Origin of the sequence: Flavobacterium aquidurense, assembly GCF_001404985.1 — a bacterium.
GTDB classification, from domain to species: Bacteria; Bacteroidota; Bacteroidia; order Flavobacteriales; family Flavobacteriaceae; genus Flavobacterium; species Flavobacterium aquidurense_B.
In genome coordinates, this window is record NZ_JRLF01000007.1 from 230686 (window position 1) to 276343 (window position 45658).

A 45658-nucleotide genomic window follows, 5' to 3' on the forward strand; every position below is an offset into this window, starting at 1 on the left:
TTACTTGTACGGCTAAGAAAAATACGAACCAAAGATATAGTGTCATAATGTTTTGTTTAAAGTTTCAAGTTTCAGGGTTTTTGATTGTACCTTGAAAATTTCAATCTGTTATTTTAAATTTAATACATCTTTCATGCTGTAAATTCCTGTTTTACCAGCAAGCCATTCAGCAGCAATTACAGCTCCAAGAGCAAAACCTTCGCGATTGTGAGCAGTATGTTTTAATTCGATGCTGTCTACAATTGAATCATAAGTTACGGTATGGGTTCCCGGAACATCGCCAATTCTTTTTGCTTCGATATGAATTTCAGTATTATTTTTTGCTTCTTCTAATGTCCAATTTGCATAGTTGCTATTTTCGATAACGCCTTTGGCCAAAGAAATAGCTGTTCCGCTTGGAGCATCTAATTTTTGAGTATGATGAATTTCTTCCATCGTCACTTTGTAAGAGTCAAATTGTGACATAATTTTTGCCAGGTATTTGTTTAGTTCGAAGAAGATATTAACTCCCAGACTAAAGTTTGAACTGGATATAAAACCACCTTGTTTTTCATTGCAAAGCGCAACCATTTCATCAAAATGCTCTAACCAGCCAGTTGTTCCTGAAACTACGGGTACATTATTGTTAAAACAAGTCGAAATGTTGCTTACTGCTGCAGTTGGAACGCTAAAATCAATTGCGACATCTGCAGTCGAAAGTCCGTCGTATGTATTAGATTCGTCTTTCTTTAAAACAATTTCATGACCTCTTTCTAAAGCAATTCGTTCAATTACTTTACCCATTTTTCCGTATCCTAAAAGCGCAATTTTCATTTTGTATTTATTTTTTGTATTTAAATAACAGGAGCTATTTAAAATTGGTAATTAAAAGTTAGTCCAACATTTGGTCTAAAAGTTACATCGTTAGGATAAATTTCCGGACGCATTGATAATCTTTCGTTTACGTTAAACTGAATTAAAGCGGCATCAACATTGGCATCGATAATATTTAAAACATAAAATCCTACTACAAACAATGCAGATAAATCCCTATTTCGCTGATAGAATTTCTGTCCGGCCACAAGTCTGCTTTCGTCAAGAAATTGATAATCATCATCATTATAACCTTCGAGTCTTCGTTTGTAGGCCCTGCGATAATCGCGGTATTTATTATTATTGTCAATATAGAAATATAAACTTGTACCAATTGCTCCGTAAACTAGTGGTATTTTCCAGTATTTTTTATTGTATGCCTGACCTAAACCCGGTAAAATTGCCGAGTAAAAAGCTGCTTTTGCCGGAGTAAGCGGGTCAATTTCTTGTAACTTGCTAGTGTCTTTAACAACCAAAACCGTGTCTTTTTTTGCCTGGGCAAAAATAGAAACGGTTCCTGTAAGAAAGAACAATAGACTTATGGGGACAATCTTATTCACTATCGTTTATTAATTTTATAATTCGATTAAAGTCAGCTTCAGAATTAAAAGGAATTGTAATTTTTCCTTTTCCGTTACCAGCGACTTTTACATCAACTTTTGCACCAAAGTAATCATTGAAAGTATTTTTTTGTGTTTCTCTAATTACAAATGCAGAATCGGTTTTTGGTTTTCCCTCTGCTTTTGGTTTTAAACTTTCGTGATAATTTTTAACCAAAGTTTCTGTTTCACGAACAGATAAATTCTGGCTCACTATTTTTTGATAAATATCAGTCTGAATATCCAGGTCTTCAATATTAATGATCGCTCTACCATGTCCCATGCTGATAAAACCATCACGAATACCGGTTTGAATAATTGGGTCCAGTTTTAAAAGACGTAAATAATTGGCAATTGTAGAACGTTTTTTACCAACGCGTTCACTCATTTGTTCCTGAGTCAATTGAATTTCATCAATTAAACGCTGGTACGAAAGCGCGATCTCAATTGGGTCTAAGTCATGACGCTGAATGTTCTCTACCAAAGCCATAACCAATGATTCGTTGTCATTGGCAATACGAATGTATGCAGGAACATGTGTTAAGCCAACCAGAGTAGAAGCTCGCAAACGACGCTCTCCTGAAATTAGCTGGTATTTATTGAAGTCTAATTTTCGAACAGTAATAGGTTGAATCACACCAAGTTCTTTAATAGAAGTGGCTAATTCGCGTAACGATTCTTCATTAAAATTACTTCTGGGCTGAAAAGGATTTATTTCGATAGCACTTATTTCAAGCTCTATGATGTTTCCAACAACTTTGTCAGCATTTTTGTCTTCTACTGATACAATGTCGTTTTCCGGATCTTTTAATAATGCTGATAATCCTCTTCCTAAGGCTTGTTTTTTAATTGCTTTTGTCATAAAAACTATTTGCTGTTTTTCTTTATAATTTCTTGAGCTAAATGAATATAATTAACTGCTCCTTTGCTTGTTGCGTCATAATTAATGATGCTTTCACCAAAACTTGGGGCTTCGCTTAATTTTACATTTCGCTGAATAACGGTATCAAAAACCATATCGTTAAAGTGTTTTTGAACCTCTTCGACAACCTGATTTGATAAACGTAATCTCGAATCGTACATCGTTAGTAACAATCCTTCGATATCAAGATCCGGGTTGTGTATTTTTTGAATACTTTTTATGGTATTCAATAATTTTCCTAATCCTTCAAGTGCAAAATATTCACATTGAATAGGGATAACTACTGAATCAGCTGCTGTTAAAGCATTCAAAGTTAGTAAACCTAATGAAGGAGCACAGTCGATAATGATATAATCATATTCGTCTTTTACACTTTCTAATGCTTTTTTAAGCATGTATTCTCTGTTTTCTTTATCAACCAATTCGATTTCGATGGCAACAAGATCAATGTGTGCAGGAATTACATCAACATTTACAGCTGAACATTTAATAATGGTTTCTTTAGGGGTGTGGCTGTGTTCAAGTATTTGGTAGGTACCAATCTCAACAGATTCTACATCAATCCCAAGGCCAGATGTGGCATTTGCTTGAGGATCAGCATCAATCAATAATACTTTTTTTTCTAAAACACCCAATGAGGCCGCAAGATTTACAGATGTAGTAGTCTTTCCAACGCCTCCTTTTTGATTAGCAATCGCAATGATTTTGCCCATTTATTTTCTGAATTTTGAACCGTAAAAATACAATTATTTATGGTTTCTGAAAATCTATTTTGTTAACATTTGATAAACATCGGTTAATCGTTGTATAGTGCGTGTTTTGCCGAATTTAATATCTCCGGGAAAGAAAAATAATAGAGAAATTTCGCTCTATTTTTTCTTAATTTTCAGACTAAAAAGTGCAATTTTGACTGTTTAAACTACGAAAATGGAAATATAGTTAAAATAGATTTTTAATTTTTAATTCTTTCTTTTTAAATCTTTTACTAAACTGGCTGTAAAGAATAAAATCGTGATTCCGCCTAACACAATACAAATCCACATAAACCAGGATTGCTGCCAGAAAGATTGTTTTGCTCTTTGGCTTTTTACTGTAGTTTTTTGCTCAATATCGTATACAGATGTTTGAGGCAAATTAGCAGCAATGTTATTTTTAAAATTTGAAAGATCATATTCCGGCTCCGTCAAATTCTTATTTCCTGTTTTTAAAATATAATTTTCACCGGTATTTAAATCGGCTACAATAGAAATTGGTTTTTGGGCATACTTTATTTTCGAAATTTGTAAGGGCTGATTGTCGTGGTTTTCAATTTTTATAAAGAACTCCTTTTCGAATATTTCAGGAAAAGTAAAAGTGTTTTTTGTGCCGGAATTTAATTCAAAAGAAATAATTTCTTCATCGAAGACTTGAGATTTTTTTCTTGTTTCGCGCTTTGTTTTCTTGTAAAGAATTGCTGTACGCTTGTAATAAGTAGGTTTTGATATTTCGAATGAAATCTCATTAATAACTTGCGGCGTATTAAAAAGAATATGAATCTGAGTTTCTTTTTTTGAAGGAGTTTCTGTTTTTACAGATTTTTGAGGAGTAATTTCCTGTAATGTGTTTTTTTGTAATTGAGTACTAAAATTACCAACTTTCAAAATATTAACAGGAAGTGTTTTTCGATCGTCAAAATCTATTTTTAGATAATGATACGTACTCAAAGGATATGAAATGGTTTTGACAACGCTTGTTTCCGATGTACTGTTTAAATCATAAAGTGTTTGTGCGTCAGATATTCCAAACCACTCTTTTTGGTCATCACTTCCTGAAACAGAATACCTTTTTTCTACATCGGCATTGGCTATAAAAAGCGAAAGCTGATTGTTGTGTTTATTAGCCGGAACTGCAACAATTATTGAAGTGCTTTTTTTAGGATAAACCGTTTTTGAAACAATTGTATATTCCTCAAAAGCATTTGTAGCGACAGCATTGTTACTTTGAATAAAATACGGAATCTCATTTCCTTTAGAATCAAATATTCTGATATCGCTTAAATCCTGATTTGAATACGACCTGATTTCAGATGATAAAACAATCTCATGCAGGCCATTCTCAGAAACCGGTTTTATTTTTCCTGTGGTTTGATATTGCCCAAACGACAGGTTTGTAATAAAAAGTAATGCTATAAATTTATTTAGTTTCATTTGTTTCTTCAGGCTTGTTTTCGTCAATAACTAATACTTTGATTTTTTGATATACAAAAGAGATAATCAAAATTAAAATTCCTAAAAGGATAAAGGATATGATTTTTCCGGTTTCAGAAATGTTGCTGATGTCATATAAAAACAATTTCAAAATCGTCAAGCCAAGTAAGGATAAAGCGATTATTCGTAAAGATTTGAGTTGTTTTTTTATTCCGATTATCAAAAATACAAACGCTAAAATTCCCCAAAGAATCGGAAATCCTGTTTTAATAATTTTAGTTCTTGCCAGACTAATATAATCATTTGCAATAAAATCACGCAAATAAGGTAAGTCAGATTTATAGCTGGCATACATAGAACTCGTTTGCATATCCTGACTTGTAACTGGCGAATTCATAAACACAAGACCATGAAGCATAACTTCTGAGCTGGCAATGTAGATCACGAAAAATGCCGCGACCCACATAAAATAGCGGCTTTTGAAAAATGAGAAATCAACTTTTTTATAGATCTGAAACAATTGACAGCCAAAATAAATCGTAATAATCAGCGAGATATAATGAAGATAAAACGCGATCGATTTGCCGGTTCCTGAATTTATGATGTCTTTATGTTCCAGAAACGGATAATTGGAAAACCAGAATGTAAACAACACAATATTAGCAATTGCCAGTAATAAAGCGCCCTGATATCCGGTTTCTGTTTTTCTTTTTATCAAATAAGAAGAAAAAAAAGCCGAGAATAATAAATGATACAAAATAGGTAAAGCTATAGAACTGTATAAATTTTCGATGTAATGATTCGACTGATAAATAACTTCGAACAGGCCAGTGAAGTACAATAGTACAACTCCTGTTTCTAAAACAATTCGTTTGTGTTTTTCAGGATTAAAAATAATATCGAAAGTGGTAGAATTTCCGGTTTCGTCTTTTAATAAATACCAAATCGCAAGCAAAGAACTTACGGCAAAAATTCCTGTTATAAAGATAGGATTAATGATAATACTCAAAGGTTCATTGCCATTATAGTATTTATTCCAGTCCATGATCAGGCTAAAGAGCATTAAGATATGAACGATTACAGAACCAAATTTATAACTGGGAATCTTAGATTTTTGAGAAAGCCATAATAATAAAACGGCTTCGGCTGCCCAAAACAAGGTAATATAATTGCCTTGGAACTGAATAGGAATTGCTAATGTTATAAAAGTCAGCGTTAACCCAATAAGTAAATAAGCGGCTTTCTGGTCGAGGTCGAATTTTTTGTATAGAAACCAAGCGTAAATTAAATTTAGAAAAGCAAGAATTGTGGTAAACAAACCTTTTAGTTCCGGATGATAATTCGCCAAGATTGCCATTCCGGCGCCGTAAAACAAAAAGGTGTTGCTGGCCAAAATAGTAAGCTGGGTTTTAGAAAATTCTCCTTTTGATCTGATGTTATTTACAATATTCATTAATATAAAAATGAAATAGAAAATAAAGCCAAATATCAACGCTCCCAAATAATGAGGTTTTTCTGAGTTTAAGTCTCGGGATAACCATGCACCATATAATAATATGGTAAATAAGTAAGCCAGAATATTAACCAGATTCCATTTTTTGTAATAAGCGATTGCTAGAATCCCAATGTTTAAAATAATGATATAAGTAAAAAGAACCACATAATTTCCTTCGCCGGTACTGACCATAAACGGTACTGCAAATCCGCCAATTAATGACAGAACAGCTAACTCGACGCGATCGTAGGATAAAGATATTAAAGCACTAAATGCTGTAATAATAACCATTATACTAAAAGCGACAGTTTGATTGAATAAGTGATAATCATGAAAAGCAATCCCGATTGTAAAATAGAAAATGGCGATTGCCCCGGCTACAATTACAGAACTGAAAGCGGCATACTTTTTACGTAATTTATGCGCAATTCCCATAACCAGAACGCCACATAAAACACCAATACCAACACGTGCAGGTTCGTTGATCCAGTCTTTGTCGATGGCATATTTTACAAAATAGCTAATTCCTAAAACCAGAATTAAAACACCAATTTTATTGATCAGGTTTTCGCCAATGAATTTTTCCAGATCCGGGTTTTTCTCTTTAAAATTTTCCCAGAATGATTTTTCAGGTTCAGCAGGAATAATTGGTTTAGGGATTGGTTTTGGTTCAAGGGGTTTAGATTCGACTGGTTTAGGCAAATTATCGGTGCTGGATGATAATGCAATTTTTTCTAATTGGGCATCATCAATTTTTTGTTCTATAACTTCTACAACTTCAAACGTATTTTGTTTTGCTTGTTCAGGATCGATACTAAATTCTTCTTTTTTAACAACAGGAATTGGGGAAACCGAAGTGGTTTCCGGAGCTTTTTCTGTTGCTTTCAGGAGATCTATTTTTTTACTAAGTTTCTGAATGTCGTTTTCAAGATGATCAAAACGCCCCTTGATAGTATTAAGGATATAGATCAGAAAACAAAATAAGGCAACAATAAGAAAACTTTCCATAAAGAGATAAGTGTAATATTATGATTTGTAAATATAACAACATTTTAACGCGGTGAGTTTTTTTACCTAAAAAGAATTAACAGTATTGATGATTCATTAATTAGAAAGTTTTTATTTCTCTATAATCTCAATTTTTACAATAATCCCTCCGCTTTTTTTATTTGAAGTAATGTCCATAAAAGCTTTTTTAGACAAATCAATTTCTCGTCCGTTTATAAAAGGACCTCTGTCGGTAACTTTTACAATAACAGATTTCTTGTTTATTTCGTTTGTGATTTTTAGCATTGTTCCAAAAGGAAGTTTTTTATGGGCAGCAGTCAGTTTTGTGTTGTCGAATCTTGTACCGCTTGCTGTTTTTCTTCCGTTAAATTTATTGTGATAATAAGATGCGTGAGCTTTTTCTTTGTACAATTTTAGTTTCTCAATTTTGATGTCCTGATTTTGTAGTGGTAAATTTTCTTGTGCAATGGTTGTCAGTGAGATAGTAAAAAATAGGTGCAATAGTAAGATTTTCATTTTTATGATTTTCTGAATTTTGCACAAAGAGAGCTATTCAAAATAAAATTGGCAGCTCACAGAAAGGTATATTTATTGTATAAAAAGACATTTTTTGTTTTATTTGATTTTAAAATGGTTGAATGATTTTAAATAAAAAAAGAGACTCTTTCGAACCTTTGGTCTTCCCGATTTTCAATCGGGACGTGATAACTCCTTATTTTTTAATATTTAAAAATCATATGAATGATTAATTACAAAGCAAAAAAAAAGTCTTTTCAAGAAGATGAAAAGACTTTTTTGTCGGGGTGGCAGGATTCGAACCTTTGGTCTTCCCGATTTTCAATCGGGACGTGATAACTCCTTAATTTTTTTATATTTAAAAATCATATGAATGATTAATTACAAAGCAAAAAAAAAAGTCTTTTCAAGAAGATGAAAAGACTTTTTTGTCGGGGTGGCAGGATTCGAACCTGCGGCCTCCTGCTCCCAAAGCAGGCGCGATAACCGGGCTACGCTACACCCCGAAGATGTATTTGTTGTACTGCCCGTAAGCGGATGCAAATATAGTAATAAATTTGTTTTAGAAAAGAAAAATATGAAAATAAATAAAACTTATTTTAAGATAGTTATTTAGGATTTGATTTGGTGGTAATTTTTTATAATAAAGTTTACATTTGCATCACTTAAAACTATACATACTATGTCAGATACAATCGAAAAAATTAAATGCCTAATTATAGGTTCTGGTCCGGCAGGTTATACTGCGGCTATTTATGCAGCCAGAGCTAATATGAATCCAGTTTTATATCAGGGAATGCAGCCAGGCGGACAGTTGACTACGACAAACGAAGTAGAAAATTTTCCGGGTTATGTTGATGGAGTTACAGGACCGGAAATGATGGTTCAGTTACAGGATCAAGCAAAACGTTTTGGAGCTGATATTCGTGATGGATGGGCTACAAAAGTTGATTTTTCAGGAGATATTCATAAAGTTTGGATCAATGATGCTATTGAGCTGCACTGCGAAACTGTTATTATTTCTACAGGAGCATCTGCTAAATATTTAGGATTACCATCAGAACAGCATTATTTGCAAATGGGCGGTGGAGTTTCGGCTTGTGCCGTTTGCGACGGATTTTTCTACCGCAATCAAGAGGTAGTAATCGTAGGAGCAGGAGATTCTGCTTGCGAAGAAGCACATTACTTGTCTAAACTTTGTAAAAAAGTAACGATGTTGGTAAGAAGCGAAAAATTCAGAGCTTCTAAAATTATGGAAGAACGCGTTCGCAAAACAGAGAATATCGAGATTTTAATGAACCACGATACTGTTGAAGTTTTGGGTGATAACCAAGTAGTACATGCTATTAAAGCATTAAACAAAACTACTGGTGAAGTTATTGAAATTCCTGCAACAGGATTTTTCGTAGCAATTGGTCACAAACCAAATACAGATATTTTTGCAAATTACATTACTCTTGATGAAACTGGTTATATTGTAAATACTCCGGGAACATCTAATACAAATGTACCAGGTGTTTTTGTTGCCGGAGATGCTGCAGATCATGTATACCGTCAGGCAATTACTGCTGCAGGAACTGGATGTATGGCCGCATTAGATGCTGAAAGATATTTAGCTGCTCAGGAGTAAGTATTCAAAGTTTCAGTCTCGGTTTTGAGTCTCAGTTGAGGATTATTGAAATTGAAATAGATATTAATAAAAAAAGTCCCATTCTAATCGAATGGGACTTTTTTTATGCAAAGTTTTGTGCTTTGATATAACTTATTCTAATAACGGTGCTTTTTCTTTTAGTTTTATTGCGCCTGGTTTTTTGATAAGTTTTGCTTCTTCTGTAAAACGTGTAAGTTCAATTTTTGGGTTTCCAAATAATGAAATTTCAGATTTGTCTCCGGCTGCGATTGAGATTGAAGTTTCGGACAAAACAGTTGCCACAGCAGAACCTTCAGTAGTAAGATTGGCCTCTTTTAGCGTAAATTTTGTTCCGGTAAAGACTGAATTGTTATCTAACCTTATAGTTGCTTTTTCTGCAATACCTTCAATAGCAGCAGCAGCTTTTTGGTACAAATCACATCTGAATTTTATGGCAGATACTAATGTTTTAATAGCTGAGTTTTTACTCAATTGAAGATTAGCGTCTTCAGATTTTAAATTTAATTCAATTCTTGATTTATCATCTGCAAACAAGCTAAATTTCTTTGAGTTTACATTTAGGAATAGTTTAGCATAATCAAAAGTATTAAAAGTAATATCATCTAGCTGAACTTCCTGAATGGCATATACCACAGCTTCATTTTTTGCAATTACACTTTTTAATGATTTTGTATAGGTAACGCGAACGATTAGTTTTTTGAAAATAGTACTTTCTTTTGATGTATATAAACGAAGCACTTTTTCTCTCAAATCCATCCCAATGATTTCATGTAAATTATCATCGGCTTCGATTTTTATTTCATTTTTTTCTCCTCTTTCAAGGTAAACTTCTAAATTATCATCGGCTTCAATACCATCAAATTCTCCTACTTCTTTTATTGAAGTAGTTACGATTTTAGATCCTTTTATTTTTTCTCTTCTTTGACCAAAACTTAACGTCGTAACCAATAATAATAGGAGTAAGGCTGTATTTTTTTTCATTAATTCTAGATTTGATTTTCACAAATATAAAAAAATCATCCACTTTCGATGAATGATTTTTTTATATTTAACAGATAAATATCGTTTACCCCTGGCTGATACTTCCTCCTGAACTTGCAGTTTTCTCGATAGTTTTTGGTGCAACATCATAATTGATACTTGCTCCACTGCTGGCTTTTGCTTTTAAGCTTACTATTGGGTGAACATTTGTACTTGCTCCGCTTGATGCTTCTGCATCAACTTCATTCGCCAGTAATTTGTTTGCATTTATACTTGATCCGCTTGATGCTGAAGTTTTGATTCTCAACGCTTTTCCTTTTAAGCTAAGGGTACTTCCGCTGCCGGAATCAACTGTAATGTTATCGTATTCTACATTGACATCCATTGTTGCAGCACTTGAAGTTTCCAGATCAATATGTTCTCCCTGCAAAAGACCCTGACTCATTACAGTAGAAGCACTTGAAGCATCCAGTTTGTCAATTTTAGGCATTTTTACAGTTACTTTTTTCTTGGTTACATCGTGAAAAGAACCGTATTTACATTTAATGAGTAAAGTTCCGTTTTCAACTTTTGTAGTAATTTCCTTTTGTAAATTATCATCAGCTTCAACAACAATTTCATTTGAGTCTGATTGTATAATTACTAAGTCGATCGCATTGCTTACGGATACTTTTGTAAAATCTCCCTCTACGATTCTTTTTTCGGTCGTAACATGTCCGCTTCCTTCAATCGAGTTCACGTTAAAGTTGCATGAGGCAAACAATAATGCTGTAACAGTCGCAATAATGAATTTCGTAATATGAATGATTATTTTTATCATGGCTTAGTTAATTTTGATTATAACTCCGTTTTTATCAGTGGTTAGTCTTCCGTTAGTTTTTTTTCCGTTCAAAACTTCTTTTCCGTTTATTTTAATCGAAACTTCGTTTACGGTATCATTTTCAATATTGGTTTCTTCGGTTGTATCTTCATAATCATTTTCTTCAGATGGACAATTCAGACATTTAATTTTTGAACCTTCAACTTTGTAGTTGTAATTACCACTAAAGTGTAAGTTGAAGAAATCATTTTCTGAGTCATCATAATCCTGTACAGATGCATCTGGTTTGAATAATTGTCCTTCAGGAAGGTATAAATACACATCTACTTCCTGACCTCTAAATTTGTTTTTTACATCTGTAAGAAAATAATTATCCAAAATTAAGTGATTTCCGTTAATTTGAAACTTATAATTAATTTTTTCTGCTCTTTGTTTTGCAGATATAAACGAATTTCCTCTTGCGCTTTTTTCTATCTGTATATAAGGAGCAGCTTCATCAGTGTGTAAAACATGCAAACGAACATCGTTTGAGTATAATAATTGATGGTTTGCTGAATCTTGTACAAATTCAAATTCTCTATAGTGATTCAAATCTTTAGCATAATAATCGTTGTATCTAAATTTTACAAACAATGTATCTTTTGTGCTAATAGTAATCGCTTTTTTCTCTACTGTTTTGTTGTCGTATGATATCTCAGTAGCTTGCTTGATCCCAATACTAATTGCAATGGCAACAGCAATAATCCAGATGGCCAATAATGTATATTTTACAATGTTCCCGATAGATTTTAAGTTTGGAGATAACAATTTGAAACCTAAAAGTGTCAAAAAGAAAAACGGAATCCCTACGGCAAAGAACATTAATAAACCAAATGACCATATAGGATAATCAGTAAAGTTTCCGGCTTCTACGAAGTTTTGCCAAGGAAAATCAACAAATACATTTGTTCCTAAAGTAAATACCCCAATCAATAACATGATCAAAACACTAATTCCTGACATGATTAAGATTACGCCTAAAAATTTAGCAAAGATTTTAAAAACCGTCATTACAAAGTCTCCAAATGAACTACTTATTCTCTCAGCTCCTGACTTTACCTGGTTTCCCATTGCATCATAATCTGCATTTTTGAATTTACTAGATAATGATTCAATTTCTTCACGAACTTTTTTCTCAATGTTCGAAATCGTCACCGGTTCACCTGTCATTTCAAGTTTTTCTGATGTTGTTATCGCTTCCGGTGTTACGATCCAAAGAACGAAATAAGCTAAAATACCAGTTCCAAAACCTGCAAAAACAAATACTAAGAACAGAATTTTTATCCATACAGCGTCGATTCCAAAATAATGACCTAAACCGGTTGCAACACCGCCAATCATACCTTTTTCTTTATCACGGTATAATTTTTTATGTTTTCTTGATCCGTATTCGTTAAAAGACTGATTAGATCTTTCTTCGTCCTCCAGAATGTAGTCTTCCGGTTGTCCCATTACTACAATCACTTCATCAACATCTTTTAGTCCTACAACATGTTTGTCGCTTTTTTGTTTCTCTATTAATAATTCAGAAACACGCATTTCGATATCCTTAATGATTTCGTCCTGACCGGATGAGTTGTTTAGTGATCGTTTTATTGCGTCAAAATAGCGTGTCAATTTTAAATATGCATCTTCATCTATATGAAAAACCATACCGCCTAAGTTAATATTTACTGTTTTGTTCATGACTTATTGATTTTGATTGGTGATTAGATTTACGGCGTCAGACAATTCTGTCCAGGTTCCGCTAAGTTCGTTTAAAAATGTTTGTCCTATTTCGGTTAATCCATAATATTTTCGTGGTGGTCCTGAAGTCGATTCTTCCCAACGATAATTAAGCAAGCCGTCGTTTTTCAGCCTAGTCAAAAGTGGATAAACTGTTCCCTCAACAACTAGTAATTTTGCGTTTTTTAAAGTGTCTAATATTTCTGATGTGTATGCGTCTTTTTCTTTTAATACAGATAAGATGCAAAACTCAAGAACACCTTTGCGCATCTGTGCTTTTGTGTTTTCAATGTTCATAATTTCATTTTGTTTTTTTTTGATTGAACAATTCGTTTTTTGATTGATGATGATTGATTGATGATTGATTCCGAAACGATCCTTGTTGATTGCTTGTAAAGTTTCGGGTATACTTTTAATTTTTAATGATTACTTTATAAAAGGAATCGTTAGCGGATATTTATAAAATTCTCCGTTTGAAGTTTTTATTGAAGCATAAATCACTAAAAAGAATTCTACAAATTTTAATAATCCAAAAAGTAAAACCGCTGTTGCTCCAATACTTAAAATTCCAATATTTCCGTCGATGTTTAGATTTCTGATGATTAAATCTTCATCGTTAAAAACCGTGTTGATTGGCAGGTTTTTTAAAAGTACAAAGGCAAAAATTGGAATTGCAATTAAGGCCAGAATTAAAGTGTAAAGCAAAAGACTTAATTGAAAATTTAACGTTTGTTTTCCGCTATAATTTACAAATTCTGATTTGTCTTTGTAACTCGTCCAGATTAATATTGGGAAAATATAATTCCCAAACGGAATGATGTACTGACTTAAAGTGCTTAAGTGTGTGAACGTTGCGATGTTCTTTTCTGATGTTGTTTCCATGATGAGTGGTGTTGTTATTTGCATGATTAAAAGTATATAGTATTTTCTTATGCAAATATATGTCTAAAAGACAGTATCTTGTTTTGCATAGTACCAAATATTAACATAATTTTAACAAAGTTAAAATTTTAAATTGATCTTTAACGCATTGAAAATCATCGTTAAGTATTGATTTTGTTGACTATTTATGAAAGTAAAAGCAATTTATTGTGCGTGCATAGTTTTTTTGTATTTTTACATAAAAAATAAATCACATGGCAATATCAGTTTCTAAACTCAACAAATTTGTGTTATTCAAATTACCATCAGCTTACTTTTGTGGTGTGCGTGTAAAAGCAATCGATGAAGATAGATGTGTGGTAAGTGTAAAACACAGATGGATTAATCAAAATCCTTTTAACTCTATGTATTTTGCGGTTCAGGCAATGGCAGCAGAATTAACAACAGGAGCATTGGTGATCTCGCAAATTAAACAAAGCGGAAAAAAAATCTCAATGCTGGTAGCCAATAATAAAGGAAACTTCACCAAAAAAGCCACCGGAAGAATCACATTCGTTTGCAACGACGGACATTTAATTGCAGAAGCGATTCAAAGAACAATTGCAACAGGTGAAGGGCAAACTTTCTGGATGAAATCTATTGGAACAAATGAAGAAGGAATTCAGGTTTCTGAAATGGATTTTGAATGGAGCGTAAGATTGAAATAGTTTTTTTGCCACGAATTTCACAAATTTTCACTAATTCATAATGCTTAATGCATTTTAGAAAAGAAATAATTTGTGCTAATTAGTGGAATTCGTGGCAAAGAAAAACATAAAAAAATGCCTCAAATATTTGAGGCATTTTACTTTTAAACGTGTTCTGCTTATTTTTTAGCGCAACATTTTTTGTCTTTTTTGTCATCTGTCTTTTTACAGCAAGATTCTTTTTTAGTTTCTTTTTTGGGTGCAGGTTTTGTGTCTTGTGCTTGTAATCCAATTGTGAATAAAGCAATGGCTAAAACGGTAAATAATTTTTTCATTTTTAGTATAATTTAATTGTTAGGTATTTTCTTTTAGATTTAATCTTCAGCATAAAATTTAGAAACCCATTTGTCAAAATCAGCCTTATAGGTTTCCTGCGCATTTTCTAAAATAGATTCGGTATCGTCTACAGGCTCCAGATTAAAATTTTCTTTAAGCCATACTTTATATTCCGGCAAACCTTCACTTTCTTCATAATCATCTTCATCTTTATAAAAATAAACTTGTTCATGATCGACATATATTTCAGTGTCAAAAGTCAGTAATTGCATGAATTCGAAGATATTTTTTGCTACAATGTGATAACCGCCTTCATCACCAAAAATTACCACAGGCAATTCGTTTAAGGATTTACTTTGGTCATTATTCCATAATACATACATAGAACCGGAACCATTTGCTTGCGCAAAAGGCATTAATTTGTCTAAAAAATCAGGATCTTCAGACCAGGTTGCAATTCCGGATTTATCATCTCTGTATAATCCAAAACCCTGAGAATAATTTTCGAATCCCAGCTCTTCATTTATGTCATAAAATAAAGCCAGTTCGTTTGTAATCGAGTCATTAAAATTCTGTTTAAAATCTTCTAAAGTCATAATTTGATGGTTTACTTGATATCATTTTTAAATCTTAATATGAATATCAAATATAATAAAAGTCACTTTTAACTTAGATGAGAATATGATAATTAATAATTTAAATTCAATCCAAAGCCAACTCCCATATCACTATCATAATGAGTTGTGATCCCAAAGTTTCTGCGTACGATATATTTTAAACCCGCCATATATTCTTTATCCGTATTCCACATTAAGTTCATTCGCAAACGACTTGAAAGCGGAATGTCTTTTCGCTCAAATTGAACCCTTACATTTCCATCAGTGTAAACCTCAACCTGAGCTTTTACAAGCATTGGCAAAGTATATTCCATACCGGCACTAAAAACTGAACGATTGTCTTTGGTATTCTTTTGTCCGAACATATTTTGTTCCTGTTCGTCCATTCCCATTCTTCTATAACGCCAGTCGAAACCTATAAAAGGCATAAACCATTGCATTTTGCCAATATATCGACCAATATGCGTTTCGGTTTCATAACCATGTTCATTGTTATAACCCAATCTCCATTCGGTTCCAATGCTCCAACGCGTGTTACTGAACATGGCTTCACCGTCATTTCCGTTTGACGCAAAATCATTTTCAGCCATAAAATGAAACATTCGATCGTCCATTTTTAGCATTTTGTATGCCATTTCAGGATGATGAATCAACGGATTTGGAGCTGAATTTTCATAAGTAAAAATACGTCCCATTCCTGCCATCATATGGTATAATATATGACAATGAAAAAACCAATTGCCATCGGCATTAGCCTGAAACTCGATTGTATCAGTTTCCATTGGCATAATATCGATCACATTTTTAAGCGGAGAATATTCGCCATGTTCGTTAATAATTCTAAAATCGTGTCCGTGCAAATGCATTGGATGGCGCATCATCGAACCATTATATAATGTAATACGAACGTTTTCGCCTTTTTTGATTAAGATTTTATCCGTTTCAGAAACTACTTTGTTGTCTAAACTCCAAACATAACGGTTCATATTTCCGGATAATTCGAAGCGCAATTCTTTTACCGGAGCATTTTTTGGCAAAGTTGTCACGGTGGGAGATTTCAGCATTCCGTAATTCAAAGTCGTAATTTCGGCAGTTTCAGTAGAATCACTTGACATTTTCATATCATCCATTTTCATGCCTTCCATATTATGCATCGAATGATCCTCAGTTTTTGCAGATTCGTCTTCGCCCGAAATTTCAGGGTACATTACAGCATTCATGTCCATTTTGTTCAGAGACATTTTCATCCCCATATCGTTCATCTCGCCGTTCATCTTCATCATATCATTCATCATTTTCATTCCTTCAAAATACTTCAATTTCGGAAGATGTTTGACAGGCTGTTTCGTTCCTTCGCCTAAAAACAAAGAAGCAGATCCGGTTCTGTCTTCGGCTGTAGCCAAAAAAGCAAAGGATTTATGATCTTCAGGAATCGTCACGACAATATCGTAAGTTTCAGAAACTGCAATAATCAAACGATCCACTTCTACAGGTTCAACATCGTTTCCGTCGCTGGCAACAACCGTTATTTTTCCGCCGCCATAAGTCAGCCAGAAATAACTGGATGCTCCGCCGTTTGCAATTCGCAATCTGACTTTATCGCCCGCTTTAAATTGTGAAAGCTGATCTTCATTTTTTCCGTTAATTAAAAACTTCTCATAATATACGTCACTCACATCCATGGCATTCATGCGTTTCCATTCGTTGGTGACTTTTGTCGAGAATTGTCCTTTCCTGATCGCTTCGGCATAACTTTGAGTCGTTCCTTTTTTTATAGCAAACCAATCGTTGGCATTATGCAGCATTCGTTGAACATTCTCGGGTTTTAGATCCGTCCATTCGCTTAGAATAACCGGAATTGTTGGTAAATCGTCAATTCGTTTTCGAAAAGTAGCATCGTCTTTCTTCTTATTAATAATAAAAAGTCCGTACAAACCTATTTGTTCCTGCAATCCGGAATGGCTGTGATACCAATAAGTTCCGTTTTGAATAATCGGGAAACTATATTTGTGTGTTGTTCCGGGTTTTATCGGCATTTGGGTTAAATACGGAACTCCATCTTCTTTATTAGGCAGAAATAATCCGTGCCAATGCAACGCCGTATCTTCGTTTTTTAATTCGTTATGAACATAAATTTCCGCAATATCACCTTCAGTAAAAGTCAAAGTTGGCATCGGAATTTGTCCATTCACGGTAAGTGCACGTTTTTCTTTTCCCGAAAAATTGACAATAGTATCGCGAACGTATAAATCGTAACGAACTACTTTTTGAGCATTTGCACTAACGGCAATCAAAAAGACAATTAGAATAGTATGTAGTTTCATATTGATTTAACCCATTGGGCGTTATTATTTTTAACACATAGAAACATAGAATTATTAAACTCAAGAAAGGCGTTTCACTAGCATTAACAAACATAGCTATGTTTGAGAAACAAGTTTCTTTTTGATTTACTTTTTCATAAACATAAAATCTATGTTTCTATGTGTTTAATTATTTTTTTTATGTATTACACCCAAATGGATATATTGATTTATTAAAGTTTTAGATTTCGCAATCTTAATGCGTTTACAATTACCGAAACGGAGCTCAAACTCATTGCCAGTGCAGCCAACATCGGCGAAAGCAAAATCCCAAATACAGGATATAAAATTCCTGCAGCAATAGGAACGCCCAAAACATTATAAATAAAGGCAAAGAATAAATTTTGTTTGATGTTTTTCATCACCGAATAACTTAGTTTTTTAGCTTTTACAATTCCGTTTAAGTCGCCTTTTACCAGCGTAATTTTAGCACTTTCTATCGCAACATCAGTTCCCGTTCCCATTGCAATTCCAATATTGGCTCGAGCCAAAGCCGGAGCATCATTGATTCCATCACCCGCCATGGCAACAATTTTACCTTCGGCTTGCAAACGCTGAATTTCTTTGAGTTTATCTTCAGGAAGGCAATCGGCTTTAAACGAACTTAAGTGCAATTGATTTGCAACCGCTTTGGCAGTATTGCCATTATCGCCCGTCATCATAATCACTTCAACACCTTGATCGATTAAATCTTTGATCGCTTTTACACTATTTTCTTTGATCGCATCTGTAATCGTTACATAACCCAAAACAACTTTATCAACGGCGATATAAGAAACCGTTTTACCCAGATTTTGTTCGGCAACAATTCTGTTTTCAATGTCTTCAGAAATCGAAGCGCCAACCTGAAGCATTAGCTTTTTATTTCCTAAAGCAACTTTCGAGTTATTCACAGTTCCTATAACTCCTTTTCCGGCAACAGCTTCAAAATCCGGAACATCAAGAATTGTCTGGTTTTTAGCTTTAGCAAAATTGACTACGGCTTGCGCCAAAGGATGCTCGCTATGTTGATTTAATGAAGCAATATTTTGAAGTAAAATATCTTCGTTATTATTAATTGCGTAGATTTTTTCTACAGAAGGTTTTCCTTCCGTAATAGTTCCGGTTTTATCCGTGATCAAAACATCAATTTTGCTCATGTTTTCTATGGCTTCGGCGTTTTTTATCAGAATCCCGAATTGCGCTCCTTTACCAACTCCAACCATTACAGACATTGGAGTTGCTAATCCTAAAGCACAAGGACAAGCAATAATTAAAACGGCAATCGCATTTATTAATCCGTAGATATAAGCTGGTTCAGGACCAAATTTTGCCCAAACAAAAAAGGTTATAATAGAAATAATGACAACCGTTGGAACAAAATATTTGGCCACACGATCTGCCAGTTTCTGAATTGGTGCTCTCGAACGACTTGCATCATTTACCATTTGTATAATTTGAGAAAGTAAAGTTTCTGAACCTACTTTTTCGGCAATCATAACAAACGATCTAGTTCCGTTTATCGTTCCTGCAATTACAGCATCGCCTACTTTTTTATCTACCGGAATTGGTTCTCCGGTAATCATAGCTTCATCAATATTGCTTTCGCCGATGGTAATTTTTCCGTCAACCGGAATTTTCTCTCCTGGTTTTACACGAAGTAAATCTCCTTTTTTAATATTATGAATCGATATTACTTTGTCAGTTCCTTTTTCTACCAAAGTAGCTTCGGTTGGCGCTAATTTCAATAAAGCTTTTATGGCTCCGTTTGTTTGTCCGTGCGCTTTTGCTTCTAACAATTGTCCTAATAAAACCAAAGTTATAATAACGGTTGCAGCTTCAAAATAAAGATGAATCGTTCCGTGATGTGATTTAAATTCAGATGGGAAAATATCTGGGAAGAACATTCCGGCAATACTAAACAAGAAAGCAACGCCAGTTCCAATCCCAATAAGCGTAAACATATTTAGATTCCAGGTAATAATCGATTTATAAGCACGAACAAAAAACATCCAGCCCGCATAAAAAAGCACGGGAATGGAAAATAAGAATTGAACCCAATTCCAGTTTTCTATAGACATTATTTTATAAAGAGGATTATCAGGAATCATTTCTGACATTGAGATAATAAAGATCGGAAGCGTGAAGAAAATCGCAATCTTCATTTTCTTTAATAAGTCAGTGTAAGTTTTGTTTTCCTCAGATTCAGAAGCTTGCATTGGTACCAAATCCATTCCGCAAATTGGACAATCGCCAGCTTCGTTCGAAACAACTTCCGCATGCATCGGACAAGTAAATTGAGTTGCGTTTATAGCAACTTCCGGAACTAAATCCATTCCGCAAACGGGACAATCTCCGGGTTTGTTATAGGTTTTATCACCTTCACAATGCATCGGGCAATAAAAAACTCCTGTTGTATTATGATTGTGAGTTACGGCTGTTTCTTTTTTGTGATGATGTCCTCCGTGATTTTCTTTTTTGCTACTGGAACAACATGATTTAACGGGAGCTTCTGTGGTATTTTTAGACAAAGTCATCTCAATAGTATACTTTCCGGCTTCGGTTAAAGCTTCTTGAAATTTTTCAGTTGCAACATGTTTTTCCATTGTTATAGTTGCCAATGGAGGATTTAAAGTTACTTCGGCCTGAATTCCTTCAATCGTATTCAAAGTTTTCTCGACTTTTTTACGACATCCATCGCACGACATTCCTGAAATTATATATTGATGCGTCATTGTTTTATCTATTTAAGTATTACAATGCAAATTTCCGAAGTAACATTTACTTCAGTTTGTATAATTTTGAGAATGATTTGTAATATTATTTAACCGCAACGGCTTTTACAAAGCAATAATCTCGCAAAGGCGCTGAGTCGCAAATTTTTATGTTTGTTAAAATAATAAAAAAATAATCTCTCGCAGATTCTGCAGATCAGGCAGATAAATTTAATTGTAAATTATTAAAATTAAATCTGCTAAATCTGCAGAATCTGCGAGAGACTAAAAACTTTGCGCTTTTGCGACTTTATGAGAAATTAATTTTTACAAATTCTCAATCTGAATCCTTTTTTTATCCTTCAATTGCTTGAAATAAGTAGGAGTGAAGCCCGTAATTTTCTTGAACTGATTGCTCAAATGCGCGACATTACTATAATTTAGCATATCGGCAATTTCGCTTAACGAATGTTCATTATATATAAGAAGTTCTTTTACTTTCTCGATTTTCTGACTGATAAAATATTTTTCGATAGTAGTATTTTCAATTTCTGAGAAAAGATTACTCAAAGTGCTGTAATCCTGATTTAGGTTTTCGACTAAATAATCAGATAAATTGATTTTGAGATCATTGTTTTTATGATGAACTAAATCAACGATGAGGTTTTTTATTTTCTCGATCGTTTTGCTTTTTTTGTCATCAATAAAATCAAATCCTAAAGCCTGAAGATTTTTCAGCAAAATTTCTTTCTGAGAATCGGTGATGTCATCTTGAAGTTCGACTTCCCCTAATTCAACGGAAATAGTATGAAGTCCAAGTTTTTCAAACTCAGACTTCACAACCATTTTACAGCGACCACACACCATGTTTTTGATGTAGAGCGTCATATTTATTTGATGGTTTCTACCACGTTTCCGCAAGTCAGCATCGAAGAACCGTAATACGGATTCTTAACTGCTTTTTCTTTGCTTAACCAATCTGCGTCTACCATTGGGCAATATTGTTTGTAGACAACTTCAGTAGATTTTGAAACTTTAACTAAGTCATAAGTGCTTTTAGTTAAGGATTTAAAAGTCTCACGTTGTTTTTTAATATCTGAGCTTGTAGAAATACTTTTAGCATCAGCAGTTAATTTTTTAACGACTTTCATCCAAGCGGTATGTTCGTTGCTTTTTAGTTTATCCATTTTTACTGCGGTAATTGCCGTCAATAAATCTGTGGCTTTCGCTGAAGTTAATTTAGCATCACTTTTAATCAAAGCATCTTTTACAGTAAAATAAGCATCATAAACTGCTTGTAACTGACTTGAATCTACATCTTCAATTGTGGTTGTTTCTGCTTTGATTGTAGTTGCCTGAATTGTATTTGCAGAAAATAAAACGATTATTACTGCTGCTATAGTTGATATTGTATTTTTCATTTTTATAAGATTTTAATAGAGAATGTGAATTTATCCTCTAAGTTAAATAATTTTAATTTTTCTTTTGCGGGCTTAGCGTAAATCTTTGCGAACTTCGCGGTTAAACTAAACCCAATTATGGCTGTCAGAAATACAATTGTTATATTTTTGGCGGAAGCCAAATAGAAGTAAAACCATCAGAAATACTGGCGGTTTTGTGATGTAAAGTTGTTTTTTCAGTAGAGAAATTGAAAAGATTATTGTCAAATTCAAATTCATTTGTTGCTATCAAACTAAACGCTAATCCAGAAGTTGTACAACCGGAATGATCGCATTTTCCGTTGCAGCCATGTTGGTCTTTTTTAGAACTATGATTGTCTTTGCAACAATCTTTTTCGCAAGAATCAGAAGTTTCTTTTTTAGAAATTGTTTTTTTCTCGCAAGAAGTTTTTTCAGAAGCTTTTCCACAAGCATAACCAGAATTGGACATCAAAAGGAAGCCAAGAGTTATGAAAAGAAATAATATGTGGAGCTTTTTTGCCAATGAGATTATTTTAGAACTACAAATTTAGATATTTTTTTTAAGCGTTGCTATTTATTTAAGATTTCGAATAAAACATTGGGTACGATTTTATTCAAACACATAGAAACATAGGTTTTGTGTCTGGAAAAGAATATTAAAGAGAAATATATTTCTTTCTCATAGCTTAACTCTGTGTATTCCTAATAAGTGAAACGCCTTTTTTTGAGCATATAATGCTATGTTTCTATGTGTTAAAATAATTACGCACAACGAATTTCCAATTTTAAGTTTTCTTAAAATCTGTTGGTTTCATATTTTTTCGCTTTTTAAAATAGTTTGATAAGTGACTTTCATCGGTAAAACCAAATTCATAAGCAATTTGTTTAATTGGTAATTGATTATTATGAATTCGCTTTTCAATTAAAGTTGTTCTTAAATTATGAATATAATCGCGATAACTAATAGAGAATGTTCTCTTGAAATAAGCACTAAAATAAGTTTCGGCAATATTAAAATGGTTTGCAATTACTTTAATCTGAACTAATTTAGGATTGTAAATGTTCTGATGAATATAAGAAGTGATTTGTTCGTTGTCAATAGAATTTCCTTTAACAACAAGATTTTGACCACGCATTGTTTCTTTGATTAATCCAAAAATCGAAAGAATCTGATAAAATACAATTGGCGAGGTCGAAACATCGGTTTTGCAATTATAGGCAGCAATATTTTCGATTGTATTCTTTAATATTGTTTTGCAAGGATCGTCTAATTTAAGAACCGTTTCTTTTAGTGTTTTATCACGCATGAAACTTTCTGGAGTATGAATTAAGAATTCGTCGCAAGTAAGATTCTGTTTCGAATTAAAATAATTGTCCGTAAACTTAATATAAAAGAAGCGAGTACTTTTTTTAATGTCAAAATAATGCTCGTCTTCCGGAGAAATCACGAAGAGATCTCCAGCTTTATATGGTAATAAGTTGTTATTTAGATGATGAACTCCGCTTCCTTTTTTGATATAAATAATTTCATAATAAGTATGCGTGTGCGGCGGAAGATGAAATTTCTCATCTTCGAACTCATCAATAACAAGAGTTTTGAATTGATTTAAAATAGGCATAACTTATATTTACAAGTTTATATCGCAAATGTACAACTTTTTTTATGTTTAACAGCGTTAACTTTGCGTCATAGAAATTCTATTCCTTTCTTGTAAAAACAAATGAAAAAAAGTCTTATTGCACTCTCATTAGGAGGATTAACAATTGGTATTACCGAATTTGTTATGATGGGTTTGTTACCGGATATTGCCTCAGATATGAAAGTTTCGATTCCGGTTGCCGGATATTTAATTTCGGCTTACGCACTTGGAGTTGTTATTGGTGCCCCTTTGTTAGTAATCATTGGAAGAAACTTTCCGCCAAAGAAAATGCTTTTAATATTAGCTCTGATGTTAACGGTTTTTAATGCACTTTCTATAATTGCACCAACGTATAATTTTTTATTCGCATCCAGATTTCTTTCCGGATTGCCACACGGAGCCTTCTTTGGAGTTGGAGCTGTAGTCGCAAGCCGTTTGGCAGACAAAGGCAAAGAAGCTCAGGCAATCGCGATTATGTTTTCGGGTTTAACGCTGGCTAATTTAATTGGTGTTCCAATTGGAACATATATAGGTCATAATTTTATATGGCGTTATACCTTTGTATTAATTGCCATTGTTGGGTTGTTAACATTTTTGTTCATTTCTTTATGGATGCCAAATCTTGAGAAAAGCGGAAATGTGAATATGAAAACACAATTGCAATTTTTTAAGAAAACAGAGGCTTGGTTAATTATCGGGATTACTGCTGTTGGTTTTGGAGGATTATTTGCCTGGATTAGCTATATCGCACCTTTATTAATAAATGTATCTAAATTTTCTGCAGAAGATGTTTCATATATACTGATCCTTGCAGGATTAGGTATGGTCGTTGGAAACTTCTTAGGAGGGAAACTTGCAGACAAATATTCGCCGGCACCAACTGTATTGGCTTTACTTTTTGTAATGTCTGTTGATTTAATCTTAGTTTATTTATTCTCTTCTAATCAATACATTTCTTTATTCCTGACTTTTTTAACGGGAGCTATTTCTTTTTCAGTTATTGCCCCAATTCAAATGTTAATGATCAGAACTGCTAAAGATGCAGAGATGATTGCTTCTGCAGCTCTTCAGGGAAGTTTTAATATCGGGAATGCCTTAGGTGCTTTTTTAGGAGGTTTGCCTCTGGTTGCAGGATATAGTTATGCTTCACCAAATCTTATAGGTGTTGTAATGGCAGTCATTGGTATGATTATTACTTTTATTTTAATGCAAAAACATAAAAGCAATTTACAATTGCAACGTGCATAAAACATAGAAATAGTTTAAAATAGCAGTTAACCCTTAAACAAGTTTGTTTAAGGGTTTTTTTATGTCCAAATTTTATCTCCCTCTCTATTTAAGGTCTTTATGACTACATCATGTTTATTTATTAGTAGGAATATTAGCTTATATCTGCATTAAATTGAGCTTCTCAAGCCATTACATTATCAAAATAAGGAAATTCAAAAGTATATAAATCTCTATTTTTCGATTGTATAAATGTAGAAAAAACACTTAATAATATTGTAATTAGTTTTAGTGTAATCGATTGTTTTTTTTAGAAAATCGCAATGAATCTTTCAATTATAAAAATATATTTCATATTTATATTGAACTTAAATTACACATGTCATATAAAAAAGTACTTTTATTTTTGATATTTTATTTTTTTTAGGAAATTTTTATGAATTTAAATTTTTTATATCAAAAAAATATTTATGTTTGTGTAATCGATTACAACTTTTTATTTAAGCAAGAAAAAGACCTTTATGAAGGGCTATCAAAAATTCTTAATACCACGCAATTTTTAAAGAAGCAAATTTTTAAAAAATAAATAAAGGTTTAAAGACTAACTTAAAACAACCACAAAAAACCACTTAAAACAAAAACTAATTAATAACTTAAACAATCAACCATGAATTTTAAAGATTTATTTAACAAAGGAGCAAATGGTTACTTTGCAGTTGTTTTCTTATTGTTTTTACTGACGAGCACTCAAATGAATGCTCAGAATGTAACACTTGAAGGAACGGTTAAAGATGCTGCAGGATTAACTTTACCGGGTGTTAATATATTAGAAAAAGGAACAAAAAATGGTACTTCGACTGATTTTGACGGGCGCTACAAATTAAAACTTTCAAACCCGAAAGCTGTAGTGACTTTTTCCTTTATCGGATTTAAAACGAAAGAAGTAGCTGCTGAAGGAAAAACTAAAATTGATGTTGCTTTATCTGAAGATTCAAACAGCCTGAATGAGGTTGTTGTTATTGGATACGGAACATCAAAAAAGTCTGATTTAACAGGTGCAGTTTCTACTATTTCAGGTAACGATTTGAAAAAAGTACCAGTGGCAAACGTTGCTGAAGCATTAACAGGTCGAATTGCAGGTGTACAGGTAACTTCATCTGAGGGTTCTCCGGATGCAGATATAAAAATTAGAGTTCGTGGAGGTGGTTCCCTTACTCAGGATGCTTCACCATTGATTATTGTAGATGGATTTCCAATAAACAGTATGAATGATATTTCTTCATCTGATATTGATTCCATGACCGTTTTAAAAGATGCTGCTTCAACTGCAATATATGGGTCACGTGGTGCAAATGGTGTAATTATCATTACTACTAAAAGTGGAAAGGATGGCAAAATTGCAGTAAATTTCAATATGTTTTATGGTATGAAAACAATGGCTAATCAAATTGATGTTTTGTCGCCGGATGATTATACTAAATGGCAATACGAATATGCTTTACTTTCGCAAACAGGAACAAAAGTAGCTTCTAACCCATCTTCGTACACTAATTATTTTGGAAATTGGCAAGATCAGGATATGTACAAAGGTTTGAAGGGCGATAATTGGCAAAAACAAATTTTTGGACGCACAGGTGAGGTACAAAGCCGTGATTTAGGAATTAGAGGTGGAACGGATAAGCTTAATTATAATTTTAATTATGCTCATTATGATGAAAAAGCTATTATGATAGGTTCTGATTATAAACGTAATAACCTTGCCCTAGCTTTAAAAAGTAAATTAAATGATAAGATTGATGTTAGTTTTACGATGCGTTATTCTGATACTCAGATTGATGGTGGAGGTGTAAACGAACAAAATGAAAAATCTTCTTCAGATTCGCGTATGCGTACTATTGTTGGTTATGCGCCACTTCCGGTAGCAGGTTTAACTTCAGATGATGTATCTGGAGATGGTTCAGATATATTGGTAAATCCTTTAAGATCAGTTTCTGATAATGATCGTCAACAGTTTCGTAAAAACTATAATATGTTAGGAAGTTTTGGATGGGAACTTGCAGAAAATTTAAAATTGAAAGTAGATTTAGGTTTGGATAATTATAACAATTTAGATTATCGTTTTTACGGACTAACTACTTACTATATAGATAATGCACCACTAGGCCCATTACAAGGTATGCCTGCCATGATTATGACCGATACTAAAGACAGACGTTTTAGAAATGCAAATACATTGAATTATGATTTCAAAAAAATAATGGGTGATAATCATCATTTGAGCGCTCTTTTAGGAGAAGAAAGTATCAATTATAATTCAAATAGTGTTACAACTACTATTCATGGATACCCAACATTTTTTGATTTTGATCAGGCAAAAAAATTAACAACACAAGGAACACCACAAGCAGTAGATAATTATTACAGTCCTGATGACAAATTATTGTCGTTTTTTGGACGTGCAAATTATGACTACAAAAATCGTTATTTATTGACAGCTACATTTCGTGCAGATGGTTCAAGTAAATTTTTAGAAGATAATCGTTGGGGATATTTCCCGGCTTTTGCAGCAGGATGGAAAATTTCTGAAGAGAATTTCCTGAAAAACAAAACATGGATAAATCTTTTAAAATTAAGAGCCAGTTATGGTGAAGCAGGAAATAACAACATACCAGTTGGACAACAAGTTCAAATTTTTCAATCTACACCAACAACATGGATTAATGGTGTAACTAGTGTTTGGGCACCTTCTAAAACAATGCCTAATCCTGATTTGAAATGGGAAACAACTGTCACTCAGAATTTTGGTTTGGATTTTGGATTTTTCAAAAATCGCTTAAATGGTAATTTTGATGTCTATAAAAATGTTACCAGTGATTTGTTAATTAATTTTCCAGTTCCGGGATCCGGATACGATTTTCAATATCGTAACATGGGTGAAACTCAAAACACAGGTTTCGAAGCTACGATAAATGTTGTTGCAATTGAAAAAGCAAAATACGGATTGAATTTTTCATTTAATATGGGAATAAACAAAAACCGTATTAACTCATTAGGCGTTATGAATAATTTTGGACAAGCCACAGGTTGGGCTTCTTCACAAATTGGAGATGATTATATCATAGAAGTTGGTTCTTCTTTAGGAACTATGTATGGTTATAAAAATGATGGCAGATATGAAGTTTCTGACTTTGATTATGTTGGAGGAAAATATGTTTTAAAAAGTGGTGTAATTAGTACTGCAACTACTTTGGTTGGAGACGGAAGTTCGCTTAAACCAGGAGACATGAAATTGAAAGATGTTAATGGAGATGGTAAAGTAGATATAAATGACAAAACAGTTATTGGTAATGTTAATCCTAAAAGCTCTGGGGGGTTTGTAATTAATGGAAATGCTTATGGATTCGATTTAATGGCAGCTTTTAACTGGAGTATTGGGAATGAAATATATAATGCTGATAAAATTGAATTTTCGACAGCTAATGCTTCAGGACAGTACAAAAATTTAAATTCGACTATGGCTGACGGAAAGAGATGGACAAATTTAGATCCTGTTTCAGGTCAATTAGTAACAGATCCTGCTGCATTAACAGAACTTAATGCCAATACTACAATGTGGTCTCCATATATGAGAAGCGCGATATTTACGGATTGGGCAGTTGAAGATGCATCGTTTTTAAGATTAAATACTTTGACATTAGGCTATACGGCTCCTGAGATGTTTACCTCTAAACTTGGAGTTTCTAAATTGAGATTCTATCTGACAGCTAGTAATGTTTTTGTTTGGACTAACTACTCAGGTTCTGATCCGGAGGTTTCAACAAGAAGAAAAAATCCACTTACACCTGGGGTTGATTCAAGTCCTTATCCAAGAAGCAGACAAATGGTTTTTGGGATGAATCTTAATTTCTAATTTTAATTTACTACAAAATGAAACATAAAATAATAATAGCAGGATTGATTATTTCTGGTTTATTCAGTTCTTGTCAACAATTTGAAGATGATTATTTAGAAGCACCTGCACAATCAACATTAGATGCATCTTTGATTTTCTCTACAGCCGGACTTGCAAAAGGAGCTATTGACGGAATAAAAGTACCATTTGCAGAGACTAATTCTTATAGAGGGCGTTTCTTACCCTATTACGGATTAAATACAGACGTAGAATGGTATAACGCTTCGCAAACGGCAGGAGATAAGGCAGATTTGTGTGTTTATGATGCAAAGCCAGGTAATACAGAGATGAATACTACTACTAACGCGTATTCGATGATGTTCTCAGGTATTGAACGTGCGAATGTTTGTATTAAGGGTTTACGTCAATATGGAAATCCTTTGCCAGGAACAGAAATGGGGCAATTACTAGGAGAAGCCTTAACACTTAGGGCTATTTATTATGCTGATTTAATTAAAGCATGGGGTGATGTTCCGGCTCGTTTTGAACCTATTACCTCTGAAACTTTGTATTTACCTAAATCAAGCAGGGATATTCTCTACAAACAATTAATTGCAGACTTGGGTGAAGCATCAACATTAGTAGCATGGCCTAACGAAACTGCGTATACAAGCACTGTAGAACACATAAATAAAGCTTTTGTAAAAGCATTTAGAGCACGCTTGGCTTTGACAGCAAGTGGTTTTCAACAATATCCTGACGGAGTAAGAAGAAGTAGTGATCCGGAACTTTCAGTTGGTGCTATGTATGCACTGGCATTAAAAGAATCTCGTGAAGTAATTCAAAGTGGCAGCGCTCATTTAGAATCTACTTTTGAAGGATTATGGAGAAAATACAATGAGGAAAATATTGTTGCCGGAGGAGAATCTCTTTGGGAGCTTCCTTTCGCTGATGGACGTGGTAGAATGTTATTTACTTTTGCTGTAAAACACACCTCAGCTAGTGATCAGTTTCAGGCTAATGGCGCTAACCGTGGCGGTGTAGCAGGTCCTTTACCATTTGTTTTTTATGATTATGACCAAGTAGATGCCCGTAGAGATGTAACTTGTGTGCCTTACAAATATGGTACAGCGGTTAATAATGTTGCTAAACAAGAGTTAAATTCACTAGATACATGGTATTTTGGTAAATATCGTTACGAGTGGATGAAACGTTATGTTACTTCTACCAATGATGACGGAGTTAATAAAATGTACATGCGTTATGCAGAGGTTCTTTTAATTGCTGCTGAAACTGCAAATGAATTAGAAGGTCCTGCAGCAGCTGCACCTTATCTGAAAGAAATAAGAAGAAGAGCTTTTGCTCCTGCTGACCAGCCTGTAAAAGTCGAAAATTATGTAAATGCTTTAACCGGTAAAGCAGATATGTTTAATGCTATTGTAGAGGAAAATAAGTTTGAATTTACAGGAGAAATGGAACGTAAGCAAGCACTTATTCGTTGGAATTTACTTAAAGTAAAATTAGATCAGGCAAAACAAAAAATGACAAATTTAGCAGCACGAACAGGAGAATATGCTAATGTGCCATCTACTTTATATTATAAATTTAAAACGGATAATGTATCTCTCGACATCTACGGATTAAACAGAGGCGAAACTACAAATCCTGGTGTAGCTTATACCGCTGTTGCCTGGACATGGACAGGAACAGCAGCAGATACTAAGATAAATTCATTGTACAAACCAGGCGTTAATCCTGATAACAGACAATTCTGGCCAATATGGCAAGTATTTATTGACGGAAGTAATGGTCAGTTAAAGAACGATTACGGTTATTAAGATCTTAGAAAAAATTAATAAAGTTATTATGATGAAAACAAAATATATCTTAAAAGGATTAATAGCCACATTAGTACTTGCATTTGCAATCTCAAGTTGCGAAAGTTATAATGAGGAGTTGTTAGACGGAATTGGAAATAGCAGAGAATTTTCGCCAATCGCTCTTACGGCAAAAGTAAAAACCCAAACCTTTGTTGAACTTAACTGGACAGTAAATCCGGAAGCGGATCATTATACAGTAGAATTTAGTGCCGATGATCCAGACTTTAAAGTAATCTATAAAACGCTACAAGTTACGGCGTCTCAATTGCCATTAACGGTTCAGCTTGAAGGCGAAACTACATATTCAATAAGGGTAAAGGCAATCACAACGGGATTAGAAGATTCTAAATGGTCAGTAGTAACAGCTACAACTTTATCTGAGCAACTTTTTGTACCGGTGCAGCCAGTAGACATAGAGGCTAAACAAGTTACTTTGAGATGGACTCCTAATAGTAATGTAACACAAATTACACTTGCTCCGGGTGGTGTAACGCATACAATAACACCTGCAGAAAAAACTGCAGGAGTTGCAATAGTAACGGGATTAACAGCAGAAACGGAATATACCGCTACTTTGTTAAACGGAGCTAAGAAAAGAGGCGTGATAACTTTTACTACAGGAATCGATATTGGAACCGGTATTTTGGTTAAACCGGAAGATGATTTAAATGCTAAAATAAACGAAGCTGCTGCTGGTGCAATTTTAGTTTTAATGCCAGGAGATTACACAATTTACAAAGGTGATATCGCTCTAAACAAATCGATTACAATAAGAGGATTACGTCCGGATAATAAACCAAAATTACATGTTAAGTTTACATTAAATGCTGGTACGGGTAATCTTTCCTTAATTGATTTAGATTTAGACGGAACCGGAGTTGGAGATTTCAGCTTTATTACAATCAATACTGCCGCTGCAACTTATGGAGATATATTAATTAGCGGATCTTATGTTCATGATTATTTAAGAGCATTAATTTACGGAAGTATGAATAGTGCAAAAGTAGCTTCATTTACAGTAGATAATAGCATAATTAAAAATGTAAGTACTAACCTGCAAGCCGAAACAATAGATTTCAGAAATACATATGTAGCAAGTATAGTATTGAAAAATAGTACGTTTGACACTTGTTCAGTTGGGCGTGAATTTATTCGTGTTGATAATGCAGGATTGACAGGTACAGGATTAACATCAAATGTATTAGTAGATAGCTGTACTTTGTACAATATTTCTAATACTGTGGCAGCAAAGAGAATTTTATATATTCGATTTGCATCTAATACATCAACTGTAAAAAATACAATAATTGCAGGAACAACAGCAATTTATTCGAACCAAAACGGAACCACAACTCCAACAACTCCACCAACATTTGCAACGAATAATTACTTTAATGCGAGTTTATTATATACAGTTGGAGCAGCTGCAATAACAGTTGATAAATCTACAACGTTTACAACATTAGATCCTCAATTTGTGGGCGCTGCAACAGGCAATTTTACAATTAAAAATCAAACATTAATAGATAACAAAGTGGGAGATCCACGATGGAGACAATAGTTCATTTTTAAGTTTTTAGTTGAAAAAGGGATGCAATTTTTGCATCCCTTTTTTTGCTTTATAATAATTGATTATTTCAGCTTAAAGAGACTGTAAACTGAGACTGAAAACTTTTCTTAAATCTATTCAATATCCAAATCAAATTTTTCTAATAATCCCGCAAGTGCAGCATGAGATACTTTGGTTCTTTTAATCTTATTTTCTGATGGATCAAAAACATAATTTCTAGAAGAGCGAAAATCTGTTTTCTCCAGAATACAATCCTGAAAAGTAGCATTGGCAAGGTCACAATTTTTAAAAACAGAATGAGATAAATCAGTATTTGAGAAATCGACATCCTTTAGCGAACAATCTATGAAGTTTGTTTTCTTTAATTTTTTATAAATAAAAGTCGAATAATCCAGAAGGCAATCCTGAAAAGACATCGAAAATAAAAAACTATTGCTGGCACTGAAATCAAGTCCCATTAATTTGCAACCTACAAATTTGATATTTTTTAATCCTGTATTTTTAAGGACGGAAAGAGAGAGGTTGCAGTTTTTAAACGTGCAATCTAAAAAATCAATATAGCTAAAATCACTTTTAGAGAAGGTACAATTGATAAACTCACAGTTTACAAATTCGTTGTCAGATAATTTTTGATCCGAGTAATCAATAGTGTCAAAGGTTTTGTTTTGGTGTAATACTGTATCCATAAATAGTAAGTTGAGGTTTAAAGAAATGTTTTAAAAGGCCGTTTATTCTAATTCGATACAATCAAAAACTTCATTTTTTAGTGCCGTTTCGTTTATTTCGTTTTCGCTGTCAATTCTTAAAATATTATCACAATCTTCAAGATCAAAATTCCATAAAGCGTTTGGTAATAATTCCTGAAGCAGCGTATTTGCTAACTCTAATTTTGAATCTGTATCCACGGAAGTTTTAAAAACATAAATCATAATTTGCTTTTTTTACACTGCAAATTTCAATAAATGCTTTTTGAGTTAATAGGATTTTGTAAGCAATAATTAGGACTTATCAATCAATTTTCGATATTGAACAGGACTAATTCTTTCATGTTTTTTAAAAAACCGACTAAAATAAGAATGATCTTCATGCCCAACCTGCATAGCAATTTCGCTTACAGAAAGTGAAGTTTGAAAGAGTAAATATTTAGCCTCTAATAAAATGGTTTCGTCAATCCATGTGGCTGCAGTTTTGTTCGTCACCTTTTTTATGGATTTATTAAGATGATTAGGAGATACATTAAGTAACGAAGCATAGTAATTTACCTGATGATGTGACTTGATATTTTGATGAATCAATTCTTTGAACTTGCTTGTCAGGACTTCTGCGGCAGAAACACTTTTAACAGTTTTAGTCGTGTTTTTATTGATTTCATGAAACAAAGCGATTAGGTAAGCCTGTACAATATTTAAGTTGGCAATATCAGTTTCTTTGTATTCCTGTTGCAAACGATTTAAAATTAAAGTAATAGATTCTACAACATTTACAGTCAGACTAATTTTTGGATTTCCGGATATTTTTAAAAAATCAAAATCATTAAGCATTTCGCGGTTGCCATACTTTCCAATTAAGATATCAGGATGAAACTGGCAAATATAACCTGTATGAATACTATTCACATTTTCTATTGAAAAAACCTGACCTGCGGGAACCATGATAATTTCATTAGAAACAGTTTGATATTCTTCATATCCTACTTTCATTACATGACTGCCGGATGCTATAAAAATCAAAGTATGACAACTGTGTTTAGAAGGCGGAACCGGATATTGCAATCGCATCATTTCCTGCATTTTCAAACAAAAAAAATGATCAGAGTTAGACTTAAAAAGCAACTGCATCGGATTATCTTCTCCCAAAAATTTATCCCTGAATCCTTTTGCTTCGTAGGTTTTTACTTTTTCGATTGTTTTACTTTTCATGAATTAATAATACAATCTAAAATCGAGCAATTTGCACAAAGCGTAATGTTTTTGATACAATTCTTCGACCACTTCTGTAATGTCGTCATTATCCTGATAAAGGCTAAAAAAAGCTTTATCGATTGTACTGCAGCTTGCAATTTTATTATATGTAGATCCATATCCTGAAATGGCACGTGCTCCGGTTATATCCAAAAAATATTGCGCTTCTTCATCATTTAGGTCCAGCACTTTGAGATTGGCAAAATGAATAATCTTTCCTTTCATTTTTCCTTCAAAAAGTTCTGCTATTTCTTCAAGGCTGTAGTAGTAATCATGAAGGCAAATAGTATTGGCTTCGCCTGGCATAACCAAATAAATGATCTCATAATCCTTAAAATTATGATCTTCATAAAGCAACACATTCAAACTTTCTTCCAGGCCTTCGATAGTATCACAGGTTTTATAAATACTGGCAATACCTTGATCAATAGCGATTTCTTCTAAGTTTTTAACCACTAGAGTTGTTCTGTCGTCGTCTACGTCTGGAACACCTTCGAGGCAGAAGATGAATTTTTCGTAATCCATACCATTATGTTTTGTGGTTGCTGATAGTCTTTGTTTTTCCTTTCTCACAAAAGTATTTTTTATTGTCGAAAAACTGCTATTCAAAAAGTTTTTTAACGCATTTTTGACAGTGAAAAAGGCTTAAAATAAAAAATCCACCTTTAGTAAAACTAAAAATGGATTTTTAAAATAAAGTATGATCTGTTTAATTCTGATTTGTTGGGAGCATGTAACTTCAATAAACAATTACTCCGTTTGTAGATATTAATCTACGCTGTCTAAAACCCAAAATTTTTGCCACCATTTTGGTGCTGCTTCTTGTAAGGTTTCGGTATAGTTTATTAGTGCCGATTCTCTTTTATGTCCGCATGCGGCACAAAAAGAAGCTTTAGAAGTTCGATAAGGTTTAGAACAATTCTCACACGCAGAACCATATAAGTCGATTCGGTGATGCATGATCGCATTTGGATTCGTTATTTCAAAACCGGTTAATTCTTTATAATAATCAAGAAGCTCTTTAAAACGTATCTTTCGTGTCATATTACATTTGCCTGTTTCAAAACCTCTGCGATAAAGTTTAGATGCTATTTTATATTCCTCTTCATCAAGCATAGGAACTTCCATTTTACAACGCCAACACCAAAGATTTTTCATGGTTTTTGCTTTTCAGGTTTATTAGGTATAATAGTTTTTTATGAAATAAGAATAAATGTCTTGCTAATTTAAAATCATTTTATGAGAATAGTTTACGGTTTTTCACATTTCAATACAAAAATCGTTTTTTTAACATTTATAACACTACGTAGAAATACCTGATTTTGAAAACAATGGATATTTTAATAACCTGAAAAGCCAGATAAGCTCTTAGAAAAAAATCAGTTTATAGATGATAGAATTTAAATTAATGAGATACTGCTTTAAGCCCAATAATAGATCCAATAAGAGTCGTAATAAAAAAGATACGCCAAAAATTAGCAGGATCTTTAAATATTAAAATCCCGATAAGAACCGTTCCTACAGCTCCAATACCCGTCCAGACCGCATAAGCTGTACCTATTGGTAAAGTTTGCGTTGCCTTCATTAAAAGGCCCATACTAACAACAAGTGAAATTAAAAAACCGGTATACCACATATACATTTCGTTTCCGGTTGTTTCTTTGGCCTTGCCTAAACATAAAGTAAAACCAACTTCAAATAAGCCGGCAATAATTAAAATAATCCAATTCATATCTTTTTTTTGCAAAGGTTAGAAAATGAAATGGCAGGGAATTTTACATTTGTTAAAAAATGAAAGTTATTTTATTTCAGCCCGAATCCTACTCAAACTTACTTGCGAAATACCTAAATATGACGCGATATATCCCAGTTGAACACGCTGAATTAAATGCGGATAATGCCTAAGAAGTTCTTTATAGCGTTCAGTTGCAGTACGAAACTGATGTGAGATCAGCCGTTCTTCAGTTTTTACGAGTTCGTTCTCGGCAAATTTTCTTCCCCAATTAGCAATATGAATATCTTCCTTAAATAATTTTTGAAGTTTTTTGGTTTTCAATTCATATAAATTACTGTCTTCCAGAAGTTCTATGTCTTCATATCCCTTTTGATTGGCAACATAACTTTTCATCGATAAAACAGTATCTCCTTCTTTGCCAAACCAAAAAGTAACTTCATTATCGTCTCTGTTAGAATAGGCTCGTGCAATTCCTTTTCTGATAAAATAAATATTAGTTTCGACTTTGTCAGCCCGCAATAAAATATGCCCTTTAGGATAACTTACTTCAGTCACACAATTTTTAAGCATGAGTTTAGAAGTTTCCGGAAGAGGATATATCAGGTCAAGAATTTGCTCTATTTCCATGTTATGTTTTTATTTTAAATGTTTTAAACCAAATCACAGATTAAAAGATTAACGAGATTATAAAAAATCTGTCAGATGTGCTAAACCTGCGTGAAAAATATTCAGCACAAAGATTTAATTTAGAAATGTATGTTTAAAAAAATTGAGAATTGCTTTTATAAAATAGCCTCAAGAGACTGGCGCAAAATTGTTATTGCATTTTCCATTTCTTTTTGGTCCAGATGTCCAAAACCTAAACGTGTTGCGGTAAGATTTTTGGTTTGGTATAAAATAGTTTTTGGCAAAAATAATCCTTTTGCAGCACATTGTTTTTGCAGCTTTATCAAATTGAAGTTATCGAGCCATTCTACCCAAATTGCCAAACCGCGAACAGGAACATTAAATTTAATTCTTCCGTTTAAATTTTCTTTTAGCAGCGTAACAAAATAATCCCTGCGCTCTTTGTAGATTTTCTTGTTTTTTTTCGAAAGCCTGTGCACTTCACCTTCCTTAATCCAATCTGTTAAAACTTGTTCTTTGATTACATCTATTCCGGGTTCGAGAATGTTTTGATGTTTTTCGAGTTCTTTTATAAAGGCTGATGTTGCAGCAATAAAACCATATCCAAAACCTGCCGGCAAAGATCTTCCAAACGATCCAATATAAACCACTCTTTCGTTCGAGTCTAAAGCCGCCAGAGGTAATACCGGATTATTGTCGTAATGAAAATCATAATCATAATCATCTTCTATAATGACAAATCCGTATCGATTTGCCAGTTCCAGAACTTCCATTCGTCTTTTTGCACTTAAAGAAGTGGTGGTTGGATAATGATAATTTGAAGTAAGATACAAGATTCTGATAGAATGTTGTTCGCAAATTTGTTTTAAATGTTCTGTATTTATTCCGTTTTTGTCCACCGGAATTGTCATTATTTGTGCTCCACTATCAGATAATGTCATATTAGAAATATAATATCCCGGAGAAGCCACAACTACTTTATCGCCTGGCGAAATCAGTAATTTTGTAACCAGGTATAAGCTAATTTCATGACTGCTTGTAGTGAGTAAATTTGATGTTGAAATCCTAATTCCTCTCGTTACATTTAGAAAATTAGAAAACTGGGTTTTAAAATTTAAGTGAGATTGGGCCTGAATTTGTTCCCAGGTCTTCGTCGTTTTTTGATTTTTTAGTTTAGAAACATACAATCTCGCCAAAACGTCGCTTTGTACCAATCGCAAATCCGGCAAACCATCATTAAACTGATAAGGTAAATCACTTGTTTCTTTTGGGTTTTCAAGAATTGTAGAATGTTTAAAAGTAAAACCTGTATTTGCTTTTGAGAGAACTATAGTATCATCAGACGAAAATTCGGCTTTGTTTTTTTGTTGTTTTTCAGATAGGATAAAAGTTCCCTTATTGGGTAAAATCTCGATCCAACCTTGTAATTCCAGATCCTGAAATGCTTTGATAAGCGTATTTCTATTAACCTCTAATAATTTGCATAATATGCGGGTACCAGGAAGTTTTGTGCCTTCCGGAAGTAACCCTATCTGTATCGCTTTGATAAACTCAAAAACGATTTGCAGGTATAGAGCCGTTGTATCTTCAGGCTTTAGCTGAATAAAACTTTTAAAAGGAATTTGAACCGGACTATCCATTTTTACAAAACTGGTATACATTAGTAGTACGGCAAGATACTACTTTTGCAAAAAAATTAAAACAATGACAAAACTTTATTTTGCGATACTGACTTTATTAAGTCTTGGTTTACAAGCTCAGGTGCAAAAAGACACGATTAATATTGATGAAGTAATTATTCATGAAAATAGGTTTAGCACACCTATAGCTAAGAAAAACAGAAATGTATATGTAATTGACAAAGCTGCAATTGCAAAATTACCCGGACGTTCTATTCAGGAAATTTTACAATATGCAAATGGTGTAGATCTAAGGCAAAGAGGTCCTTTTGGGAGTCAGGCTGATGTAAGTATAGATGGAGGTAGTTTCGAACAAACGGTTGTACTCTTGAACGGAACCAAAATAATTGACTCACAAACCGCACATAATATGCTTAATCTGCCTATTCCGGTTGAGGTAATCGAGAGAATCGAAATCATTCGCGGACCGGCAGCGCTTACTTACGGAATTAATAGTTTAACAGGAGCGATTAATATTATTACCAAAAAACCGGAACAATCCGGAATTTTGATTAATTCGTACGCAGGTTCTAACTTCGAAAAAGACACCCAAAATACTGGTGATACATTTTACGGTACCGGAATTCAGGCGGGTGGAGTTTTAAGCAGAGAGAAACAACAGCACTCACTTTTTGCTTCGCACGATAAAAGCAACGGATACAGATACAATACGGCTTTCGAAAATAATAAAATATTTTATCAGGGGAATTATCAGTTGAATAATACCAATGAAATTTTAACTTCTTTTGGTTACATCAATAACGGATTTGGAGCGAACGGATTTTATGCCGCTCCGGGAGATAAAAATTCAAGCGAGGTTGTACAAACTACATTTGCATCTTTGCAATCCAAACATAAATTGTCTGAAAAATGGACATTAATGCCAAGATTAAGCTACAGATATAATTATGATGATTACCGTTACTACGGAATTTCGAATCTAAAAGTGGGGAGAAGCCAGCATTACACCAATTCTCTTGCGGCAGAAGTAAATACGACGTATAAAATGGAAAGCGGAGAACTGGGTTTTGGCGCAGAAGTTCGCAGCGAAGATATTACTTCGTCTAACATTGGAGATCATGATCGCGAAAACTTCGGGGTTTATCTGCAATACAGAACCACTTTTATAGAAAAACTGGATGTAAATTTTGGAACTTATCTTAATTATAACTCAGATTATAAATGGCAGGCTTATCCGGCTCTTGATGCCAGTTATGCCATAACAGATGCTTTTAAGATTATAGGAAACATAGGAACGAGCCAGCGTATTCCTTCGTTTACGGATTTGTATCTTAATCAGCGCCCGGGAAATATTGGGAATCCTAATTTAGAAACCGAAAATGCTTTTCAGAGCGAATTAGGTTTTAAATACATCAAAAGAGATTTTACTTTCAATGCCAATTATTTTTTTAGAAAGATCAGCAATTTTATCGATTGGACCCGAAATGCAACTACTGAACCCTGGCAAAGTAACAATTACGGAAACCTGAATACGAACGGTTTTAATTTACGTACCAACTATAGAGTGAATTTCTCAAACGATTCTAAGTTAAATATCAATCTGGCATATTCGTATCTGGATTTTAAATTTCAGGATGTAATGCAGGTTGTTTATGCAAAATATTTGGTTTCGTCTTTAGAACATCAAATTACCAATACAATAGATTTTCAGCATAAAAACTTTACCGCTTTATTTGCAACACGATTTAACCAGAGAGTTTCCGGACCATCTTATTGGATTAATGATTTTAGAGTAAGTCAATCAATCAAAAAAGTAACCGTATATGTCGATGCACAAAACATTTTCAATACTACTTATTATGAAGTAGGAGCAGTGCCGCTGCCTTCAAGATGGTTTAGTTTAGGAGTTAAATTTGTGACTTTTTAAGTTCTTTAAATTTTTAAAAATAAAATAAAATCCCTTTGATCAGTTTATGATTAAAGGGATTTTGTATTTTAAGTAACATTGTTTGTTACCTGTTAATTTAGGATTAATTTTCTAAGTTTGTACAACCTCATCGTTTCTAAAAAGTTACACAAGATTCATAAAACAAAAAAACAATTTGAAAATTCCTATTTACAATCAGAGTTCAGATGCAGTTGGAGGTATTTATATCGCTGAATTATCTGTATTGGGAACAGATTCAGAAACCATAAATAAATTAGGAACACATCGCGATGATTTTTATATATTTTTTGTTTTAACAAAAGGAAAAGTCATCATGAAATGTGATATGACCGATCTAAAAATTAGCGCACAAAGTATTGTACTTATAAAGCCATTTCAGGTTCATGCACCACAATTTGTTTCACCGGACGCAGTTGGATATTATATTAGCGCAGCTCCGTTTTTAGTGCCAAATAATTGCGAAGCTGTTTTTCAAAACCTGAAAATTGCAGATCAGACTAGCAAAATTGATAAATCTCAAAAAAAAGACCTTTTGCAAACCGTTGCGTTATTGCATCGTTCTTTTCAAAATAACACTTCACACAAAACAGCAATTGTCAATGGAATTTTTAATGCTTTGGTTTATAGTTTTGTAAATATATATTCAGAATCAAACCACACAGCATTAGAACTTAAAAATCAATCGATGCTGATATATTCTAATTTCAAACAATTAATTTCTGATGCTACATTTTTAGAGAGTCCGTCGTTTTTTGCTAAAAAGCTAAATATTACCACTTCGCATTTAAATTATTGTGTCAATATTTCAACAGGAAAATCAGTTACTTATTGGCTTCAAAATGCAATGATTATCGAAGCGCAAAGATTACTGTATTACACAGAAAATGATGTAAAAGAAATTGCTTTTATTCTGGGATTTGAAGACCATACTTATTTTTCGAGATTATTTAAAAAAATTACCGGCGAAACCCCATTAAACTTTCGGTTAAAATTCCGCGAATAGTCCAATCATCCCTATTTCTTCTGCAACCTTTTCTTTGTGTTTTAATCTCAATTTTGACTTGAAATTAAAACATACCATTATGAATTCTATGCCCAAAATTATAGGTGATTTTATGGAACTTGCCTTTAGCAGTAAAATTTGCAAAGTAAAAGTTGAAGCGACTCAGATGTTGAGTGAAAATATAAAAATGATCAGGTTCAAAGGTCATTTTCCACATGTAAATTTTAAAATAGGTCAAGCCGTAATTATCAGGGTCGACGATACAAATTATCGCAATTATACTCCAAGTAAATGGAATAGTAAAGAAGGAACTTTTGAAGTTATCTTTCATATTCATAAAAATGGACCCGGAAGTCAATTTGTAGAAAATCTAAAAATAAATGATCAGGTAACTGTTGGAATGCCCAGAGGTTTTGAGGTTTTAAAAAAAGAAGAAAAATATCAGTTTTTTTATGGAGATGAAACCTGTATTAGTGTTTTTAAGAGCTTAAAAGATGAAATAGATTATAATGACAACAATTATTTAGGCATTTTAGAATTAGATCCGGTTTCTATGAAAGTTCCGGATAAATTAGGATTTTCTGTTGACATCGTGCCCAAGTCAATTAATAAAGCCGAGTTCGCAATAGATATCCTGAACAAATTAGACAGTAAAATTTGGGATTTATGGCAACACGGATATTTTTACCTGATGGGAAACGCAAAATCAATTCAGGCATTTAGAAAAGTCCTGAAAGAAAAAGGTGTTCCCAACAAAAAAATATATACACAACCCTATTGGGCAGAAGGAAAAATTGGACTTTAAAATATTCATGTCTATAGCAACATAATTTTATATCCAGAGATAGCTATGTTTGTTTTAATAAGTGAAATGCCTTTTTTAAATAAACCAATCCGAACTATGTGTTAAAAATAATATTCTTATTGTGAATCACTTAAGATTGCTTTGATGAAATTTGATACAATTTAGAACAATCAAATTCAGGATTTTTGTGTCTTAAAAGAGTAGTTTTGGAGCTAAACAAATTTAGTTTTTTAACCACTAAAAAAGCTCAAAATGGTACATGAAAGAGTGATGGAGAAGTTGGCTATATTGGCTGATGCTGCAAAATATGATGTCTCGTGTTCGTCAAGCGGAAGCAAGAGAGAAAATAAAGATAAAGGACTTGGTGATGCAAAAGGATACGGCATTTGTCATGCTTACACAGAAGACGGACGTTGTGTGTCATTACTAAAAATTTTATTAACCAATCATTGCATTTTTGACTGCGCCTATTGCGTAAGCCGGAAAAGTAATGATGTAAAACGCGCTGCTTTCACAGTGCAGGAAGTTGTAGACCTGACTATTGGTTTTTACAGAAGAAATTATATCGAAGGTTTATTTCTAAGTTCTGGTATTTTTGATAATCCGGATTATACGATGGAGCGTTTGGTCAGGATCGCCAAGAAATTGAGATTAGAAGAAAACTTTAATGGTTATATACATCTTAAAGCCATTCCGGGCGCAAGTGATGAATTGCTTCAGCAAGCCGGAATGTACGCTGATCGTTTAAGCGTTAATGTCGAAATGCCAACAGAGCAAAGTCTTAAATTGCTGGCGCCCGATAAAAATCATATTGATGTAATTAAACCAATGGAATATCTAAAAAATGAAATCGTTGGTCATAAGGAAGAAAAAAAGTTAAATTACAAAGTTCCTGTTTTTGCTCCTGCAGGGCAAAGTACGCAAATGGTTATTGGCGCAACAAAAGAAAGCGATCTTGAAATTCTGGGCATGGCCGATTATTTTTATCAAAAGATGAATATGAAACGGGTTTACTATTCCGGATATGTGCCTATTAGTTATGACCGCAGACTTCCGGTTATTGGAACTCCGGTTCCTATAATACGCGAAAACCGCTTATATCAGGCAGATTGGTTAGTTCGTTTTTACGGATTTAATGTAAATGAAATTGTTGGTTTCAACCAGCCTAATCTTGATCTTGATATTGACCCAAAATTGGGTTGGGCGTTGCGTAACCTTAATCAATTTCCGGTTGATATTAATACCGCCGATTTAGAGCTTATAAAACGCATTCCCGGAATAGGATATTTAAGCGCTAAAAAGATTGTTGCAGCCAGACAATTTAAAAAACTCTTTCCTGACGATTTAAAAAAATTAGGAATTGCTTATACGCGCGCCAAATATTTTCTGGCATTTGCAACACCGTTTCAAATGCAGCGGGATTTAACTTCGATTCAAATCAAAGACCAAATTTTAAATCTCCAAAACAGTAAGTATAAAAATGATTTCTCTAATCAGCTTGCTTTATTTTAATTGAGATGATACAGTTAATCTACGACGGAACTTATGAAGGCTGGCTTACAGCTGTATTTGAAATTTATGAATATAAATTTGAAGATGTTGTTTTTGCCAAAAATGAAGCTTCTGCAGCTTTGCTTTTTTCAACACATCATAATGTAAGGACAGATATAGAAAAAGCAAATAGGGTTTTAATGGGATTAAAAAAACGTCTTTCGGCAGGAGGATTCTCAGATTTTTATAAAGCTTTTTTTTCTGATATGGATGATATCGAACAAATCATGTTTCAATTTGCTAAATATGCATTAGCAAGTTCAAAAAACATTGAAGAAGATTTTAGCAACAGCACAGTTTGGGATCTTAGAAAAGCAACAAGAATGACCAGAAGAGAAGCACATCGAATGGAAGCTTTTGTGCGATTTAAACTCACTAAGGACAAATTGTATTATGCCATTGTTGAGCCGGATTGTAATGTTTTGCCCATTATCGAAAACCATTTTAAAAAACGTTATGCAGACCAACGTTGGTTAATTTATGATTCAAAACGTAAATATGGTATTTATTATGATCTTGAAAATGTTTCAACAATAGAATTGCAATTTAATGCTGAATCTAATTCTTCTAAGTTTTTAGCCGAAATATGCGATGAACAAGAAGAGTTTTTTCAGAATCTTTGGCGTTGTTTCTTTAAAAGCGTAAATATTGAATCCAGAAAAAATATGAAACTTCATATGCAGCATATGCCAAAACGATATTGGAAAAATTTGACAGAGAAAATTCCGGATTTAAAAAACAGAAAAAGCTAGTGGCATTTTAGATGTTTCAAATTTACAGATTAGATTTTATTAATTGTAAGAAAAGTTGTATTTTTGTCAGGATTGCAAAATATAACGTTTGTTTATGGCAAACTGAAAAAGATAAACTCGAATATTCAGAAAATATTCTAAATATAAATAGCATTTGATCATCCTACTATAAATTAAAAAGAGACTTGTTTTGAACTGCCCCCAAAAAGTTAGACACTATTTGGGGGCATTTTTATGGAAAGAAAAGTCAAGTACAATTGTGAATTTAAACTTCGTTGTGTAGAAGAAGTTATAAAAAGACATAACTCGGTTAAAGGCACAGCTAGAGCAAACAACATAGCCGAAAGCAACCTTACATGCTGGATTAGCCGCTATAATGAATTTGGAATTGAAGGTCTTTTACCAAGGCAAAAAAATAAAGTTTATACTGCAGACTTTAAATTAAAAGTGATACAAACCATTGAAAATAAGTCTTTATCTTTGGATGAAGCCTGCTTGATTTTCAAAATTCCAGCGCAGTCAACCATAATAAGCTGGCAAAGAAAATATGCAAAAGATGATTTGGCAGGTTTAGAACTTAAATCACGTGGTAGACCAGCAGTTATGAATTTTAAGAGAAAGCAACGAAAAACAGACAAACCTTTAACCAGGGAAGAGGAACTCTTAAAGGAGTTAGAGTACCTGCGCGCTGAGAACGAAATTCTAAAAAAGTTCAACGCCTTAGTTCAAGCCGAGCAAGCCAATCAAAACAAAAAGCTCAAACCATAATAGAATTAAGGCATAAGTATGATTTAGATCTTTTACTAAATTGTATGAACATGGTTAGAAGTACGTATTATTACTATGAAAAGAAAGGTCAGGTAATCGATAAATATCAAGAGATAAAAGATTTAATTAAACAGATTTACAATTATCATAAGGGTAGATTAGGATACAGACGTATTACTCTATTACTCAAAAAAGAGGGGATTTTAATTAATCACAAAACAGTACTTCGATTGATGAAATTTTTAGGATTAAAAAGTTTAATCAGAATCAAGAAGTACAGATCGTATAAAGGAGAGCACGGAAAGATAGCTCCTAACCTGCTACAGCGCAATTTTAAGGCCGATATACCTAACCAGAAATGGGCAACCGATGTGACTGAATTTAATATTTCTGGCAATAAATTGTATCTATCGTCGATAATCGATCTGTTTAATGGAGAGATAATTAGCTATGAATTATCGCAAAGACCAGTGTTTAGTCAAGTTTTAAATATGCTTGAAAAAGCATTTAAAAAAATACCCGATAACACTAATCTGACTCTGCATTCTGACCAAGGATGGCAGTATCAAATGGCACAATATCAGTATTTATTAAAGAAAAAAGGAATTATGCAGAGCATGTCCAGAAAAGGTAATTGTCTTGATAATGCGATAATTGAAAACTTCTTTGGAATATTAAAATCAGAGTTGTTTTATCTTAAAAAATACACTTCCATTAATCAATTGAAACAAGAGATTATTGAGTATATAAATTATTATAATAATGACAGAATTAAACTTAATCTAAAAGGAATGAGCCCGATACAATATCGAGCTCATTATTATAAAACTTAATTATTAATTTGTCTAAACTTTTGGGTGCAGTCTA

General features: G+C 33.2%; 41 protein-coding genes and 1 tRNA gene (1 of these 42 cut by a window edge). 12 read left to right on the top strand and 30 right to left on the bottom strand.

The features are described from left to right. From lepB to RC62_RS05410, 9 genes are all read right to left on the bottom strand, one after another. A protein-coding gene (gene lepB / locus RC62_RS05370; protein WP_055093348.1) for a signal peptidase I crosses the window boundary here: on the bottom strand, window positions 1-46 show its 5' end (the start). It extends 1511 nt beyond the left edge of the window; the window shows 46 of its 1557 coding nt (coding positions 1-46); the start codon lies at window positions 44-46; its stop codon lies beyond the left edge, outside the window. A gap of 62 nt (window positions 47-108) precedes the next feature. Next, window positions 109-813 carry a 4-hydroxy-tetrahydrodipicolinate reductase gene (dapB, locus tag RC62_RS05375; protein ID WP_055093350.1) on the bottom strand — a complete coding sequence of 235 codons (705 nt, stop codon included), beginning with the start codon at window positions 811-813 and terminating at the stop codon, window positions 109-111. A gap of 38 nt (window positions 814-851) precedes the next feature. After that, the gene (locus RC62_RS05380) at window positions 852-1412 is read right to left on the bottom strand and encodes a DUF5683 domain-containing protein (RefSeq protein ID WP_055093351.1); all 561 of its coding nucleotides are present in this window, start codon (window positions 1410-1412) and stop codon (window positions 852-854) included. Then, the gene (locus tag RC62_RS05385) at window positions 1405-2313 is read right to left on the bottom strand and encodes a ParB/RepB/Spo0J family partition protein (protein ID WP_055093353.1); all 909 of its coding nucleotides are present in this window, start codon (window positions 2311-2313) and stop codon (window positions 1405-1407) included. The genes RC62_RS05380 and RC62_RS05385 overlap by 8 nt, the downstream gene beginning before the upstream one ends. A gap of 5 nt (window positions 2314-2318) precedes the next feature. Continuing rightward, window positions 2319-3086: a ParA family protein gene (locus RC62_RS05390; RefSeq protein ID WP_055093355.1), complete on the bottom strand. Its 768-nt coding sequence runs from the start codon at window positions 3084-3086 to the stop codon at window positions 2319-2321. Between the two features lie 246 nt (window positions 3087-3332). Then, window positions 3333-4559, bottom strand: coding sequence for a DUF3999 family protein (locus RC62_RS05395; RefSeq protein WP_055093357.1), 1227 nt, complete (start codon window positions 4557-4559; stop codon window positions 3333-3335). Beyond that, window positions 4546-7062, bottom strand: coding sequence for a DUF2339 domain-containing protein (locus RC62_RS05400; protein ID WP_055093359.1), 2517 nt, complete (start codon window positions 7060-7062; stop codon window positions 4546-4548). The genes RC62_RS05395 and RC62_RS05400 overlap by 14 nt, the downstream gene beginning before the upstream one ends. 111 nt (window positions 7063-7173) lie before the next feature. After that, complete coding sequence (locus tag RC62_RS05405) at window positions 7174-7584, bottom strand: septal ring lytic transglycosylase RlpA family protein (RefSeq protein WP_316932851.1); 411 nt, start codon at window positions 7582-7584, stop codon at window positions 7174-7176. A gap of 425 nt (window positions 7585-8009) precedes the next feature. Beyond that, a tRNA-Pro gene (locus RC62_RS05410) sits at window positions 8010-8084 on the bottom strand. 176 nt (window positions 8085-8260) lie between these two features. Here RC62_RS05410 and trxB point away from each other — a divergent pair. After that, on the top strand, window positions 8261-9208 hold the full coding sequence (gene trxB / locus RC62_RS05415) for a thioredoxin-disulfide reductase (protein ID WP_055093363.1): 948 nt from the start codon (window positions 8261-8263) through the stop codon (window positions 9206-9208). Window positions 9209-9340: 132 nt separating this feature from the next. On the opposite strand, the gene RC62_RS05420 is transcribed toward trxB, so the two are convergent. The 5 genes from RC62_RS05420 to RC62_RS05440 form a co-directional block, all read right to left on the bottom strand. Next, on the bottom strand, window positions 9341-10210 hold the full coding sequence (locus RC62_RS05420; protein WP_055093365.1) for a GIN domain-containing protein: 870 nt from the start codon (window positions 10208-10210) through the stop codon (window positions 9341-9343). Window positions 10211-10295: 85 nt separating this feature from the next. Further along, window positions 10296-11030, bottom strand: a complete 735-nt coding sequence (locus RC62_RS05425) for a head GIN domain-containing protein (protein WP_055093368.1) — start codon at window positions 11028-11030, stop codon at window positions 10296-10298. A gap of 3 nt (window positions 11031-11033) precedes the next feature. Beyond that, the gene (locus tag RC62_RS05430) at window positions 11034-12755 is read right to left on the bottom strand and encodes a PspC domain-containing protein (protein WP_055093370.1); all 1722 of its coding nucleotides are present in this window, start codon (window positions 12753-12755) and stop codon (window positions 11034-11036) included. Between the two features lie 3 nt (window positions 12756-12758). Then, the gene (locus RC62_RS05435; protein ID WP_008464689.1) at window positions 12759-13091 is read right to left on the bottom strand and encodes a PadR family transcriptional regulator; all 333 of its coding nucleotides are present in this window, start codon (window positions 13089-13091) and stop codon (window positions 12759-12761) included. A 129-nt stretch (window positions 13092-13220) separates the two neighbouring features. Then, window positions 13221-13676 (bottom strand): DUF4870 domain-containing protein, encoded by a 456-nt coding sequence (locus tag RC62_RS05440; RefSeq protein WP_055093423.1) that lies wholly within the window; start codon window positions 13674-13676, stop codon window positions 13221-13223. Window positions 13677-13930: 254 nt separating this feature from the next. Here RC62_RS05440 and RC62_RS05445 point away from each other — a divergent pair, with 254 nt between their 5' ends. Beyond that, complete coding sequence (locus tag RC62_RS05445; protein WP_055093372.1) at window positions 13931-14383, top strand: DUF4442 domain-containing protein; 453 nt, start codon at window positions 13931-13933, stop codon at window positions 14381-14383. 158 nt (window positions 14384-14541) lie between these two features. Here the strand turns inward: RC62_RS05445 and RC62_RS22830 are convergent, their stop codons facing one another. The 8 genes from RC62_RS22830 to RC62_RS05480 form a co-directional block, all read right to left on the bottom strand. Further along, window positions 14542-14697 carry a hypothetical protein gene (locus tag RC62_RS22830; protein ID WP_157472366.1) on the bottom strand — a complete coding sequence of 52 codons (156 nt, stop codon included), beginning with the start codon at window positions 14695-14697 and terminating at the stop codon, window positions 14542-14544. Window positions 14698-14736: 39 nt separating this feature from the next. Then, the gene (locus RC62_RS05450) at window positions 14737-15294 is read right to left on the bottom strand and encodes a hypothetical protein (protein ID WP_055093374.1); all 558 of its coding nucleotides are present in this window, start codon (window positions 15292-15294) and stop codon (window positions 14737-14739) included. Window positions 15295-15386: 92 nt separating this feature from the next. Further along, window positions 15387-17639, bottom strand: coding sequence for a multicopper oxidase domain-containing protein (locus tag RC62_RS05455; RefSeq protein ID WP_055093376.1), 2253 nt, complete (start codon window positions 17637-17639; stop codon window positions 15387-15389). A gap of 212 nt (window positions 17640-17851) precedes the next feature. Continuing rightward, a complete protein-coding gene (locus RC62_RS05460) occupies window positions 17852-20392 on the bottom strand; it encodes a heavy metal translocating P-type ATPase (RefSeq protein ID WP_055093378.1) in 2541 nt (846 codons plus the stop codon). A 306-nt stretch (window positions 20393-20698) separates the two neighbouring features. Further along, complete coding sequence (locus RC62_RS05465; RefSeq protein WP_055093380.1) at window positions 20699-21259, bottom strand: helix-turn-helix domain-containing protein; 561 nt, start codon at window positions 21257-21259, stop codon at window positions 20699-20701. Window positions 21260-21261: 2 nt separating this feature from the next. Then, window positions 21262-21792, bottom strand: a complete 531-nt coding sequence (locus RC62_RS05470; protein ID WP_055093382.1) for a DUF3347 domain-containing protein — start codon at window positions 21790-21792, stop codon at window positions 21262-21264. Between the two features lie 139 nt (window positions 21793-21931). Then, the gene (locus RC62_RS05475) at window positions 21932-22315 is read right to left on the bottom strand and encodes a hypothetical protein (RefSeq protein WP_245176788.1); all 384 of its coding nucleotides are present in this window, start codon (window positions 22313-22315) and stop codon (window positions 21932-21934) included. 262 nt (window positions 22316-22577) lie between these two features. Next, complete coding sequence (locus RC62_RS05480; protein ID WP_055093384.1) at window positions 22578-23411, bottom strand: AraC family transcriptional regulator; 834 nt, start codon at window positions 23409-23411, stop codon at window positions 22578-22580. Between the two features lie 102 nt (window positions 23412-23513). Here RC62_RS05480 and RC62_RS05485 point away from each other — a divergent pair, with 102 nt between their 5' ends. The 4 genes from RC62_RS05485 to RC62_RS05500 all read left to right on the top strand — a co-directional run bounded on the left by RC62_RS05485 (window position 23514) and on the right by RC62_RS05500 (window position 31992). Continuing rightward, window positions 23514-24680 (top strand): MFS transporter, encoded by a 1167-nt coding sequence (locus tag RC62_RS05485; protein ID WP_055093385.1) that lies wholly within the window; start codon window positions 23514-23516, stop codon window positions 24678-24680. A gap of 646 nt (window positions 24681-25326) precedes the next feature. Further along, a complete protein-coding gene (locus RC62_RS05490) occupies window positions 25327-28569 on the top strand; it encodes a SusC/RagA family TonB-linked outer membrane protein (RefSeq protein ID WP_055093387.1) in 3243 nt (1080 codons plus the stop codon). A 17-nt stretch (window positions 28570-28586) separates the two neighbouring features. Next, window positions 28587-30389 carry a RagB/SusD family nutrient uptake outer membrane protein gene (locus RC62_RS05495; RefSeq protein WP_055093389.1) on the top strand — a complete coding sequence of 601 codons (1803 nt, stop codon included), beginning with the start codon at window positions 28587-28589 and terminating at the stop codon, window positions 30387-30389. Between the two features lie 28 nt (window positions 30390-30417). Beyond that, window positions 30418-31992: a DUF5123 domain-containing protein gene (locus RC62_RS05500; RefSeq protein WP_055093390.1), complete on the top strand. Its 1575-nt coding sequence runs from the start codon at window positions 30418-30420 to the stop codon at window positions 31990-31992. 122 nt (window positions 31993-32114) lie between these two features. Here RC62_RS05500 and RC62_RS05505 read toward each other — a convergent pair whose 3' ends face one another. From RC62_RS05505 to RC62_RS05540, 8 genes are all read right to left on the bottom strand, one after another. Further along, a complete protein-coding gene (locus RC62_RS05505; protein WP_055093392.1) occupies window positions 32115-32687 on the bottom strand; it encodes a pentapeptide repeat-containing protein in 573 nt (190 codons plus the stop codon). Between the two features lie 42 nt (window positions 32688-32729). Further along, complete coding sequence (locus RC62_RS05510) at window positions 32730-32906, bottom strand: hypothetical protein (protein ID WP_245176789.1); 177 nt, start codon at window positions 32904-32906, stop codon at window positions 32730-32732. A 93-nt stretch (window positions 32907-32999) separates the two neighbouring features. Next, entirely contained in the window at window positions 33000-33920 is a 921-nt protein-coding gene (locus RC62_RS05515; protein WP_082421226.1) for a helix-turn-helix domain-containing protein, read from the bottom strand. Window positions 33921-33923: 3 nt separating this feature from the next. After that, window positions 33924-34487: a DUF6642 family protein gene (locus RC62_RS05520; RefSeq protein ID WP_055093426.1), complete on the bottom strand. Its 564-nt coding sequence runs from the start codon at window positions 34485-34487 to the stop codon at window positions 33924-33926. A gap of 243 nt (window positions 34488-34730) precedes the next feature. Next, window positions 34731-35090: a hypothetical protein gene (locus tag RC62_RS05525; protein ID WP_209435094.1), complete on the bottom strand. Its 360-nt coding sequence runs from the start codon at window positions 35088-35090 to the stop codon at window positions 34731-34733. A 277-nt stretch (window positions 35091-35367) separates the two neighbouring features. Further along, entirely contained in the window at window positions 35368-35694 is a 327-nt protein-coding gene (locus RC62_RS05530) for a DMT family transporter (RefSeq protein ID WP_055093396.1), read from the bottom strand. Window positions 35695-35760: 66 nt separating this feature from the next. Then, entirely contained in the window at window positions 35761-36324 is a 564-nt protein-coding gene (locus tag RC62_RS05535) for a Crp/Fnr family transcriptional regulator (protein ID WP_055093398.1), read from the bottom strand. A gap of 155 nt (window positions 36325-36479) precedes the next feature. Then, window positions 36480-37985, bottom strand: coding sequence for a PLP-dependent aminotransferase family protein (locus tag RC62_RS05540; protein WP_245176790.1), 1506 nt, complete (start codon window positions 37983-37985; stop codon window positions 36480-36482). Window positions 37986-38028: 43 nt separating this feature from the next. Between RC62_RS05540 and RC62_RS05545 the strand changes: the two genes are divergently transcribed. From RC62_RS05545 to RC62_RS23250, 6 genes are all read left to right on the top strand, one after another. After that, entirely contained in the window at window positions 38029-39891 is a 1863-nt protein-coding gene (locus RC62_RS05545; protein WP_055093400.1) for a TonB-dependent receptor plug domain-containing protein, read from the top strand. Between the two features lie 175 nt (window positions 39892-40066). Then, window positions 40067-40915, top strand: coding sequence for an AraC family transcriptional regulator (locus tag RC62_RS05550; RefSeq protein WP_055093401.1), 849 nt, complete (start codon window positions 40067-40069; stop codon window positions 40913-40915). Window positions 40916-40994: 79 nt separating this feature from the next. Further along, complete coding sequence (locus RC62_RS05555; protein WP_055093403.1) at window positions 40995-41720, top strand: FAD-binding oxidoreductase; 726 nt, start codon at window positions 40995-40997, stop codon at window positions 41718-41720. Between the two features lie 252 nt (window positions 41721-41972). Next, window positions 41973-43232, top strand: a complete 1260-nt coding sequence (locus RC62_RS05560) for a putative DNA modification/repair radical SAM protein (RefSeq protein ID WP_055093405.1) — start codon at window positions 41973-41975, stop codon at window positions 43230-43232. Window positions 43233-43237: 5 nt separating this feature from the next. After that, window positions 43238-44023: a TIGR03915 family putative DNA repair protein gene (locus RC62_RS05565; RefSeq protein ID WP_055093407.1), complete on the top strand. Its 786-nt coding sequence runs from the start codon at window positions 43238-43240 to the stop codon at window positions 44021-44023. Between the two features lie 234 nt (window positions 44024-44257). Beyond that, window positions 44258-45624 (top strand): IS3 family transposase gene (locus RC62_RS23250; protein WP_410501010.1). Its coding sequence is split into 2 segments (ribosomal slippage): window positions 44258-44726 and window positions 44726-45624, totalling 1368 coding nucleotides; the frame shifts between segments, so codons are not numbered across the junction. Window positions 45625-45658 lie beyond the last annotated feature (34 nt).

Bases quoted from the DNA above. Each gene is read 5' to 3' on its own strand.
- dapB (WP_055093350.1), bottom strand. From the start codon at position 813: ATGAAAATTGCGCTTTTAGGATACGGAAAAATGGGTAAAGTAATTGAA.
- RC62_RS05385 (WP_055093353.1), bottom strand. From the start codon at position 2,313: ATGACAAAAGCAATTAAAAAACAAGCCTTAGGAAGAGGATTATCAGCA.
- RC62_RS05390 (WP_055093355.1), bottom strand. From the start codon at position 3,086: ATGGGCAAAATCATTGCGATTGCTAATCAAAAAGGAGGCGTTGGAAAG.
- RC62_RS05395 (WP_055093357.1), bottom strand. From the start codon at position 4,559: ATGAAACTAAATAAATTTATAGCATTACTTTTTATTACAAACCTGTCG.
- RC62_RS05400 (WP_055093359.1), bottom strand. From the start codon at position 7,062: ATGGAAAGTTTTCTTATTGTTGCCTTATTTTGTTTTCTGATCTATATC.
- trxB (WP_055093363.1), top strand. From the start codon at position 8,261: ATGTCAGATACAATCGAAAAAATTAAATGCCTAATTATAGGTTCTGGT.
- RC62_RS05420 (WP_055093365.1), bottom strand. From the start codon at position 10,210: ATGAAAAAAAATACAGCCTTACTCCTATTATTATTGGTTACGACGTTA.
- RC62_RS05425 (WP_055093368.1), bottom strand. From the start codon at position 11,030: ATGATAAAAATAATCATTCATATTACGAAATTCATTATTGCGACTGTT.
- RC62_RS05430 (WP_055093370.1), bottom strand. From the start codon at position 12,755: ATGAACAAAACAGTAAATATTAACTTAGGCGGTATGGTTTTTCATATA.
- RC62_RS05435 (WP_008464689.1), bottom strand. From the start codon at position 13,091: ATGAACATTGAAAACACAAAAGCACAGATGCGCAAAGGTGTTCTTGAG.
- RC62_RS05440 (WP_055093423.1), bottom strand. From the start codon at position 13,676: ATGGAAACAACATCAGAAAAGAACATCGCAACGTTCACACACTTAAGC.
- RC62_RS05445 (WP_055093372.1), top strand. From the start codon at position 13,931: ATGGCAATATCAGTTTCTAAACTCAACAAATTTGTGTTATTCAAATTA.
- RC62_RS22830 (WP_157472366.1), bottom strand. From the start codon at position 14,697: ATGAAAAAATTATTTACCGTTTTAGCCATTGCTTTATTCACAATTGGA.
- RC62_RS05450 (WP_055093374.1), bottom strand. From the start codon at position 15,294: ATGACTTTAGAAGATTTTAAACAGAATTTTAATGACTCGATTACAAAC.
- RC62_RS05455 (WP_055093376.1), bottom strand. From the start codon at position 17,639: ATGAAACTACATACTATTCTAATTGTCTTTTTGATTGCCGTTAGTGCA.
- RC62_RS05460 (WP_055093378.1), bottom strand. From the start codon at position 20,392: ATGACGCATCAATATATAATTTCAGGAATGTCGTGCGATGGATGTCGT.
- RC62_RS05465 (WP_055093380.1), bottom strand. From the start codon at position 21,259: ATGACGCTCTACATCAAAAACATGGTGTGTGGTCGCTGTAAAATGGTT.
- RC62_RS05470 (WP_055093382.1), bottom strand. From the start codon at position 21,792: ATGAAAAATACAATATCAACTATAGCAGCAGTAATAATCGTTTTATTT.
- RC62_RS05480 (WP_055093384.1), bottom strand. From the start codon at position 23,411: ATGCCTATTTTAAATCAATTCAAAACTCTTGTTATTGATGAGTTCGAA.
- RC62_RS05485 (WP_055093385.1), top strand. From the start codon at position 23,514: ATGAAAAAAAGTCTTATTGCACTCTCATTAGGAGGATTAACAATTGGT.
- RC62_RS05490 (WP_055093387.1), top strand. From the start codon at position 25,327: ATGAATTTTAAAGATTTATTTAACAAAGGAGCAAATGGTTACTTTGCA.
- RC62_RS05495 (WP_055093389.1), top strand. From the start codon at position 28,587: ATGAAACATAAAATAATAATAGCAGGATTGATTATTTCTGGTTTATTC.
- RC62_RS05500 (WP_055093390.1), top strand. From the start codon at position 30,418: ATGATGAAAACAAAATATATCTTAAAAGGATTAATAGCCACATTAGTA.
- RC62_RS05505 (WP_055093392.1), bottom strand. From the start codon at position 32,687: ATGGATACAGTATTACACCAAAACAAAACCTTTGACACTATTGATTAC.
- RC62_RS05515 (WP_082421226.1), bottom strand. From the start codon at position 33,920: ATGAAAAGTAAAACAATCGAAAAAGTAAAAACCTACGAAGCAAAAGGA.
- RC62_RS05520 (WP_055093426.1), bottom strand. From the start codon at position 34,487: ATGGATTACGAAAAATTCATCTTCTGCCTCGAAGGTGTTCCAGACGTA.
- RC62_RS05525 (WP_209435094.1), bottom strand. From the start codon at position 35,090: ATGGAAGTTCCTATGCTTGATGAAGAGGAATATAAAATAGCATCTAAA.
- RC62_RS05530 (WP_055093396.1), bottom strand. From the start codon at position 35,694: ATGAATTGGATTATTTTAATTATTGCCGGCTTATTTGAAGTTGGTTTT.
- RC62_RS05535 (WP_055093398.1), bottom strand. From the start codon at position 36,324: ATGGAAATAGAGCAAATTCTTGACCTGATATATCCTCTTCCGGAAACT.
- RC62_RS05540 (WP_245176790.1), bottom strand. From the start codon at position 37,985: ATGTATACCAGTTTTGTAAAAATGGATAGTCCGGTTCAAATTCCTTTT.
- RC62_RS05545 (WP_055093400.1), top strand. From the start codon at position 38,029: ATGACAAAACTTTATTTTGCGATACTGACTTTATTAAGTCTTGGTTTA.
- RC62_RS05555 (WP_055093403.1), top strand. From the start codon at position 40,995: ATGAATTCTATGCCCAAAATTATAGGTGATTTTATGGAACTTGCCTTT.
- RC62_RS05560 (WP_055093405.1), top strand. From the start codon at position 41,973: ATGGTACATGAAAGAGTGATGGAGAAGTTGGCTATATTGGCTGATGCT.
- RC62_RS05565 (WP_055093407.1), top strand. From the start codon at position 43,238: ATGATACAGTTAATCTACGACGGAACTTATGAAGGCTGGCTTACAGCT.